At 72.2% G+C, this 57,671-nt stretch carries 48 protein-coding genes, 1 tRNA gene and 1 pseudogene (1 of these 50 running past the window's edge); 36 read left to right on the forward strand and 14 right to left on the reverse strand.

The window, feature by feature from the left end; translation table 11 throughout:
* Positions 1-199 precede the first annotated feature (199 nt).
* Together IE239_RS32610 and IE239_RS32615 are read left to right on the forward strand one after the other, a co-directional pair.
* Positions 200-505, forward strand: coding sequence for a 4a-hydroxytetrahydrobiopterin dehydratase (locus tag IE239_RS32610; protein WP_190153063.1), 306 nt, complete (start codon positions 200-202; stop codon positions 503-505).
* Positions 506-652: 147 nt separating this feature from the next.
* Positions 653-1,444 carry a class I SAM-dependent methyltransferase gene (locus IE239_RS32615; protein WP_190153064.1) on the forward strand — a complete coding sequence of 264 codons (792 nt, stop codon included), beginning with the start codon at positions 653-655 and terminating at the stop codon, positions 1,442-1,444.
* 353 nt (positions 1,445-1,797) lie between these two features.
* Here IE239_RS32615 and IE239_RS32620 read toward each other — a convergent pair whose 3' ends face one another.
* The gene (locus IE239_RS32620; protein WP_190153065.1) at positions 1,798-4,458 is read right to left on the reverse strand and encodes a cellulose binding domain-containing protein; all 2,661 of its coding nucleotides are present in this window, start codon (positions 4,456-4,458) and stop codon (positions 1,798-1,800) included.
* Positions 4,459-4,820: 362 nt separating this feature from the next.
* Positions 4,821-7,736 carry a glycoside hydrolase family 48 protein gene (locus tag IE239_RS32625; protein ID WP_190153066.1) on the reverse strand — a complete coding sequence of 972 codons (2,916 nt, stop codon included), beginning with the start codon at positions 7,734-7,736 and terminating at the stop codon, positions 4,821-4,823.
* 264 nt (positions 7,737-8,000) lie between these two features.
* Between IE239_RS32625 and IE239_RS32630 the strand changes: the two genes are divergently transcribed.
* The 4 genes from IE239_RS32630 to IE239_RS32645 all read left to right on the forward strand — a co-directional run bounded on the left by IE239_RS32630 (position 8,001) and on the right by IE239_RS32645 (position 12,988).
* On the forward strand, positions 8,001-8,414 hold the full coding sequence (locus IE239_RS32630) for a cellulose binding domain-containing protein (protein WP_190153067.1): 414 nt from the start codon (positions 8,001-8,003) through the stop codon (positions 8,412-8,414).
* 374 nt (positions 8,415-8,788) lie between these two features.
* A complete protein-coding gene (locus IE239_RS32635) occupies positions 8,789-10,516 on the forward strand; it encodes a glycoside hydrolase family 6 protein (protein ID WP_190153068.1) in 1,728 nt (575 codons plus the stop codon).
* A 604-nt stretch (positions 10,517-11,120) separates the two neighbouring features.
* Complete coding sequence (locus tag IE239_RS32640; protein WP_190153069.1) at positions 11,121-12,086, forward strand: class I SAM-dependent methyltransferase; 966 nt, start codon at positions 11,121-11,123, stop codon at positions 12,084-12,086.
* A gap of 182 nt (positions 12,087-12,268) precedes the next feature.
* A complete protein-coding gene (locus IE239_RS32645) occupies positions 12,269-12,988 on the forward strand; it encodes an SDR family oxidoreductase (RefSeq protein ID WP_190153070.1) in 720 nt (239 codons plus the stop codon).
* A gap of 116 nt (positions 12,989-13,104) precedes the next feature.
* Here IE239_RS32645 and IE239_RS32650 read toward each other — a convergent pair whose 3' ends face one another.
* The 3 genes from IE239_RS32650 to IE239_RS32660 form a co-directional block, all read right to left on the reverse strand.
* Complete coding sequence (locus tag IE239_RS32650; RefSeq protein ID WP_308435441.1) at positions 13,105-13,941, reverse strand: aldo/keto reductase; 837 nt, start codon at positions 13,939-13,941, stop codon at positions 13,105-13,107.
* 157 nt (positions 13,942-14,098) lie between these two features.
* Complete coding sequence (locus tag IE239_RS32655) at positions 14,099-15,925, reverse strand: AMP-dependent synthetase/ligase (RefSeq protein WP_190153071.1); 1,827 nt, start codon at positions 15,923-15,925, stop codon at positions 14,099-14,101.
* 518 nt (positions 15,926-16,443) lie between these two features.
* On the reverse strand, positions 16,444-17,355 hold the full coding sequence (locus IE239_RS32660) for a LysR substrate-binding domain-containing protein (RefSeq protein WP_190153072.1): 912 nt from the start codon (positions 17,353-17,355) through the stop codon (positions 16,444-16,446).
* A gap of 141 nt (positions 17,356-17,496) precedes the next feature.
* Here IE239_RS32660 and IE239_RS32665 point away from each other — a divergent pair, with 141 nt between their 5' ends.
* Complete coding sequence (locus tag IE239_RS32665; protein WP_190153073.1) at positions 17,497-18,510, forward strand: bile acid:sodium symporter family protein; 1,014 nt, start codon at positions 17,497-17,499, stop codon at positions 18,508-18,510.
* A gap of 363 nt (positions 18,511-18,873) precedes the next feature.
* Here the strand turns inward: IE239_RS32665 and fdhD are convergent, their stop codons facing one another.
* Entirely contained in the window at positions 18,874-19,722 is an 849-nt protein-coding gene (gene fdhD, locus IE239_RS32670) for a formate dehydrogenase accessory sulfurtransferase FdhD (protein ID WP_190153074.1), read from the reverse strand.
* Between the two features lie 316 nt (positions 19,723-20,038).
* Here fdhD and IE239_RS32675 point away from each other — a divergent pair, with 316 nt between their 5' ends.
* The 11 genes and pseudogenes from IE239_RS32675 (at position 20,039) to IE239_RS32725 (ending at position 29,146) form a co-directional block, all read left to right on the forward strand.
* The gene (locus tag IE239_RS32675; protein WP_190153075.1) at positions 20,039-21,379 is read left to right on the forward strand and encodes an OFA family MFS transporter; all 1,341 of its coding nucleotides are present in this window, start codon (positions 20,039-20,041) and stop codon (positions 21,377-21,379) included.
* Complete coding sequence (locus IE239_RS32680) at positions 21,345-21,482, forward strand: MFS transporter small subunit (protein WP_190153076.1); 138 nt, start codon at positions 21,345-21,347, stop codon at positions 21,480-21,482. The genes IE239_RS32675 and IE239_RS32680 overlap by 35 nt, the downstream gene beginning before the upstream one ends.
* A gap of 183 nt (positions 21,483-21,665) precedes the next feature.
* The gene (locus tag IE239_RS32685; RefSeq protein ID WP_190153077.1) at positions 21,666-22,613 is read left to right on the forward strand and encodes a beta-ketoacyl-ACP synthase III; all 948 of its coding nucleotides are present in this window, start codon (positions 21,666-21,668) and stop codon (positions 22,611-22,613) included.
* Positions 22,614-22,717: 104 nt separating this feature from the next.
* Positions 22,718-23,041 (forward strand): annotated as a pseudogene (locus IE239_RS42550) (GntR family transcriptional regulator); the annotation flags it as partial.
* Between the two features lie 169 nt (positions 23,042-23,210).
* A tRNA-Leu gene (locus IE239_RS32695) sits at positions 23,211-23,295 on the forward strand.
* 520 nt (positions 23,296-23,815) lie between these two features.
* Positions 23,816-24,991 (forward strand): ATP-binding protein, encoded by a 1,176-nt coding sequence (locus tag IE239_RS32700; protein WP_190153079.1) that lies wholly within the window; start codon positions 23,816-23,818, stop codon positions 24,989-24,991.
* Positions 24,988-25,389 carry a roadblock/LC7 domain-containing protein gene (locus IE239_RS32705; RefSeq protein WP_069772890.1) on the forward strand — a complete coding sequence of 134 codons (402 nt, stop codon included), beginning with the start codon at positions 24,988-24,990 and terminating at the stop codon, positions 25,387-25,389. Before IE239_RS32700 ends, IE239_RS32705 begins: the two co-directional genes overlap by 4 nt.
* On the forward strand, positions 25,386-25,763 hold the full coding sequence (locus IE239_RS32710; RefSeq protein ID WP_190153080.1) for a DUF742 domain-containing protein: 378 nt from the start codon (positions 25,386-25,388) through the stop codon (positions 25,761-25,763). Before IE239_RS32705 ends, IE239_RS32710 begins: the two co-directional genes overlap by 4 nt.
* Positions 25,738-26,331 (forward strand): GTP-binding protein, encoded by a 594-nt coding sequence (locus IE239_RS32715; protein WP_190153081.1) that lies wholly within the window; start codon positions 25,738-25,740, stop codon positions 26,329-26,331. Before IE239_RS32710 ends, IE239_RS32715 begins: the two co-directional genes overlap by 26 nt.
* A gap of 10 nt (positions 26,332-26,341) precedes the next feature.
* Positions 26,342-27,685 (forward strand): cytochrome P450, encoded by a 1,344-nt coding sequence (locus IE239_RS32720; protein WP_190153082.1) that lies wholly within the window; start codon positions 26,342-26,344, stop codon positions 27,683-27,685.
* 222 nt (positions 27,686-27,907) lie between these two features.
* Positions 27,908-29,146 (forward strand): tryptophan dimethylallyltransferase family protein, encoded by a 1,239-nt coding sequence (locus IE239_RS32725; RefSeq protein WP_190153083.1) that lies wholly within the window; start codon positions 27,908-27,910, stop codon positions 29,144-29,146.
* A 384-nt stretch (positions 29,147-29,530) separates the two neighbouring features.
* On the opposite strand, the gene IE239_RS32730 is transcribed toward IE239_RS32725, so the two are convergent.
* The 7 genes from IE239_RS32730 to IE239_RS32760 form a co-directional block, all read right to left on the reverse strand.
* The gene (locus IE239_RS32730; protein ID WP_190153084.1) at positions 29,531-30,817 is read right to left on the reverse strand and encodes a flavin-containing monooxygenase; all 1,287 of its coding nucleotides are present in this window, start codon (positions 30,815-30,817) and stop codon (positions 29,531-29,533) included.
* A 442-nt stretch (positions 30,818-31,259) separates the two neighbouring features.
* Entirely contained in the window at positions 31,260-32,036 is a 777-nt protein-coding gene (locus IE239_RS32735) for a GntR family transcriptional regulator (protein WP_229878485.1), read from the reverse strand.
* 125 nt (positions 32,037-32,161) lie between these two features.
* Positions 32,162-33,163, reverse strand: coding sequence for a proline racemase family protein (locus tag IE239_RS32740; RefSeq protein ID WP_190153085.1), 1,002 nt, complete (start codon positions 33,161-33,163; stop codon positions 32,162-32,164).
* Positions 33,164-33,226: 63 nt separating this feature from the next.
* Entirely contained in the window at positions 33,227-34,171 is a 945-nt protein-coding gene (locus IE239_RS32745) for a dihydrodipicolinate synthase family protein (RefSeq protein WP_190153086.1), read from the reverse strand.
* Between the two features lie 34 nt (positions 34,172-34,205).
* Positions 34,206-35,612 (reverse strand): FAD/NAD(P)-dependent oxidoreductase, encoded by a 1,407-nt coding sequence (locus IE239_RS32750; protein ID WP_190153087.1) that lies wholly within the window; start codon positions 35,610-35,612, stop codon positions 34,206-34,208.
* Positions 35,605-35,904: a (2Fe-2S)-binding protein gene (locus tag IE239_RS32755; protein WP_190153088.1), complete on the reverse strand. Its 300-nt coding sequence runs from the start codon at positions 35,902-35,904 to the stop codon at positions 35,605-35,607. The genes IE239_RS32750 and IE239_RS32755 overlap by 8 nt, the downstream gene beginning before the upstream one ends.
* The gene (locus IE239_RS32760; RefSeq protein WP_190153089.1) at positions 35,892-37,085 is read right to left on the reverse strand and encodes an NAD(P)/FAD-dependent oxidoreductase; all 1,194 of its coding nucleotides are present in this window, start codon (positions 37,083-37,085) and stop codon (positions 35,892-35,894) included. The genes IE239_RS32755 and IE239_RS32760 overlap by 13 nt, the downstream gene beginning before the upstream one ends.
* 177 nt (positions 37,086-37,262) lie before the next feature.
* Here IE239_RS32760 and IE239_RS32765 point away from each other — a divergent pair, with 177 nt between their 5' ends.
* The 14 genes from IE239_RS32765 (at position 37,263) to IE239_RS32830 (ending at position 53,327) form a co-directional block, all read left to right on the forward strand.
* A complete protein-coding gene (locus IE239_RS32765; RefSeq protein ID WP_190153090.1) occupies positions 37,263-37,967 on the forward strand; it encodes a nucleotidyltransferase domain-containing protein in 705 nt (234 codons plus the stop codon).
* Between the two features lie 357 nt (positions 37,968-38,324).
* Positions 38,325-39,173, forward strand: a complete 849-nt coding sequence (locus IE239_RS32770) for an alpha/beta fold hydrolase (RefSeq protein WP_190153091.1) — start codon at positions 38,325-38,327, stop codon at positions 39,171-39,173.
* A 116-nt stretch (positions 39,174-39,289) separates the two neighbouring features.
* Positions 39,290-39,829 carry a hypothetical protein gene (locus tag IE239_RS32775; RefSeq protein WP_190153092.1) on the forward strand — a complete coding sequence of 180 codons (540 nt, stop codon included), beginning with the start codon at positions 39,290-39,292 and terminating at the stop codon, positions 39,827-39,829.
* A 294-nt stretch (positions 39,830-40,123) separates the two neighbouring features.
* On the forward strand, positions 40,124-41,023 hold the full coding sequence (locus IE239_RS32780) for an SCO3242 family prenyltransferase (RefSeq protein WP_190153093.1): 900 nt from the start codon (positions 40,124-40,126) through the stop codon (positions 41,021-41,023).
* Between the two features lie 437 nt (positions 41,024-41,460).
* Positions 41,461-42,345, forward strand: a complete 885-nt coding sequence (locus IE239_RS32785) for a sugar phosphate isomerase/epimerase family protein (protein ID WP_190153137.1) — start codon at positions 41,461-41,463, stop codon at positions 42,343-42,345.
* A 99-nt stretch (positions 42,346-42,444) separates the two neighbouring features.
* Positions 42,445-43,188: an EboA domain-containing protein gene (locus IE239_RS32790; protein WP_373308179.1), complete on the forward strand. Its 744-nt coding sequence runs from the start codon at positions 42,445-42,447 to the stop codon at positions 43,186-43,188.
* Complete coding sequence (locus IE239_RS32795; protein WP_190153139.1) at positions 43,188-44,042, forward strand: TatD family hydrolase; 855 nt, start codon at positions 43,188-43,190, stop codon at positions 44,040-44,042. Before IE239_RS32790 ends, IE239_RS32795 begins: the two co-directional genes overlap by 1 nt.
* A 7-nt stretch (positions 44,043-44,049) precedes the next feature.
* A complete protein-coding gene (eboE, locus tag IE239_RS32800) occupies positions 44,050-45,246 on the forward strand; it encodes a metabolite traffic protein EboE (RefSeq protein WP_190153094.1) in 1,197 nt (398 codons plus the stop codon).
* Positions 45,243-46,619 carry an alkaline phosphatase family protein gene (locus tag IE239_RS32805; protein ID WP_190153095.1) on the forward strand — a complete coding sequence of 459 codons (1,377 nt, stop codon included), beginning with the start codon at positions 45,243-45,245 and terminating at the stop codon, positions 46,617-46,619. Before eboE ends, IE239_RS32805 begins: the two co-directional genes overlap by 4 nt.
* Before the next feature lie 18 nt (positions 46,620-46,637).
* Positions 46,638-47,837 (forward strand): cytochrome P450, encoded by a 1,200-nt coding sequence (locus IE239_RS32810; protein ID WP_190153096.1) that lies wholly within the window; start codon positions 46,638-46,640, stop codon positions 47,835-47,837.
* A 325-nt stretch (positions 47,838-48,162) separates the two neighbouring features.
* On the forward strand, positions 48,163-48,759 hold the full coding sequence (locus tag IE239_RS32815; protein WP_190153097.1) for a GNAT family N-acetyltransferase: 597 nt from the start codon (positions 48,163-48,165) through the stop codon (positions 48,757-48,759).
* A gap of 5 nt (positions 48,760-48,764) precedes the next feature.
* Positions 48,765-50,288 (forward strand): ABC transporter substrate-binding protein, encoded by a 1,524-nt coding sequence (locus tag IE239_RS32820; RefSeq protein ID WP_190153140.1) that lies wholly within the window; start codon positions 48,765-48,767, stop codon positions 50,286-50,288.
* 4 nt (positions 50,289-50,292) lie between these two features.
* Entirely contained in the window at positions 50,293-52,083 is a 1,791-nt protein-coding gene (locus tag IE239_RS32825) for an ABC transporter permease subunit (RefSeq protein ID WP_190153098.1), read from the forward strand.
* Entirely contained in the window at positions 52,080-53,327 is a 1,248-nt protein-coding gene (locus tag IE239_RS32830; RefSeq protein WP_190153099.1) for an MDR family MFS transporter, read from the forward strand. Before IE239_RS32825 ends, IE239_RS32830 begins: the two co-directional genes overlap by 4 nt.
* A 256-nt stretch (positions 53,328-53,583) precedes the next feature.
* Here the strand turns inward: IE239_RS32830 and IE239_RS32835 are convergent, their stop codons facing one another.
* Positions 53,584-54,339, reverse strand: a complete 756-nt coding sequence (locus IE239_RS32835; RefSeq protein WP_190153100.1) for a CDP-alcohol phosphatidyltransferase family protein — start codon at positions 54,337-54,339, stop codon at positions 53,584-53,586.
* Between the two features lie 108 nt (positions 54,340-54,447).
* Between IE239_RS32835 and IE239_RS32840 the strand changes: the two genes are divergently transcribed.
* The 4 genes from IE239_RS32840 to IE239_RS32855 all read left to right on the forward strand — a co-directional run.
* The gene (locus IE239_RS32840) at positions 54,448-55,437 is read left to right on the forward strand and encodes a zinc-dependent alcohol dehydrogenase (RefSeq protein ID WP_190153101.1); all 990 of its coding nucleotides are present in this window, start codon (positions 54,448-54,450) and stop codon (positions 55,435-55,437) included.
* Positions 55,438-55,548: 111 nt separating this feature from the next.
* Positions 55,549-55,947 carry a 6-pyruvoyl trahydropterin synthase family protein gene (locus IE239_RS32845; RefSeq protein WP_190153102.1) on the forward strand — a complete coding sequence of 133 codons (399 nt, stop codon included), beginning with the start codon at positions 55,549-55,551 and terminating at the stop codon, positions 55,945-55,947.
* Positions 55,944-57,155 (forward strand): glycosyltransferase family 4 protein, encoded by a 1,212-nt coding sequence (locus IE239_RS32850; RefSeq protein WP_190153103.1) that lies wholly within the window; start codon positions 55,944-55,946, stop codon positions 57,153-57,155. The genes IE239_RS32845 and IE239_RS32850 overlap by 4 nt, the downstream gene beginning before the upstream one ends.
* Positions 57,152-57,671, forward strand: partial view of a class I SAM-dependent methyltransferase gene (locus tag IE239_RS32855; RefSeq protein ID WP_190153104.1) — the 5' portion only. 506 nt of this gene lie beyond the right edge of the window; only the first 520 of its 1,026 coding nucleotides appear in the window; it begins with the start codon at positions 57,152-57,154; the stop codon falls past the right edge of the window. Before IE239_RS32850 ends, IE239_RS32855 begins: the two co-directional genes overlap by 4 nt.

Genomic DNA, 57,671 nt, shown 5'->3' on the forward strand with positions numbered 1-57,671 from the left:
CTCAACGGAGAACTCCGGGCGGGCGGTCGGCGATGAAACAGGAAGTCTCACGGCGCGAGCCGTAAGAATCTCCTTCCTTCAGGGAGGAGAGCGTCAAGCTCAAGACCGTAGGACCACGGGCGGACCTCTGACCAGGGCCGGGGCGGCGATCCTGTGGCACGCTGGACAGGTACGCGACATCCAGGAAGGGAGCCGGGCCATGGCCGTCGAACCGCTGTCGCGGAAAGAGATCGAGGAGGGACTGTCCGAGCTGCCCGGCTGGTCCCTGGACGGCGACCGCCTCACCCGCTCGTACCGGCTGGGCTCGCACTTCGCCGCGACGGCTCTGGTCGTCCACGTCGCACGGATCCAGGAAGAGCTCGATCACCACTCCGAGCTCACCCTGGGATATGACACGGTGTCCCTGGCCGTGCACACCCACAGCGCGGGAGGCGTCGTCACCCGCCTCGACATCGAACTGGCCCGCCGGGTCGAGCAAGCGGCCCCCGTACACGGGGCACGCTGACGGCGGACAGGCGGACAGGCGGACAGGCGGACAGGCGGACAGGCGGACAGGCCGACAGCCGCACGAAGCACGGGGCACGAAGCACGGGGCACGGGGCAGGGCGGGTGGGGAGCAGGGCGGGCGGCGGCGACGGATCGGGGAACGCGCGTGCTGGACTACGACAAGGAAGCCGAACGATACGACGCCTCGCGCGGCGGAGAACCCCGCGCGGCGGCTGCCGCGGAGGGCGTTCTGAGCCTCGTGCCTGCCGGGACGCGCACTCTGCTGGACGTCGCCTGCGGCACGGGCATCGTGACCCGGCGGCTCGCAGCCGACGGGGACGGTCTCCGCGTGACGGGCGTGGACCGGGCCCCCGTCATGGCCGTACACGCGGCCGCCCGGCTGCCCGGTGCCGTCGTCCTCGCCGACGGTCGCGGACTCCCCTTCCGCGACGGGGAGTTCGACGCGGTGAGCAGTGTGTGGCTGCTCCACCTCGTCGAGGATCCCGCTGACGCTCAGCGGATCGTCGCCGAGTGCGCGCGGGTGCTGCGGCCCGGCGGCGCCTATGTCACCACGGTGGACAAGGGCGCTTCGCACAATGTGGGCAGCGACATCGATGTCGTCCTGGCCGCACGTCCGCCCCGGCCGGCCTCCGACGCCGCCGAGGTCGTGGAGTCGTACGCCCTCGGATGCGGTCTGGTGCCGGCCGGAGAAGCCCGCTTTCCCGGCCGGGGGCAGGGCCGCAGCCCGCGCCGGGCCATCGCGGACCTGCGACGCGGCTGGTTCGTCACCCTGCCGCCCGGGCACCCGCTCGCCGACGACTTCGCCGTCCGCCTCGCGGCCCTGCCCGACCAGGACCGGGCCCGCCCGGACCCCGTCTTCACTCTGAGGGCGTTTCGGAAACCGCTTCCTGCGACGATTCCGGACGGGCGGCCTCTGGAGGAGCAGTCTGGTGCGTAACCGCTTACGTAAGTCGGTGGTGTGCCTTGGAGGAGCAGCTTGGTGTGTAACCGGTTACGCAACTCGGTGGCGCCCTCGGGACGAGCAACCTGCGTAACCGGTTACGTAACCCTGGCGATGCTCTCCGAAGGGGCAACCGGTTACGCAACCGGACACGTGACGCACGGCTGGGTGCAATCCATGACCCGGTCGGTCAGCCAGGTCCTTGCCCTCGAACGGGACGAGGCCCCGCCCCTGAGCGTGGGGCGAGGCCTCGTCATGGTGGGGGGCGGTGGATCAGTTCGGAGCCGGGGGGCCTCCCGGGCACCGGGCCGTGATGCCGCACGCGAGCGTCCGGCCCGCCCCGCCCTGTTTCAGCCCACCGTGCAGCTCTGATCACCGAGCTTGAACGCGCCCGGTTTCGTGTTCGAACCCGACCAGCTCCCGGTGAAGCCGAAACTGACCGACGAACCGGCCGCCACGTTGCCGTTCCAGCCGATGTTCTTCGCCGTCACCGACGAACCCGACTGGGTGTGCTCGGCGTTCCAGGCCTGGGAGACCTTCTGCCCGTCGGCGAAGGCCCAGTTGAGGCTCCAGCCCGACCACGCGCTCGTGCCGGTGTTGGCGAGCTTGACGTCCGCCTGGAAGCCGCCCGACCACTGGTTGGTGATCGTGTACGTCACCGCGCAGGCCCCCGTCGGAGTGGGGTCCGTGCCCCCGCCCCCTCCGTCGCCACCGCCGCCGGGGGCGGAGGTGTCGCCGTAGACGACGCCCCGGCCGTTCGTCGACACGTACACCCGCCCGTAGACCCTCGGGTCGCCCGTGATGGCTCCGCCCGTCCAGCCCCACTGGTGGGCGTCGTCGTTGATGCGGGTCCAGCTCGCTCCCTTGTCCGTCGAGCGGAAGATGCCACGTACGCCGGCGATCTTCGCGCTGGTGTACAGGGTCTGGTACGACGCGCCTGTCGCCGCCTTGCCGAAGCCGATCGTGTCCGCCTGCTCGACGTTGGACAGCTTGGCGAAGGTCGCGCCGGCGTCGGTCGAGTGCCACAGCCCGTACGCGCCGTCGCTCGCCCCGCCCGCCAGCCAGACGTCGCCCCGGCCGCCGGGCAGGGCCTTGAAGCGCACGCTGTCACCGCTGGGCAGTCCGGTCGCCGGGGACGCCGTGAACGTCGCGCCGCCGTCCGAACTCACATAGAACTTGCCGGACTTGAAGCCGTAGAAGACCTTGGGGTCGACGCGGTCCGACTCGACGATCGCGTCGGCGGGGATCCCGCTCGCGGCCTGCCACGAGGTGCCGAAACCGGTGGTGTGCTGCATCGCCGCGCCCGCCGGGCTCCACACGAACCCGCTGCCGTCCGCCGCCGCGGCGACCGTTCCGCCGCCGCTCACGCCCGAAGGGTCCGTGCCCGCGAACCAGTTGGCGCCGTTGTCCGTGGAGAACGCCACATGCGGGCCCGAGTCGAGGTTGCCGACCCGCACCACCGTGCCGGGGTTCTTCTCGGCGAAGTCCAGGCTCGTCGTCGTCGTGAAGTTCGGGGAGGTGAACATCATCGAGGGCGTCTTCGTCAGGTCCGTGTGACGGAAGCCGCCGACGTCGCCGAGCGCGCTGAGCAGCGGGGCGCCGCTCGGGGGAGAGGCCAGGTCGTTGACCGCCGTCTCCTCCAGGCCCTGCACCATCGGCTTCAGGGTGAACTGGCGGCCGCTGTCCCACTCGGCGAGGTTCTCCGTGCCGTAGATCGTCGCGCCCGTCCCGTACATCATGCGGCTGGAGTTGAACGGGTCGATCTCCAACGACTCGGTCATCCAGCCGAGTTTGGGCGTCTGCTCCGGCGGCGAGGGGTTCGCTCCCCAGGTCAGCCACGGCGACGACGAGACGTCCATCGTGTACCGGTTCGCTCGGGTGGGATACGACGTGTAGTCCCACGCCTTCGTCCAGGTGCCGCCGCTGTCCGTCGAGCGGAAGATCTGCGTGTCCGGCCACCAGGAGCTGTAGGCGGTGGCCATGACGGTGCCGGGCTTCTGGCGGTCGATCGTCAGCCCGCTGAAGCCGTAGTACGTGTCGGCCTCCGCCACCGGGCTGATGTCCGTCCAGGTGCCGGTCGCCGTCGCGTAGCGCCACAGCCGGCCCTTGCCGCCGTCGTAGGGGCCGCCCTTGTCGCTGTAGGCGAGGTACAGATAGCCGTTGACGGCGTCCAGCACACCCTTGTGCGCGAGGTATCCGGTCGGCTGACCGGCCAGGCGGGTCCAGGTCGCACCCGCGTCCGTCGAGCGGTACACGGCGTTGTCCTTGTCCGCCACGCCGACGTAGACCGTCTTCGTCGCGGTGCCGGACGTCCCCGTGGACTCGTCGAAGGTGACCCAGACGATGCCCTGGTTGTCGGAGGCGTACCCGGTCGTGTCGTTCGGATCCTGCTGGTAGTTGCCGACGTTGGGGAAGGCGGTCACCTGCGACCAGGTGACCCCCGAATCCGTCGACCGCCACAGACCCTTGCCGCTCGGGGCGCCCAGGTACAGCACGCTGTTCTTGTTGGGGTCGACCGCGAGACGCTCTCCCATGCCCCGGCCGGGCATGTTGCCGCCCAGCTTGAAGGGCAGATCCGTCTTCCGCCAGCTCGCGCCCCGGTCGGCGGAGCGCAGCACGGCCCCGTTCCCCGGGTCCCAGCTGTTGGTGTACGTGCCGACCGCCGCGTACACCTTGTTCGGGTCGACGGAGTCGGAGGCCAGGCTCACCACGCCCGTGTGCCCCCAGTCCGTCCAGCCCACGGAGTCCAGCAGCGGGGTCCAGCTCTTGCTGGACTCCTGCCAGCGGTACGCGCCGCCGATGTCGGTGCGGGCGTAGGCGAGGTTCTTCTCCTTGCGGTTGAAGACGATGCCCGGCACGAAGCCGCCGCCGTCGATCCGGGCGTTCTTCCAGGTGTACGACTCTGCGGCGAGCGTCGCCTTGGGGCTGTCCGACGCGAGCGCGGACGGGCTGCCCGCGATCAGGCCGGCGGCGAGCGCCAGTACGGCCGTGAGGATGCGGGTTCTTCGCACGGTGGGGGTCCTTCCTCGCGAAACGCCATGGGGAGGAGTGCGGGGGGAGGTGCGGGACGTGCGGTGCGGGACGGAGGGTGAGAGGGACGGAGGGAATCGGGGCGGAGGGAAGCGCGACGGGTCCGGTGCGCTATGTGCGATTGCCGGGCGGCCCCCTGTGCGGGTGGGGGGCCGCCCGGCCTGGGCCCCGTCGTCAGGTGACGGGGCCACGTACGCGGAGCTCGAGCGACTCCGCGGAGGGGCGGGTGCCACCCCGCGCTCCCGGGCCCCGAAGGGGCTTTGGGGGCGCGGGGAACCGCGCGACCGGCCGCGTCCGGCCCACGGACGAACACCGCCCGGACCGCGGAGTGCTCAGCGGGGGTTTATTCGAGGAGTTCCGCGTACGCGCCCATGGCCATGGCGATGTCCGCCTGGGCCCAGAAGCGGTGGTAGGTGAACACGGGGGCGGCGCCGCCCGCGAGGTAGGCCTCGATCTTCGACCAGGCCGGGTCGTTCTTGTAGAAGGAGCGGATGGAGGAGAAGGTCGAGGACGAGTTGATGGCTTCGCCGCCCGGCATCTTGCCGCTGAAGCTGCTCGGGACGTAGACGCTGTCGTTGAAGCGGCTGTAGTCGGTGCGGGTCTCGGGGACGGCGATGCCCAGGGCGTCCTGGTTGTTGTTCCACATGCCGTCCAGGAGCGCCTTGGCGGTGGACTTCGCCTGGGCGTCACCGGACTTGGCGGCGTAGTACGTCAGGGTCTTGGCGTACGCGGCGGCCACACCGACGTCATTGGTGTAGTCGGCGACGGTGACGTGAAGTCCCGTGTTGGCACCGGGACTTGTCGCGTTCCAGGTGTCGGGCTGCCCCGACCACTGGAGGGTGGAGGGGATCTGGAAGGTGCCGTCGGGGTTGATCGTGGTCTTGGACAGCGCCCACTTGACCCACTTGTCGAGGACTGCCTTGGCCTGGGTGTTGCCCGTCTGCTGGTAGTACTCGGCTACGCGCTCCATCGACCAGGCCTGGAAGCCGAACCACTGGTTGGAGGGCGGGTCGTGGTAGACGGGCTGCTGGTCGTAGTACATGCCGTAGAAGGTCGACGTGCCGGCCGGGGGAGTCGCGTAGCGGCCCGCCCAGCTGTTGGTCGCCCCACCCGCGATGGCGCCCTCGTCGGACTGGAGCCAGCGGTAGAACTCCAGTTGCCGCCCGAGCGACTTGGCCCAGTCGGCCTGTCCGGTGGCAGACTTGGGCTTGAGGTCGGCGTAGCTGCTGAGGGCGTAGGCGGCCAGGGGGTTCTGGTAGCCGCCGTGGGTGTGGCTGGAGCCGATGCGCCAGGCCCAGCCCGCGCTGGTGTCGGTGGCGCCGCCCCAGGCGTAGTACCAGGACAGCAGGTAGTGCGAGGCGTCCTTGCCGGTTCCGGCCGGGCAGGCCGTCGGTCCGACGCAGTTGCCGACCTTCTTGAAGTACTTGTCGTACATGGCGTAGCGCAGATAGTCGCCCATCTTCGCCGCCTTGCCGACCGTCGTGGAGACGTCGGCGCCCTTGCCCTGCGCCTTGGCCCAGACGTCCGCCCAGTACGCGGCCTGCACGGCCCGTGCGTCGGCGTCGGGGGCGTCGGTGAACTTCCACTGCTTGGCGTAGGACGAGTCGCCGGTGAACAGGTCGAGGTAACCGTTCTTTCCGCCGTACTTGAACGCGTCGCAGGTCGGTTGCGGAACCGTTTCCCACACCGACTCCTGCGCACCGCGCTGGAAGGTGTTGATGTAGGAGGGACCGGTGTCCGTCGGGCCGGCCTCGCACTTGCCGGGCGAGTTGCCGTAGCCGTACGTGTTGTCGACGTCCTGCAGCCAGTGCATGCCGTAGACGTCGTCGGTGCCGTAGGCGCTCTTCAGCTCACCGGCGATCGGGTCCGAGCCCACGGAGACCCCGGTGTCCAGTTTCGCCGGGTACTCGTTCGGCGTGTCCAGCTCGGGCGCGTAGGTGGCCGGCTTGGAAGCGTTGTAGAACGAGTTGGTCGGCTGGTCGGTGTGGGTCGGGATCATGTACTTCTCCATGATCCCCCAGGCGCCGTTGAACTTCGACCAGTCACCGGTGATCTTGCCGTACACGGCCTGCAGCCACAGCAGGTAGCTGTAGGCCTCCGACGTGGTCTCGTGGCCCTGGTCCGGGGCCTCGACGATCAGCGTCTCGACCGAGTGGTAGGGGATGCCCTCGGGGGAGAAGTAGCCGTTCGCCGGGTTGGTGATCTTGCCGTAGAGGTCCAGGAACCGGGCGTCGTACGCCTTGGCGCCCGCGAGCTCCGTGGCCGTGACCGTTGCCTTCGCGTGCCCGGTGGCCGTCGACTCGAAGGTCGCCGCACCCGTGCCCGAGGCGTTGGCGGTGATGGTCACGTTCTGGGCGGTGTTCCAGTTCGACGGCGTGAAGGTGAGACTCGCGCCGCCCGTCACCGTCAGGCCCGTGTTGCCGGTGGTGCGGGCGGTCGTGACGGTCACGTTGGCCGACGGCTGGGTCGACAGCTTCAGTGAGTAGGTGCCCGTCTTCCCCTGCTGCACGGCCAGTTGGCTCGCTGAGGCGACCACGGCCGGTCCCGAGGCGACCGTCACGCCGACCGGGGTCGACGACGCCGACGCGCCCAGGCTGTCGTACGCCTTGGCGACGAGGGAGTGACTGCCCACGGACAAACCGGAGGCGGACAGGGAGTACGGCGCGCTCGTGTCCGTGCCGAGCAGGGTGGTGTCGTCGTAGAACTCCACCTTGCTGATCGTCGCGTTGTCGGCCGCCGCGGCGGTCGCCGCGAGCGGCACGGGGTCGCCCTGCGTGTAGACGGCGCCAGCGGTCGGGCTGGTCAGCACGGTGATCGGCGGCTGGTGTGCGCCGACGCAGACGGTGCCGTTGACGGAGAAGCTCGCGGGGGCGGCGTTCGTGCCGCTGTAGGTGAACTGCGCACCCGTGCTGACCGCCGCGCCCGCGGCGATCGTCGCGTTGTGCGCGGCGTTGTTCACCGTGATCTGCTGACCGGACTGCGACCAGCTGCCGTTCCAGCCGTTCGACAGCTTCTGGTTGCCGGCGTAGGAGTACGTCAGCCTCCAGCCGTTGATGGCGTCGCTGCCGCGGTTGGTGAGCGTCAGGTCCGCGGTGAAGCCGGAGCCCCAGTCGTTCGTCTTGTAGTCGACGCTGCACTGAACACCCGCCGCCTGTGCGGGGGTTGTGCTCGTACTGAGCATGGCGAAGGGGAGCGCGAGGGCCGCCACGACGGCGGTCCACAGGCGCCGCGCCCGACGACGTCTGCGTGAGGGATCCATGTGCTGGTCCTCCTTGCGGCTCGGAAGAAGTGGGGGGAGGAGCAACAAGCCTTGAACCAGTGGGAGCGCTCCCATAGTGGGGAAGGGGGTGAACGGGGTCAAGACGCTTGAAGAGTCGAAAAGATTCGACACGTCAAGTTGGGGGAAAGTCAGCAGAGCCTCTGTTCTTTGCCAGCACTTGGCGCTAGCTTCGAGGCACCAGTGGGAGCGGTTCCATCAGTCGACGCGTCTGTCACGACGCGCCTGAGCTGCAAGGAGTCGCTCATGCGACACCCCCCGCGTTTCGCACTCTCAGCCGTCGACGGCACGGTCGCCCTCGCCGCGGGCGCCCTGCTGCCGGTCGTCACGGCGCAGGGAGCCGTGCCCGCCCGCCCGGTGGAGTACTTCGCCACCGGGCGGAGGGGCGCCGGTTTCCGTGGTGCCGTGAGGATCACCGACCACGCGGCGGCCGTGAGCGGTCGGAGCCTTGTCTTCGACGTCGCCGGCGGTCGCATGGCCGCCCAGGGCCGGAGCGCCGGGCGGGCCCGGTCCGGCACGACGGTCACCGCCGTGAACGAGAGCCGGAGCGGTTCCCCGGGCTCCGGCGCGAGCGTCGGCGCGGGGTTCGTCGCCTCCGGGCCGGGGGCGAACGCCGCACCGACGACACCTGCTCGCACGGTTTCGTCGACCAGCTCGTGAAGTGGTTCGACCACCATGGCCTGTCCTGTCCGGGCTGGACGTGGAACACCCGGGACCGCTCGACGGGGCCGTCCCCGGTCTCGGGTCACGCCGGTACACCCACGGCGCCGGCGTACGGCACCGGCCTGCGCGATCTCCGCGCGCACTCCAGGACAGGCGCCATCGGCCGGACCCGCGGCCACGGATCCACCGCAACGGTGTCCGCCTGACACCGCGACCGGCGGGTCCGTCCGCAGGACACGGGTCCGAGGGCGGACGACGCCGACGGGCCCGCGGGCCGGGTGCGTCTCATCCGCACACCGATCACCCGCACACCGAACAGAAACGCCGAAGAAACGGACAACTCCCCGCAACCAAGAAGGAAACCCGCACTCATGAGTCGTAGCAGAACAGCGGTACTCGCCGCACTGGCGCTGGTCGCCGGCGCCTCCGGGACGGCGCTCGCGGTCGTCCCCGGCGATTCGGGCATCGCCGCCATCCCGTGCAGTGTCGACTACAAGGTCCAGAACGACTGGGGCAGCGGCTTCACCACCGCCGTCACCATCACCAACAACGCGGCCGCCAAGTCGAGTTGGGCGTTGAAGTGGACGTACGGCGGCAGCCAGAAGGTCACCAGCGCGTGGAACGCGAAGGTCACCCAGTCCGGCGCCGCCGTCACCGTCGCCAACGAGACCTACAACGGGACGCTCGCGACCGGCGGTTCGGTCAGCTTCGGGTTCCAGGGGACCTACAGCGGCACCAACGCGATTCCCACCGCGTTCACCCTGGACGGCGTGACCTGCAACGTCGACGGCGGGCCCACCGATCCCGGTCCGACCGATCCCGGCCCGACCGACCCCGGCACCCCGTCCACCAAGGTCGACAACCCGTACGCCGGCGCCAAGGTGTACGTGAACCCCGAATGGTCGGCGCACGCCGCCGCCGAGCCGGGCGGCAGCCGGGTCTCCAACCAGCCCACCGGTGTCTGGCTCGACCGCATCGCCGCCATCAACGGAGCCAACGGCGGCATGGGCCTGCGCGCCCACCTCGACGCGGCCCTCGCCCAGAAGGGCAGCGGGGAGGAGGTCGTCCAGCTGGTCGTCTACGACCTTCCCGGACGGGACTGCTCGGCCCTCGCCTCCAACGGCGAACTCGGCCCGACGGAGATCGACAAGTACAAGACCCAGTTCATCGACCCGATCGCGGCGATCCTGTCCGACAGCAAGTACGCGGGCCTGCGGATCGTCGCCACCGTCGAGATCGACTCGCTGCCCAACCTCGTCACCAACGCGGGCGGCCGGCCCACCGCCACCCCGGCCTGCGACACCATGAAGGCCAACGGCAACTACGTGAAGGGCGTCGGCTACGCGCTGAAGAAGCTCGGCGCGATCCCCAACGTCTACAACTACATCGATGCCGGCCACCACGGCTGGCTGGGCTGGGACGACAACTTCGCCTCCTCCGCCCAGATCATGTACCAGGCCGCCACCGCCGAGGGCGCCACCGTCGACGACGTGCACGGCTTCATCACCAACACGGCGAACTACGGCGCCCTGAAGGAGAACAACTTCACCATCAACGACACGGTGGCCGGCAAGTCGGTCCGCGAGTCCAAGTGGGTGGACTGGAACCGGTACGTCGACGAGCTGTCGTACGCCCAGGCCTTCCGCAACCAGGCGGTGACCGCGGGCTTCCGGTCGAACGTCGGCATGCTGATCGACACCTCCCGCAACGGCTGGGGCGGCTCCGCCCGGCCCACCGGACCGGGCGCCACGACCAGCGTGGACACCTACGTCAACGGCGGCCGCTACGACCGCCGGATCCACCTGGGCAACTGGTGCAACCAGTCCGGCGCCGGCCTCGGCGAGCGTCCCAAGGCGGCTCCGGCCGCCGGGATCGACGCGTACGTGTGGATGAAGCCGCCGGGTGAGTCCGACGGCGCCAGCTCCGCCATCCCCAACGACGAGGGCAAGGGCTTCGACCGGATGTGCGACCCGACCTACACGGGCAACGTCCGCAACGGGAACAACATGTCGGGTGCCCTGGGCAACGCCCCGCTGTCCGGGCGCTGGTTCTCCGCCCAGTTCCAGCAGCTGATGCAGAACGCCTACCCGCCGCTGTAGGCCGATGTAGGCCGATGCGCCGGTCCGCGGCCGCGGCACGACGGCGACGGTCCACGCCCGGGACCGCGTCCGTGGTGCGGCGACGCCGACCCGCACCGTGATCCGCCGGGGTGCTCAGCCCTCCTGGGCCGGTCCCCTGCGGATCGCGAGCCCGACCGCGCGGCAGTCCCCGTCCGGCCGCTCCCGTTCGTAGGGAGCGGCCGGACACCGTGCCGGCCGGGTCCTCGGGCAGGGCCGCCAGGCGGCCGCGGCTGCGAACGGGCCCTGCGCCGTGTCGCCGATCCGGACCCCCGGCTCCTTCCAGGGACGCAGCGTCCCTTCCAGGTGCCGGGGGCCTTCGCGTCGTACCCCGTCTCCCGTCACAGCAGCCGTGCGCAGTCGTCGGCGGCGCGCGGCGGGACGACGCCTTCTTCGAGCCTCACGTGGCCGTCCGCGACGAACCGATCGACCTGTGCACCTCGACCGGGCCGTCCTCGACCGGGCCGTCCTCGACCGGGCCGGCTTGCCGTCCGCACCCGGTTTTTTGCCGCCTCGGCAACAGGACTGGCCCCGGTCCGGTGCGTCGGCGCACGCTGACGGCACACCCCAAGAGAGGCTGACCACCATGGCGCACCCCCCGCACACCTCCCACGGCGACCGGCACACCCCCGACTCCCACGGCGACCGGCACACCCCCGACGACGGCCACACCCACGGCCACACCGCAGGTCACACCCACGGACACGACACGGACATCGACTGGGCCGAGATGGCCCCGTTCCTGGAGGCGCAGGCCGAGCTGTTCACGCCCCTGTACGAGCGGGCCCTGTCCTGGCTCGGGAAGGAGGTGACCGAGCCTGGGCTGATCGTGGACGCGGGCAGCGGCCCGGGGGTCGTCTCCACTCTGTTCGCCGAGACGTTCCCCGGCGCGCGGGTCATGGCCGTCGACGGTTCCGCGTCGCTGCTGGAGCGGGCCAGGAACCGGGCCGAACGGCTCGGCCACGGCGACCGCTTCGACACCCTGGCCGGTGAACTCCCGCAGGTGCTGAAGGAGTTGGACTATCCGGCCGACCTGCTGTGGGCCGGCCGCAGTCTGCATCACCTCGGTGACCAGCGCGCCGCCCTGGCCGCCTTCGCGGAGCGGCTCGCTCCCGGCGGAACGCTGGCCGTCATGGAGGGCGGTCTGCCGTCCCGGTTCCTGCCTCGCGACCTCGGCTTCGGACGTCCCGGGCTGGAGGCACGGCTCGACGCGCTGCAGGAGGAGTGGTTCGCGCGGATGCGGGCCGACCTGCCCGGTTCCGTGGACGAGGCCGAGGACTGGGCGGCGCTGCTCGGCGCGGCCGGTCTGAAGCACGCCCGCAGCCGCAGCTTCCTGCTCGACCTGCCCGCGCCCGCCTCCGAGCGGGCCCGCTCCTACATCGCCGCGACCCTCTCCCGGTTGCGGGACGGCTTCAGCGAATCCCTCGACCGCGACGACCGCGCCACACTGGACCGGCTGCTCGACCCGGGCGACGAGGCGAGCGTGCATCGCAGGACGGACGTCTTCGTGCTCGCGGCGCACACGGTGCACACGGCGGTGAAGCCGGTGTAGGACCACGGCTTCGGCACCGTCCCGCGCGATCAAGTTCGCCTGGCCGAGCTTGACTTGGAGAGCGCTCCAAGTGATGGACTGCGCAGCGGACTTGGCACGCCGCGCGCCGCACGTCGTCCTGCACGGCGAGCGGTGCGACGGCGACACCGCAGACAGTACAGGCAACGCCATGGGGGCATGTCATGAGCAACTCTTCCGGCGCTCCGGACGCACCGGTCGCACTGATCACCGGCGGCGGCAGCGGAATCGGCGCCGCTGTCGCCCGGCAACTGCTCGAGGCCGGGCACCGGGTCGTCGTCACCGGTCGGGGCGAGGATCGGCTGAGCGCCTTCGCCGCGGAACTCGGCAAGCCGCAGGGGCTGTTGACGGTCGCGGGGAACGCCGCCGACTACGACTGCGTACGGTCGGCCGTCGACCGGACGCTCAGCCAATTCGGCCGGCTGGACACGGTGGTCGCCAACGCGGGGAGCGCCACCCACGACTCGGTCGCCGAGGGCGACCCGGCCGGCTGGACCGACATGGTGCTGACCAACGTGCTCGGCCCGGCCCTGCTCATCCGCGCGTCGATCGACGCGCTCAAGGAGACGAGGGGGCGGATCGTCCTGGTCGGCAGCGTCGCCGGCTTCGTGCCCACGCCGGGCAATGTCTACGGGGCGACGAAGTGGGCGGTGACGGGTCTGGCGGAGAACACCCGCCGCCAGGTCACCGAGTGGGGCGTCGGCGTGACGCTGATCGCGCCCGGCCGGGTCGAGACCCCGTTCTGGGACGGCTACGGCAGCCTGCCGCCCGGGCATCTGCTGACCGCCGACCAGATCGCCGACTCCGTCGTGTGGGCGATCCGGCAGCCGGCCGGAGTCGACGTCAACACCGTCGTCGTACGGCCGATCGGGCAGCCCAACTGACGAGCCGGTGCGACGCGTCGAGGGCGCCCCCGGTGACCGGGGGCGCCCTCGACGCGTGTGGGGGAGTTCACCCCCGTCGGTGCTCAGGGCCGGTGGTGCTCAGGGCCGGTGGTCGCTCAGGCGACGTCGAAGGCCCCCGGGTCGGGGCCGATGCGCCGGTCCTCGTTCAGGGCGCTGATCGCCGCCAGGTCCTCGTCGTCCAGGCTGAAGCCGAACACGTCGATGTTCTCCTCGATCCGCGACGGCGTCACGGACTTGGGGATCACGATGTTGCCGAGCTGGAGGTGCCAGCGCAGCACGACCTGGGCCGCGGTGCGCTCGTGCTTGCGGGCGATGGCCACGATCGCCGGGACCTCCAGGAGGCCCTTGCCCTGACCGAGCGGGGACCAGGCCTCGGTGGCGATGCCGCGCGCCGCGTGGAATGCACGTGAGGCCTGCTGCTGCAGGTGCGGGTGCAGCTCGATCTGGTTGACCGCCGGGACGACCGAGGTCTCGCCGGTCAGCCGTTCCAGGTGCTCCGGCAGGAAGTTGGACACGCCGATGGCCCGCACGCGGCCGTCCGCGAGAAGCTTCTCGAACGCCTTGTACGTGTCCACGTACGCGTCACGGGCCGGGAGCGGCCAGTGGATGAGGTACAGGTCCACGTAGTCCAGGCCGAGCTTGGCCAGGGAGGTGTCGAACGCGCGGAGCGTCGAGTCGTACCCCTGGTCGCCGTTCCAGAGCTTGGTGGTGACGAAGATGTCCTTGCGGGGCACGCCGGAGGAGGCGATGGCCTTGCCGGTGCCCTCCTCGTTGCCGTAGATCGCCGCTGTGTCGATGCTGCGGTACCCGGCCTCCAGCGCGGTGGAGACAGCCTGCTCCGCCTCGTCGTCCGGCACCTGCCAGACACCGAAGCCCAGCTGGGGCATCTGCACGCCGTTGTTGAGGGTGATCTGGGGGACCTTGCTGCTCACGAGCTCTTGATCCTTCGGTTGTCCGTCAAAGTGGTACTCCCATCGTCAACGATCACGGCGGGCGCCGCATTCCTGCCCCCACCGACCGGTTTCCCGGGAGCATGTCGCAGACCCGTCTCGTGCCCGTCGGTAACCCGTTTCACCCCCCTCGGCGAGATCATGTGCGATACAGGGCGTCGACTTCTTTTGCGTAAGCGTTTTCGATCGCCTTGCGCTTCAGCTTCAGCGACGGGGTGAGCAGACCGTGCTCCTCCGTGAAGGGCTGGGCGAGGATGCGGAAGGTGCGGATCGACTCGGCCTGCGACACCAGCGTGTTCGCCGCCACCACGGCACGGCGCACCTCCGCCTCCAGATCCGGGTCGCGGACCAGTTCGACGGGGGTCAGCCGAGGTTTCGCGCGCATCTGCAGCCAGTGCTCGACGGCCTCCTGGTCGAGGGTGACCAGCGCGGCCACGAACGGCCGGTCGTTGCCGACGACGATGCACTGGCTGACCAGCGGATGGTCGCGCACCCGCTCCTCCAGCGGCCCGGGAGAGACGCTCTTGCCACCGGACGTGACGAGGATCTCCTTCTTGCGGCCGGTGATGGTGAGGTAACCGTCTTCATCGAGGGAGCCCAGATCGCCGGTGGCCAGCCAGCCGTCGTGCAGGGTCTCGTCGGTGGCCTTGGGGTTGTTGAGATATCCCTGGAAAACGTTCTCACCGCGCAGCCAGATCTCGCCGTCGTCCGCGATGTGCACGGTCATGCCGGGGATGGGCCGGCCGACCGTGCCGTAGCGGGTGCGGCCGGGCGGGTTGGCGGTCGCCGCCGCCGTCGTCTCGGTGAGGCCGTAGCCCTCGTAGACCAGCACGCCCGCGCCGGCGAAGAACAGGCCGAGTCTGCGGTCCATGGCCGAGCCGCCCGACATGGCGTGCCGTACGCGCCCGCCCATCGCCGCGCGCACCTTGGAGTAGACGAGCTTGTCGAACAGCTGGTGCTGCATGCGCAGACCCGCCGAGGGGCCGGGACCGATGCCCCACGCCTTCGCCTCCAGGGCCTCCGCGTAGTTCACCGCCACCTCCACGGCCTTCTCGAACGGCCCGGCCCTGCCCTCCCGCTCCGCCTTGCGGCGGGCCGCGTTGAAGACCTTCTCGAAGATGTACGGCACGGCCAGGAAGAACGTCGGCCGGAAGGCGGCCAGGTCCGGGAGGAGGGCGGCCGCGTGCAGCTGGGGCTGGTGGCCGAAGCGGACCCTGCCGCGGATCGCGGCGATCTGCACCATCCGGCCGAAGACGTGGGCGAGCGGCAGGAACAGCAGGGTCGCCGCCTCGTCGCCCTTCTTGGAGTGGAACACGGGCTCCCACCGCTCGATGACGGTGTCCGCCTCGAACATGAAGTTGCCGTGCGAGATGACGCAGCCCTTGGGCCGCCCCGTGGTGCCGGAGGTGTAGATGATCGTCGCGGTGGAATCGGGGGTAACCGCTTCCCGGTGCCGGTGCACCACCTCGTCCTCGATGGCGGCGCCGGCGTCGTACAGCTCCTGCACACAGCCCGAGTCCAGCTGCCACAGCTGCCGCAGCCGGGGAAGGCGGTCGATGACGGTGGCGATCGTCATCGCGTGGTCCTCGTGCTCGACGACCGCCGCCGTGCACTCGGCGTCGTAGAGCATCCAGAAGCACTGCTCGGCGGACGAGGTCGGGTAGACCGGCACCACCTGCGCGCCGACGGTCCACAGGGCGAAGTCGAACAGGGTCCACTCGTAGCGGGTGCGGGACATGAGGGCGACGCGGTCGCCGAACCGGATGCCTCGGGCCAGCAGCCCCTTGGCCAGCGCGAGGACCTCGTCGCGGAACTCGCCGGCGGTGACGTCACGCCATTCGCCCCGCTCGTCCTTGCGGCCGAGGGCGATGTGGTGCGGGTCCTCTTGGGCGTGCCGGAAGACGACGTCGGCCAGGCCGCCCACCGGCGGCGCCAACGCCAACCGAGGGTTGGTGAACTCGCGCAAACGCACCCCGCTTCTCATGCCCCCACAGCGCCGTGAAAGCTACCCCACCCGAGGACGGGGCGGGAGTGGGGCAAAACGGGAGCGATGCTGTCGTCTGCACGGGCCGGCCGAGGAAAATGGGCGCACATGGGGAAGGGACGGACAGAAAGCTGACGGCTGAGTAAGTTTCGGTACCGTAATCTCCACCGAATCTGCCCGCAGCGCTTACGCTGCCCGACCGCTTCCACGGAGACTGCTCCCCGCCGCTCGACCGCTCGGGCCGGCTGCTCCCCGCCGCTCGACCGCTTCCGGGCGACTGTTCCTCGCTGCCCGACCGCTTCCGGGCCGGCTGCTCCTCGCCGCCCGACCCCGACCCCCATCCCGCGCCCGGCGTCCGCGAGGCTCCCCCGCTGCCGGACACCGCTGCCGGACGTCCGGCAGCGGTGTCCGGCACGTGGTGGCGACGCCGCCCCTGGGCAGGAGGACCAGCACTGCCGCCGTCCCCTCGCCCGGCGTGCGGCCCGGGCGCACGGGGCGATTCAGCCGCCGCGGGTCGCGGACGGGCCGCGGCGGACGGGCTCCGCCGCCGCGCGCCGGTGCAGGCGGTCGCCGCCGGTGAGGATCGCTGCCGCGAGCGCGTCGGCCGCGCCCTGGGAGGAGGGCCGCCGACGGCCGTGCACCAGCACGAAGTCGACGCGCCCCAGCTCCGGCAGCACCGTGCGTTCCGGGATCCGCACCAGGCCCGGCGGGACCAGGCCCCGTGAGTGCGCCATCACGCCCAACCCCGCCCGCGCCGCGGCGATGAGCCCGTTGAGGCTGCCGCTCGTGCAGACGATCCGCCAGGCCCGCCCCTGCCGCTCCAGCGCCTCCAGTGCCAGGGCGCGGGTGATGCCGGGCGGCGGGAAGACGATCAGAGGCACCGGACGGTCGGCGTCCAGACGCAGTCGCTCGGCGCCGATCCACACCAGCTCGTCGTGCCACACCAACTCGCCGCGCGGGTCCTCGGGACGCCGCTTGGCCAGCACCAGATCCAGCTTTCCGGCGGACAGCTGCTCGTGCAGGGTGCCCGACAGCTCCACCGTCAGCTCCAGGTCGACCTCGGGATGGTCGTTGCGGAAACCTTCCAGGATCTCCGGCAGCCGGGTCAGCACGAAGTCCTCCGAGGCGCCGAAGCGCAGCCGCCCGCGCAGCCGGGTGCCCGTGAAGAACGCGCTCGCCTGCTCGTGGACGTCCAGGATCCGGCGCGCGAACCCGAGCATTGCCTCGCCGTCCTCCGTCAGCTCCACGGAGTGGGTGTCCCGGGTGAAGAGGGCCCGGCCGGTCGCGTCCTCCAGTCGTCGCACGTGCTGGCTGACGGTGGACTGACGCAGCCCCAGCCGCCGCGCGGCCTGCGTGAAGCTCAGCGTCTGGGCCACGGCGAGGAAGGTCCGCAGATGAGAGGGGTCGTACACACCCGCAACCCTACCTCTGTCATCGCGAGACGTGATGACAGTGAGAGCGGTATGCCGGATTCCCGATCACGATGTCCAGGGGGACCATGGAGGGGGCCTTCCAGGCCCGGCGCACGCCCGTCGAATCGTAAGTGGAGCACCGTGAAACGCCTGAGCTGGCCGGGTCGGATGCCGGTCGACCCCTACATCCTGCTGCTGCTCGGAACCGTCGGACTGGCGGCGCTGTTCCCGGCGCGCGGCACCGCCGCCGACGTGGCGTCCGGCGCCTCCACGGCCGCGATCGCCTTCCTCTTCTTCCTGTACGGGGCCCGCCTGTCCACCCGTGAGGCGATCAACGGGCTGAAGCACTGGCGACTGCACGTGACCGTCCTGGTCTGCACGTTCGTGGTCTTCCCGCTGCTGGGCCTGGCCGCGCGCGGCCTCGTCCCGGTCCTGCTCACCGATCCCCTCTACCAGGGGCTCCTCTTCCTCACCCTCGTCCCGTCGACGATCCAGTCGTCGATCGCCTTCACCTCCATCGCGCGCGGCAACGTGCCCGCCGCGATCTGCGCGGGATCGTTCTCCTCGCTCGTCGGCATCGTCGTCACCCCGCTGCTGGCCGCTGCCCTGCTCGGCGGCAGCGGCGGCTTCTCCGCGGACTCGGTCGTCGAGATCGTGCTGCAACTGCTCGTGCCGTTCGTCGCGGGGCAGCTGCTGCGCCGGTGGATCGGCGCATTCGTCACCCGGCACAAGAAGGTGCTCGGACTCGTCGACCGCGGTTCGATCCTGCTGGTCGTCTACACCGCCTTCAGTGAGGGCATGAACCGCGGCATCTGGCACCAGATCGGCGCCGTGCCACTGGCCGGCCTGCTCGGCGTCGAGGCCGTGCTGCTCGCCGTGATGCTCACCCTGACCTGGTACGGCGGGAAGGCGCTGCGGTTCGACCGCGGGGACCGCATCGCCATCCAGTTCGCGGGCTCCAAGAAGTCCCTGGCCTCCGGACTGCCCATGGCGAGCGTCCTGTTCGGCGCCCACGCCTCCCTCGCGGTGCTGCCGCTGATGCTCTTCCACCAGATGCAGCTGATGGTCTGCGCGGTCATCGCCAAGCGCCGCGCACGCGACCCCCTCGACCCGACGGGCGAACAGGCCGAGAGCAGGAGCCCGGCAGCGGCGTGAAGGACCCGGGTCCGCCCGGCCGGGCCATCGGCTCGGCGGCCCGGTACTCCGGTGGGCCGCTCGCCTCTCGACTTCACGGCCGGCGGTCGAGGGTTCCCGACCCGCCGCCCCGGTGGTCCGGTGGCTCGGCGGTCCGGGGTTCCCGGCCCGGCGGTCGGGGGTGCCCGGCACTGCGGGCCGGTGGCTGTCTCGTCGGCTCAGGGCCGTGCATGTCGCGGCCCCGGGAGCGTCCTTCCGCGGTTCCTGCGTGACCCGGTCGCTTCGTGAGCCTCGGTGGCGTCCAGCGCGAACTCGCCCTTTCGGGGCCGCCGTGCTCCGCCGCCCCGACCCGCCGCCCCGGCAAGGTGCTGCGGGGTGGCCGGGTCAGCTCCCGGGGACCGCGGCCCCCGGGGTGATGCGGTCCTCACCCGCGTACACGTTCATGGAGGCGCCCCGCAGAAAGCCCACCAGCGTCAGCCCGGTCTCCGCGGCGAGATCGACGGCCAGGGAGGAGGGGGCCGAGACCGCCGCGAGCAGCGGGATGCCCGCCATCACTGCCTTCTGCGCCAGTTCGAACGACGCCCGGCCCGAGACCAGCAGGATCGTCCGCGACAGGGGCAGGTCCCCGTTCTGCAGGGCACGCCCGACCAGCTTGTCGACCGCGTTGTGCCGGCCCACGTCCTCCCGCACGTCCAGCAGCTCGCCGTCCTCGGAGAACAGGGCCGCCGCGTGGAGTCCCCCGGTCCGGTCGAACACCCGCTGGGCCGCGCGCAGCCGGTCGGGGAGGGCGGCGAGCAGCTCCGCCTCGATCCGCAGCGGGGGAGTGTCGGCGATGGGCCAGCGGGCCGTCGTCCGGACCGCGTCCAGGCTGGCCTTGCCGCACAGGCCGCAGGACGAGGTCGTGTAGACGTTGCGCTCCAGGGTGATGTCGGGCATCTTGACGCCGGGGGCGGTCCGCACGTCCACCACGTTGTAGGTATTGGCTCCGTCCGCCGTCGCGCCCGCGCAGTACACGATGTTCAGCAGGTCGGACGCTTCGGCCAGCACGCCCTCGCTGACGAGGAAGCCGGCCGCCAGCGCGAAGTCGTCACCAGGAGTGCGCATGGTGATGGCGAGCGGCTTGCCGTCGAGCCGGATCTCCAGCGGTTCCTCGGCCACGAGGGTGTCCGACCTGGCGGTGACCGCCCCGTCCCTGATGCGTATCACTCTGCGCCGCTCGGTGACTCGTCCCATGTCGTGATCAGCCCCGGTTCTGTCCCTGACGTGCTGCCGGCCGAAAGGCCCTTGATGTGAAGACTGCCGTGGGCCACCGGGTCGTCGGACGAACGAGGTGACCTTCACCGTCCCATTGTCCAGTACCGGGTGTGTGAGGTCGCAGCCCGCTCCGCAGTGGGCACAAAACGGTCCTGCACGTGCCTGGGTGTCGTTTCGCAAGCGGTTGCGCAAGCAGGCCGGTCCGACCGTTCGGCGCAGCTCGCATACCGTTCACCGCATACGGTCGACGCGCCGCCTTCTCAACGCTCGCGCGGGTTCCTACCGTCCAGGACTCATGAGTCCCCCCGTCGCGCCGCCCGGCTGGAGCCGCTGGCTCGTCCCTCCGGCCGCCCTCTCCGTCCATCTCTCCATCGGCCAGGCCTACGCGTGGTCCGTGTTCAAACCGCCGCTGGAGTCCGCTCTCGGCCTCAGCGGCACCCAGAGCGCGCTGCCGTTCCAGCTCGCCATCGTCATGCTCGGCCTCTCCGCGGCCTTCGGCGGCACCCTGGTGGAGCGCAACGGGCCGCGGTGGGCGATGACCGTCGCCCTGGTCTGCTTCTCGTCCGGCTTCCTGATCTCCGCGCTCGGCGCCGCCGCCGAACAGTACTGGCTGATCGTCCTCGGCTACGGCTTCGTCGGGGGAATCGGTCTCGGAATCGGTTACATCTCGCCTGTCTCGACATTGATCAAGTGGTTCCCGGACCGCCCCGGCATGGCGACCGGCATCGCCATCATGGGCTTCGGCGGGGGCGCGCTCATCGCCTCGCCCTGGTCGGCGCAGATGCTGGAGTCGTTCGGCTCCGACAGTTCCGGGATCGCGCTGGCGTTCCTCGTCCACGGGATCTCGTACGCGGCGTTCATGACGCTCGGCGTGCTGCTGGTGCGGGTCCCGCGCGGTGAGCGGCCCGTCGCTGGCGGGCCCGGCGGCGTGGAAGCGCAAGGAGTGCAGGTGTCGGCGCGCAGTGCGGTGCGCACCCCGCAGTTCTGGTGCCTGTGGGTCGTGCTCTGCATGAACGTGACGGCCGGCATCGGCATCCTGGAGAAGGCCGCCCCGATGATCAAGGACTTCTTCGCGGACACCTCCACGCCGGTCTCGGCGTCCGCGGCCGCCGGCTTCGTCGCCCTGCTGTCGGCGGCCAACATGGCCGGCCGGATCGGCTGGTCGTCGACCTCCGACCTGATCGGACGCAAGAACGTCTACCGTGTCTACCTGGGCGTCGGCGCCCTGATGTACGCCCTGATCGCGCTGACCGGTGACTCCTCGAAACCGCTGTTCGTCCTGTGCGCGCTGGTGATCCTCTCCTTCTACGGCGGCGGCTTCGCGACGATCCCCGCCTACCTCAGGGACCTCTTCGGCACCCATCAGGTCGGCGCCATCCACGGCCGGCTGCTCACCGCGTGGTCGACGGCCGGCGTGCTCGGCCCGCTGATCGTGAACTGGATCGCCGACCGGCAGGAGGCGGCGGGCCGCCACGGCTCGTCCCTGTACACCCTGTCCCTGTTCATCATGATCGGGCTGCTGGCGGTCGGCTTCGTCGCCAACGAACTCGTCCGCCCCGTCCACCCCCGACACCACGTCCCCGCCCAGAGGAAGGCAGCCGATGCCGAACGACAGCAGCCCGAGTCCGCAGCCTGACCGGCGGCCGCTGACCGCCTTCGCCTGGCTGTGGGTGGGGGCGCCGCTCGCCTACGGGCTGTACGAACTCGTACGGAAGGCGACGCAGCTGTTCACCGGGTAGCGGAAAACCCGTGGGGCGCGTGTCCGCTGCGTACACGTGCGACGGCTGGCCGGGCGTCCGAGGCCTATGGGGAAGCCGACAACCCGGGAACCGGTTTCCTGTCGCTTCACGCGCCCCCGTACCCGTGAGTCACTGATCAGACTGGTGGATCCCGCTACCCAAGGCAACGAGGGGGACCCCCCAATGAACGGCTCGCGCATCGCCGCCGTCGGCCACTACCAGCCCGCCAAGGTGCTCACCAACGAGGAACTGGCGGGTCTGGTCGACACCAGTGACGAGTGGATCAGGAGCCGGGTGGGCATCCGCACGCGCCACATCGCCGGTCCCGACGAGCCGGTGGACGAGCTGGCCGCGCACGCCGCCGCCAAGGCCCTCGCGTCGGCCGGACTCACGCCGGACGACATCGACCTGGTGCTGGTCGCCACCTCCACGGCCGTCGACCGCTCGCCCAACATGGCCGCCCGGGTCGCCGCCCGCCTCGGCGTCCCGGGGCCGGCCGCGATCGACGTCAACGTCGTCTGCGCCGGTTTCACGCACGCGCTGGCCACCGCCGACCACACCGTCCGCGCGGGGGCCGCGACCCGTGCCCTGGTGATCGGCGCCGACAAGATGTCCGAGGTGACCGACTGGAGCGACCGCACCACCTGTGTGCTCGTCGGCGACGGAGCGGGCGCCGCCGTGGTCGAGGCCTGTCCCGACGGCGCCGTGCCCGGCATCGGGCCCGTGCTGTGGGGTTCGGTGCCCGAGATGGGGAACGCGGTGCGCATCGAGGGCCAGCCGGCACGGTTCGCACAGGAAGGGCAGAGCGTGTACCGCTGGGCCACGACCCAGCTGCCGCCGCTCGCACGCCAGGCCTGCGAGCGGGCGGGGCTCACTCCCGAGGACCTCGCGGCCGTCGTCCTGCACCAGGCGAACCTGCGGATCATCGAACCCCTCGCGCAGAAGATCGGCGCGGTGAACGCCGTGGTCGCGCGCGATGTCGTCGAGTCCGGCAACACCTCCGCCGCCAGCATCCCGCTCGCCTTCTCGAAGCTCGTCGAGCAGGGCGCCGTCTCCACCGGCGACCCGGTGCTGCTGTTCGGCTTCGGCGGCAATCTGTCGTACGCGGGTCAGGTCGTGTACTGCCCGTGATCCGGGGCGGCCCGGACGGGAACCCCCTCGGGGCCCGGCCGGGGCGCGTCGGCATGAGAGGGGGTCGACCGCGCCTTCCGGCCCGGCCGGCGCCTCGGCGAGGGCTCGCCGGCCGCGTCGGCGTCTCCCGGCAGCCGGTGCGCGAGGCCCTGCAACGCCTGCACCCCTCGTGGGCGGAGCTCGCAACGGCCCAAGACGCCTTCGTGCGTGAGCCGACCGAGCAGCATGCGGGCCGACTCCTCACCGGGTGAACGCTGTTGGAGGCCGAAGCCGCTCGGCCCGCCGCCGCGCACGCGGACGAGGCGGGCATCGAGGCCCTGGCGGAGATCCTGGCGCAGGGACCGCGGGACCGCGGGGCCGCGGGGCCGCGGGCCATGGCCGGCGGCGACGTGCACGCGGCGGTCGCCCCGAGCGCCCGCTTCCACGCGCACAGGGAACCGGCGGCGGAGCGAGCGGGCGGTCACCCGCCGTGAGGCGGTCGCGACGGTGGCTCCCGTACCGGCCCGGCCAGCGGATATGCAGGTGAAACGCACTCCGAAAGCTTGGTATTGTTGTCCATGTCGCCGCCGGGAGCACCCGCGCAGCGGCAGACACCTGGTCCGGGTGGCGGAATGGCAGACGCGCTAGCTTGAGGTGCTAGTGCCCTTTATCGGGCGTGGGGGTTCAAGTCCCCCCTCGGACACTCTTCACTCTCCGTATCGAGCGGCTTCCGTTCGGTGAACAACGGACACCCGTATTCGGCCTGCGCCGGGTGCGGGTTTTGTTGTTTCCGTCCGCTCGGCCGCCCGAATGTCGCGGAAGCCCGTTCACTTGTCGTCCGTCAGCCCGTTCACCTGTCGCCGGTCAGGCTGTTCACCTGTCGTCCGTCAGGCCGTTCACCTGTCGTCCGTCACACGGTTCGCGGGTCGCCCGGCGCGTCGTTCGCGGCTCTCCTCCGGCGTCGTCGGCAGGCCGCTCCGCGGGTGCCCTCCGCAATGGCTGACGATCCGTCAATGTTCATCTTGGTGGCCATATTGGCGGTCTGTGGCTCCTTCTTGTGGTGATACGATCACGCTCGCTTGTAGAGCGGGCGGATGGGTGCAAGACGACATCTCCGACTACGGGGACAGTCCGGGCGGTCACCCCGATGCGGGCGGTCCGCCGGTCCACCCGCAATTGACGGGAATTCAGCAACTGGCCGTCAGTCGCCTGAAGAGAGTCTTATGACTGATTACATACGGAACCCGGTACTCTGGGCTCTCCTCGTCGCCGTACTCGTCGCCGTCGCCCTGATTGTTCGTCAGCGCAGGGCAGCGCGCACGTCAAGGCAGGAGTTCGCAGAACTCCGGGCTCGTCATGCCGAGCTCGAGAACGGGTACGCGAAATCCGTCGAGGCAGCTCAGGAAAGAGCCGAAGAGGCTACGAAGACGGTCCTCAAGTCCGCGATGCGGACGCTTCAGGGCCTCGCCGCGGAACAGCAGTTGATCGTTTCCCGGCTGCAGAACAAATACGGTGAGTCGGTGATTCTCCAGGACCTCCTGGAAATCGACCACACGAACTCTCAGTTCGGTCGCCGTGCCCAGTCCATCGCCGTGCTCTGCGACGGCTGGCTGGGGCGTCAGCGTGACGTCGCGTCGATCTACGACGTGGTCCGCAGCGCGCAGGGCAGGGTCCGTCACTACCGACGGGTGGAGATTCTCTCGCAGGTCGATTTCGGCATCACCAGCCGTGCCGTCGAACCTGTCGCACTGGCCCTCGCGGAACTCCTCGACAACGCCACGAGCTATTCGAGCCCGGACACCGTCGTCGAGATCAACATTCGTACCGTCCCCAAGGGCATCTGCATCGTCGTGGACGACGCCGGTGTCGGTATGAACGACGAAGAGCGCGCCCGTGCCGAGAAACTCCTGTCGAGCGAACGGGTGTCGGGCGTCTCCGGTCTCGGCAACCCGCCGCAGTTCGGCTTCGCGGTGATCGGCGTGCTCAGCGAGCGCTTCGGTTTCGAGGTGTCCGTGGACTCCACCTCCCCGTACGGAGGCGTCCGGGCGGTCCTCCTCCTGCCGCACGACCTGCTCACCAACGCGCCCGAGCAGAAGGAGCCGGCTCCGGTCGTCCCCGCTGCCCAGCCCACCGCCCCCGTCGGCGGGGGCCCGGAGACCGGGCTGACCGCGACCACCACCTCCGACGGCCTGCCGAGGCGACGCCGCAAGCGGCCCATGGCCATCGTGCCCGGCAGCGCGTCGAACGCGCCCGGTCCCTCGCGTTCGGGCGCGGAGACGGCGGCGATCATGGGCGCGTTCCAGCGCGGCACCCGGTCCGGCCGGGCCGTTCAGACGGACCCCGCGGAACAGTCGAGCAGCACCCGTGGTGCAAGCAGCGAAGGGCATGAGTTCTCGTGAACGACGACCTGTCATGGATGCTTGACAGCGCCCTGGAGATCCCCGGGGCCCTGCACGCCGTCCTGATCTCCGCGGACGGCCTGTTGATGGCACGGACGCAGGACTTCGGCAAGGACGACGCGGACCGCGTGGCCGCGGCGATGAGCGGCGTGCAGTCGCTCAGCCGCTCGCTCGCCTTCTTCTGCGAGGACGCCACCCAGAAGTGGCGGCAGACACTGGTCGAGTTCGACGGCGGCTGGGTCTTCCTGATCTCCGCGGGCGAGGGCGCCTACCTCGGCGTGTCCGCCTCGCCCGAGGTCGACATGGCCGACATCACCTTCCGGATGCAGCAGCTCGTCGGCCAGCTGGGCAAGGCGCTGACCACACCGCCGCGTGAGAACCTCGGCGTGCGGTCATGACCGGTTTTGACGAACTGGAGCCTCAGACGCCGGAGTTAGTGCGTCCCTATGTCATCACCAAGGGGCGGAGACTGCCCGACGAGGAGCAGCTGTCCCTCATCACCCTGGTCACGGCGGCCGCCGACCAGCAACAGCGGCCCACCCGCCTGTCGCCCGAGGAACAGAAACTGCTGGAGCTGTGCGAGGCCGGGTACCTCTCGGTCGCGGAGATCGCGGGGCACACCCAACTGCCCCTGGGCGTGGTGAAGATCCTCCTGGCCGCTCTCACCGAAGGCGGCTACCTCATCACCCGCCCACCGGTGCAGCGGGCGCCCCTCGCCGACCGGGACATCCTGGAGGAGGTGCTGAATGGTCTCAGGGCCAAGTTTGGATGAGCAGGCGTACGTCCGCGGCGGCGCGACGCAGACGGCAGTGAAGATCCTCGTGGTGGGTCACTTCGCGGTCGGCAAGACCACGTTCATCGGGGCGATATCGGAGATCGAGCCGCTGTCCACCGAGGAGACGATGACCCGGGCGGCCGAGTCGGTCGACGACCTCAAAGGGGTCCAGGGCAAGACCACCACCACGGTCGCCATGGACTTCGGACGGCTGACGATCAGCGACCGCGTGGTGCTCTACCTGTTCGGGACGCCCGGCCAGCAGCGTTTCGTGCAGATGTGGGAGGACATGGCACGCGGCGCGCTCGGCGCGCTGGTGCTCGTCGACCCCGAGCGGCTCGCGGACTCCTTCGCCGTGATCGACCTGATCGAGCAGTACGGGCTCGACTACGCGATCGCCGTCAACCACTTCGACGGCTCGCCGCTGCGAGACGAGCTGGCCCTGCGCGAGGCGCTGGACCTGCTCGACGACACCCCCGTCGTCACCTGCGACGCGCGGGACGAGAAGTCGTCGGCCGAGGCCCTGATCACGCTCGTACGCCACTTGCAGGACCGTGCCCACTAGGGAGCAACAAATGGACCGACCCACCGCACCCGTGCCCCCGCCCGGGTGCCCGGCGCACCAGCCCGGCGGCAGAGTGCCGCTGCACGGACCGGAGTTCGCGGCCGACCCCCAGGCCTACTACTCCTACCTGCGCCACTACGGGCCCACCGCGCCCGTGGAGATCGCCCCCGGGGTCGAGGCGACCCTCGTCACCGACTATGCGACCGCTCTCCAGCTCCTCCAGGACTCGGGCGCCTTCCGCAAGGACGCCCGCCGCTGGCGGGACCTCAACGAGGGCCGGGTTCCCATGGACAGCCCGGTCGCGCCCCTGCTGGCGTACCGGCCCAACGCCATGTTCACCGACGGCGCCGAACATCTGAGGCTGCGTCAGGCCATTACGGACAGCATGGCCCGCGTCGACCCGCGCAGGCTGAGCCGGAGCACCGAGCAGGTCTCCAACTACCTGATCTCCCAGTTCGGTTCGCGCGGCTCCGCGGATCTGCTCGGCGACTACGCCAAGCAGCTGCCGCTGTTCGTGTTCAACGAACTGTTCGGCTGCACCGCCGACATCGGCGACCGCGTCGTGTTCGGCATCACCGGCATGTTCGACGGCGTGAACGCGGAGCAGGCGGTCGGGGTGATGTTCGGGGCCATCGGCGAGCTGGTGGCACTCAAGCGCGCCCACCCCGGCGACGACGTCCCCTCGTGGCTGATGGAGCATCAGTCAAAACTCACGGACGAGGAGTTGGTCCACCAGATCGCCCTGCTGCTGGTGGCCGGCAACGAGCCCCTGCGCAACCTGATAGGCAACACCCTGCAACGGCTGCTCACCCACGACGCGTACGCCAATCAGGGCGGTCTGATCGACGAGGCGATCGACGACACGCTGTGGGAGAACCCGCCCATGCAGAATCTCGCGCCGCACTACCCGACGTCCGACATGGAGTTCGCCGGACAGAAGCTGCAGGCCGGCGACCTGATGCTGGTCAGCTTCGCCGCGGCCAACACCGGCCCCGCGCTGACGGCGGCCCGCCAGGCGGGCAGCAACCGTGCCCACCTGGCCTGGAGCGCGGGCCCGCACGCCTGCCCGTCCAAGGAGCCGGCCCGGCAGATCACCGTGACGGCCATCGAGAACCTGCTCAACAAGCTTCCCGACGTCGAACTCGCCGTGCCGACCGAGAGCCTGACCTGGCGGCCGGGCCCCTTCAACCGCGGCCTGACCGTCCTGCCCGCCAGGTTCACCCCGGTCCGGACGGCGCCCCGACCCGCTTCCGAGACCCGTGCCGAGGCGCCCCCGCGCCGGGACCAGCCGCCGACACGCGGCAGGGGGGAACGCGGCGTGTGGAGCCAGTTCCTCAACTGGCTGACGAGGTGATTCACACAACACTCGCCAACTCTCCACCATTGCATGACGTTTCAACCTCATGGGTAGTGAGCAACGCGGTATCCCGTGTTGCTCACGAGACAGAGGAGGTGTCGTGGATCACATATCCACCGGCGCCGCGTTCATACGACGCCCCATCGTCGTACACCCCCTGATACCCGCCTCCCCAGGCGGGTATCTTCTTGCCGGCCCTCTTGCGCGGGGTGAGGGCAGATGACCGGCCCCCGCCCCGGCGTCGCGGACACGCTGTCCCCGGACACGCTCGGCGGACACGTCGCAGGCCAGTTACTGCGACTGGGCGAGCACGGGGGGCTGTCCGCCGCCGACACCGAGGGCTACGCACGCACTCTCGTCGAGGCGCTGGGCCCCGTGGCGCGGCGATCACTGGAACTGCCCCCGCCCAGCCGGAGTTTCCTCTCCGACGACCACACGCCGGTGGAGTTCTCCGTCTCCTGCGAACCGGGTGCGGCGCCGAGCCTGCGGGTGCTGCTCGAACCCGGCGCCGGCGAGCACGACCTGACGGGCAACGGCCGTACCGGTCTGCGGGTGCTGCGGGAGATGGGGCGGCGCTGGGGCTTCACCACCGACCGGCTCGACGAACTCGAGGATCTCTTCTTCCCGCCGTCGCCCCGCGGTCCCCTGGCGCTGTGGTGCGCGCTGGAGCTGCGTCCCGGCGGCGTCCCCAAGGTCAAGGCCTATCTCAATCCCGCGGCCTCGGGGGCCGGGCGGGCCGCCGCGACCGTCCGCAAGGCGCTGAAACGACTCGGTCACGGAAAGGCGTTCGCGTCGCTGCCCGAGAGCGACCGTCCCCTGTTCTTCGCACTGGACCTGGGCGACTGGGCGGAACCCCGGGTCAAGGTCTACCTCGCGCACGACGAGCTGTCGGCGACGGAGGCCGGGGCCCTGAGCCGTATGGACGACGGTCCGGATCCGGCGGAGATCGAGGAGTTCTTCCGCATCGCGGCCGGACAGGACACCGGCGTCGCGGCCGGCGGTCTCGAGGCCGGTGCCGAAGACGTCCGCGCCGCGGAGGAGGGGAGGGGGCCACGCGTCGTCCGCCGGCCCGTCCAGACCTGCCACGCCTTCACCGACACCGGCAGCGGCCTGCCGAGCGGCTTCACCCTCTACGTCCCGGTGCGGGACTACGCCCGGCACGACGGCGAGGCACTGGCCCGGGCGACGACGCTGCTCGGCCGCTACGGCCTCGATCCGTCCCCGGTGCTTCGCGCCTCGACCGCGGTCGGCGCGCGGCAGCCGGAGGACGGCGTGGGACTCGTCGCCTATCTGGGCCTGGCCCACCAGCGGGGCCGCCCGCCGCGGATCACGACGTACATCTCCTCGGAGGCGTACGAGGTCCGGCCGCCCGTTCCCGGCCGGGTCGCGAACGCCCGGCCGTCGCAGTCCCTGGCGGCCGTCGCCCTGTCGCCCGCACCGCTGCCGGCCCGCCCGTGACCGGACCACGGGCGCCGCGGACGACCGGACGGCAGGCCCGCGACGCGGCACTGCCCCCCGCGGAGTGACATCGCTGAGCCGGCCAGGAGTGTGACGGCGCCTCGCCCGACGCGGCCCGAGGGGGTCGGTACGCCGACGTGGTCGAACCGCTCCCCTCGTCAGCATTCGAGGTCACCAGAGGTCACCCGAGGTCACCCGAGGTCCCACGATGTCACTCGGGGTCACCCGAGGTCCCGTGAGGTCCCATGAGTCCCCGCACGAGGCCCCGCCAGGCACACGAGGACAGGCGCGTGTGGCCGCACCGGCCGCCCCGGCCGCACGGCGGCCTCGTCGGCGCACGGCCGGGAGCCGTCGCCGCGGCGGGCGCGGACCGCCGCCATGACCTCACTCCTGGCGCAGTTCCTCCAGGTAGGGCGCCACGTCGACCTGAATGGACGTGCCCTGCGACAAGCCGTACTGACCGGCGATGCCCGCCAGGTAGGCGGCGATCTCCTTGCGCATCACCTCCGGCTCCGGCAGCGCCGCCCTGCCCGCCACGATCCGGGCCACCCAGCGGGCCTGGGCCTCCACGAGCCGGGTGACGGATCCGTGCGGGCGGACCAGGCCGATGAAGTGCAGCCCGGGATGGTCGGGCGCGACCACCCGCTTGTAGAGCTCCACCGAGCCCTGCGGGCCGATCGGGCACTCCGGCGGAAGGAACGGGTACGCCATCCGGTACCCGGTGCAGTGGACGATGGCGTCGGCGCGGACCGACGTGCCGTCGGTGAAGACCACCCGGTCGCCGTCGAGGGAGTCGATCGCCGGTTTGGGCGTGACCCCGCCGTGGCGTATGCGGGTGAGGATCTCGTCCGAGATGGTGACGGCCGAGGAGAAGATCCGGTGGTCCGGCTCGGGCAGACCGTAGTCCGAGAGCCTGCCTCGGGCGACGAGCAGGGCCTGCTCCATGAAGCGGCGCTGCTCCTCCAGGGACATGTTCGTCCACCACGGGGCCTCGGCGACGTCGTCGAGGGGCATGCCGAAGACCTGCTTGGGCAGGATGTGCAGGCCCCGGCGCACCGAGAGGACCGTCCGGGCGGCGTGGCGGGACAGGTCGGCCGCGATGTCGACCGCTGAGGCGCCGAGCCCCACCACGACGACGTGTTGTCCGGCGTAGTCGCTGCCGTCGCGGTAGTCCAGTGCGTGGAGAATCGTTCCCTTGAAGCGGTCGGCGCCGGGTGGCGGAGCGGGCATGACCGGCTCGGTGTTGTGCCCGGAGGCGACGATCACGTGGGTGAAGTCGCGTGCGGTGCGCGTGCCGTGGGCGTCCCGGCTGACGACCGTCCACGAACCGCCGGCCGTCCGCCGTACGGACTCGACGGTCGTCCCCAGCTCGATGTCGTCCAGTACGCCGGCCCACTCGGCGAAGGAGCGCAGGTAGGCGGCGACGTCGCTGTGCCGGGGATAGACGGGGTACGACGCCGGCATCGGGTGGTCCGCGAACCCCGTGAGCCGCTTGTTGGTGTTCAGGTGGAGCGACAGATACCCCGGACCGCGCTCGCCGGCCTGCGGCTGCCGCCAGAGCCCGCCGACGTCGGACGCCTGCTCCAGGCAGACGAAGTCGAGCCCTTCGGACTTCAGGGCATGCGCCATCGCCAGCCCTGACAGACCCGCGCCGATCACGCACCGGTTCACGCGTTTCCCCACAGAAACGACACCACCCTTTCGCATTCGGGCAGTTGCATGCCCGATCGGCACTCCCTCCACTCTTCCTGCACCAGCGACAAGGATCACAGCCGTGGTCACCGCCCGGACGTGGCGGGAGGAAAGGGCAGGGGTAGGGAAGGGCTGGGGCAGGAAGGGCTGGGGCAGGAAGAGCGGGGGAGTGGGCAGGGCGACGTGGGACGACCCGGCCGCCGCGGAACGCACGGCTGCGCGGTGTGCCGCCGTGCGTTCCGCGGCGGGGGCCGTGCTAGTGCCGCGGCAGGCAATGTTTGCCCGAGAAGGAGCGGCGTCTGGTGCGTGCTGTCGGCGTGCCGGGCGGAAGCACTCGTACTGGACGTACTCGGGCTTTCGCCCGGTGCGGCGAGAGTGCGTGCCAGGCGTCGTGACGGGGCGAACATTGCCTGCTGCGGCACTAGCGAGCGGCGGCCCACAGCCCCCGCACATGCCCCAGGTGCCGGGTCATGACCTCGCGCACGGCCCGCTCGTCACGGGCCAGCAGGACGTCCAGCAACTCCAGATGCTCCTCGGCCGAGGCCAGCAGACGCCCCGACGCGGACAGGGCGGTGAGGCCGTACAGGCGGGCCCGGCCGCGCAGTTCGCGGACCACCTCGACGAGGTGCGCGTTGCCGGCCAGGGCGAGCAGCCCCAGGTGGAAGCGGGTGTCGGCCTCCACATAGGCGATGAGGTCGCCCGCCACCGCGGCGGCGACGATCTCGCGGGCGGCCGGGCGCAGAGCCTCCAGCGACACCGGGTCGGCGCTCGTCGCCAGCGCCGCCACGGTGGGGATCTCGATGAGCGCGCGGACATGGGTGTACTCGTCCAGTTGCCTGTCGGAGACGTCGGTGACCCGGAACCCCTTGTTGGGAACGGCGGCGACCACGCCCTCCTTCGCGAGGTCCAGCATCGCCTCGCGCACCGGTGTGGCCGAGACGCCGAAGCGGGCGGCCAGCGTCGGCGCCGAGTACACCTCGCCGGGCAGCAGTTCACCCGCGATCAGAGCCGCGCGCAGGGCGTCGGCGACGCGTTCGCGGTAACTGCTCCGCCGGCCCCCGAGCACGGGCAGCGCCGGCGCAGCGGCGGAGGGTGCGGCGGGCGTGGACGTCCCGGCGGCGACGGGCGACGCCGCCGGCCCGGCCGGCGGCGCGGGAGCCGTGGGTGTCTCGCTGCTGGTACGCCGGGCGGCGGCCATGGTGGGTCCCTGGGAATGGTCGGCGGTCCGGGAGGACCGGGTTCGGAACGGACGGTGCCATGTCACTCTGGACCAGTGCACTGTGCCATGTCACGTGACACCGGCCCGCCGCCGCTGCGGCCGTCTCAGAGCACGAACCCGGCCGGGAACGGATCCGTCGGGTCCAGCAGGTACTGGGCCGTTCCCGTGATCCAGGCGCGGCCGGTGAAGCTGGGCAGCACCGCCGGGCGGCCGGCGACCTCCGTCGTGCCGAGGAGCCGGCCGGTGAACCTGGTGCCGATGAAGGACTCGTTCACGAACTCGGTGTGCAGTGGCAGTTCGCCCCGGGCGTGCAACTGGGCCATGCGCGCGCTCGTTCCCGTGCCGCAGGGCGAGCGGTCGAACCAGCCCGGGTGGATGGCCATGGCGTGGCGGGAAAGGCGGGCCGTGGCGCCGGGCGCGTACAGGTGGACGTGATGACATCCGCGGATGGAGGGATCCTCCGGGTGGACCGGCTCCTCCTCGTCGTTGATCGCCTCCATCAGGGTCAGTCCGGCCCGCAGGATGTCGTCCTTGCGGGCGCGGTCGAAGGGCAGCCCGAACTCCTCCAGCGGCAGAATGGCGTAGAAGTTGCCGCCGTACGCCAGGTCGTACGTCACCGTACGGCCGTCCGGCAGGGTCGCCCTGCGGTCCAGCCCCACCGCGAAGGAGGGGACGTTGCGCAGGGTCACCGCCCGGGCCGCGCCGTCCTCGACCGCCACCTCCGCCACGACGAGCCCGGCGGGCGTGTCCAGGCGGATGGTGGTGACCGGTTCGACGACCTCGACCATGCCCGTCTCGACGAGCACGGTGGCCACGCCGATCGTGCCGTGCCCGCACATCGGCAGATAGCCGGAGACCTCGATGTAGAGGACGCCCCAGTCGCAGTCGGGCCGGGTGGGCGGCTGGAGGATCGCGCCGCTCATGGCCGAGTGGCCGCGAGGCTCGTTCATCAGCAACTGCTTGACGTCGTCGCGGTGTTCACGGAAGTACAGTCGCCGCTCGTTCATCGTCGCGCCGGGAACGGCGCCGATGCCGCCGGTGATGACGCGGGTGGGCATTCCCTCGGTGTGCGAGTCGACGGCGTGCAGGACGAGCTTGCTGCGCATGAAGTCCCCTCGTGTAGTGCCCTCGTGCGGTGCCCTTGTGCGGTCCCCTGGCGGGTCGCGGCCTCACGCCAGGCCGGCGGCGACGGCCTTCTCGGTGGCCGCGCGGACCGCGGCCTCCTGTTCGGGCGACAGGGGGACCCTGGGCGGGCGGCAGCCGCCGCCGTGGCGGCCCACGACGTCCATCGACAGCTTGATCGCCTGCACGAACTCGACCCGTGAGTCCCAGCGCAGCAGCGGGTGGAGCTGCCGGTACAGGGGGAGCGCGGTCGTCAGGTCACCGGCGACGGCCGCCCGGTACAGCTCGACCGACGCCCTCGGCAGCGCGTTGGGGTAGCCGGCCACCCATCCCTTGGCGCCCGCGACGGCCAGTTCCAGCGCGACGTCGTCCGCGCCGATCAGCAAGTCGAGTTCGGGAGCGAGTTCAGCGATCCGGTAGGCGCGGCGGACGTCGCCGGAGAACTCCTTGACGGCGTGGACGAGCCCCTCGCCGTGCAGCCGGGCCAGCAGTTCGGGCACCAGGTCGACCTTGGTGTCGATCGGGTTGTTGTACGCCACGACCGGCAGACCCGCACCGGCGACCTCCGCGTAGTGGGCCGTCACGGCCCGCTCGTCGGCGCGGTAGGCGTTGGGCGGGAGCAGCATCACCGCCGAGCAGCCCGCCTCGGCCGCCTGCTCGGCCCAGCGACGGGCCTCCGCCGAGCCGTAGGCGGCCACTCCGGGCATCACGCGGTCCCCGCCGATCGCGGCGACCGCCGTCTCCACCACCCGGGCGCGCTCCTCGGGCGTGAGTACCTGGTACTCGCCCAGCGAGCCGTTGGGGACCACGCCGTCGCAGCCGTTGTCCACCAGCCAGGCGCAGTGCTCGGCGTACCGGTCGAGGTCGACGCGGAGACCGTCGTCGAGCGGGAGTGCGGTGGCGACGAGAACCCCCCGCCAGGGACGGTCGACGGGGGTGGGGGACGGGTGGTCGACGGGGGTGGGCGAGGGGCGGTCGGCGGGGGCGGTCATGCGGGAGTCCCTTCGCTGTGCGGAATGTGACATGTCACTGAGGCGGCGTGGGGTCGGCAGGGGCGGCGAGCACGCCGAGCGGCACGGGCCGTGCCAGCAGGCGTCGGGCCGGGGCGAGCGCGCAGCCCGCGACGCCGGCCACCCCGGGCTCGCACACCCGGCCCTGACACCAGCCCATGCCGGCCCGGGTCAGCAGTTTCACGGTGCGCAGATCACCCGCGCCCAGCTCGGCGACGGCCTCGCGGACGGCGCCCGCGGTGACCTCCTCGCAGCGGCACACGACGGTGTCGTCGGTGACCTGCTCCGGCCACCGCGCGGGCGGCTCGCCGTAGGCGCTCTCCAGCGCCGCGAAGAACGTCCGCAGCCGGGTGCGCGTCCGGGCGGCCCGCGCCCATCCCCGCGGGTCGGGGGCCGTGCCGGTCAGTCTCGCGGCCGCCGACCGGCCGGCGATGTGCCCCTCGGCCAGGGACAGGTCCGCGCCGCCGATCCCCGTGGCCTCACCCGCGGCCCAGACGCCCGGGACGTCGGTGCGCTGTTCGTCGTCGACCCGGACGCTCGCCCCGTCGAGGCGACAGCCGAGACCCTCCGCGAGGTCGGTGTGCGGCAGCAGTCCGTGGCCGACGGCGAGCAGGTCGCACACGATCCGCCGCTCGGAGCCCGGCGCAGGCCGGCCGTCGGCGCCCACCGCGGTGACGGTGACGGACTCCACCCGGTCCTCGCCATGCGCCTCCACCACCATGTGACGGGACATCACCGAGGTCCGCCGGCGCAGGAGCCGGGCCGCGTGGACGGCCCCCTCGGCGAGCTTCACGGGAGTCGTCGCCCAGGTCCGGGCCTGCCGGGCGAAGGCCGCCGGAGCGGCCGTCTCGATCAGGGCGACGACGCGGGTGCCCGCGGCCGCGAGGCCGGTCGCGACAGGCAGCAGCAGCGGGCCCGAGCCGGCGACCACGGCGACGCGGCCGGGCAGCGAGAGCCCGCCCTTCGACAGCGCCTGCGCACCTCCAGCGGTGACCACGCCGGGCAGGGTCCAGCCCGGGAACGGCAGGACCTTCTCGTAGCCGCCGGTGGCCAGCAGCACCGCGTCGGCGCGGACCGCTGCGGACTCCTCCTGCGCCGGGCCGAGCAGCGCATGCACGACGAACCGGCCCGACTCCCGCTCCACGCACCACACATGACGATCACTCAGATGCGTGACGCGCCCGGCGGTGAGATGGACGTCGAGCCCGGCGCGCAGCCGGTCCCAGGTGCGCCGCTGGTGAGCGAGCATCTGGGACCGGCGTGCGCCCGGCCCGGGGACAGGCTGCCGGTAGAACTGCCCGCCCACCGACGGGGCGGAGTCGACCAGCACCACGCGCACGCCGCGGGACGCGGCGGCCAGGGCGGCGGCGAGGCCCGCCGGCCCGGCGCCGATCACCGCCAGCACTGGACGCCGCTCAGTCATCGTGCCCCGTCCCGCTCTGCGTCCGGACGTCCGCTCCCGGCACGGCCGGCACCAGACAGGCGCGCTGGTTGGGGCGGCCGTCCACGGTCACCAGGCAGTCGAAGCACACGCCGATCCCGCAGAAGGCCCCGCGTAGGCGGCCCGCGCCCCGGGTGGTGCGCCAGGCCGTCACACCGGACGACCACAGGGCGGCGGCGATGCTCTGCCCCGGCAGCGCCTGGATCTCCCTGCCGTCGAAGGTGACGGTGAACGGGGTTCCGGGGTGCGTCCGGGCCGGCTTCACCGGATCCATGGTGCGGCCTCCTCGGTGTGACGGTCGGGGTGACCGGGGTCGTCGAAGCGGTCGGGGCGCAGCGGCGAAAGGTCCAGCTCCGGGCTCCCGCCGGCGAGGCACTGCGCGATGAGCAGGCCCGTGCCGGTCGCGAGCCCGATGCCCGCGCCCTCGTGCCCGCAGGCGTGGAACAACCCGGGCACGCGCGGGTCGGGGCCGACGGCCGGCAGATGGTCCGGCATGTAGGGGCGGAAGCCGGCATAGGCGCGCATCGCCCGGACGTGTTCCAGGAACGGGAACAACCGTGTCGCGCCCGCCGCGAGGGCGCGCACCGCGGGCAGTGAGAAGGACCGGTCGAAGCCGACCCGTTCACGGCTCGCGCCGACCAGCACCGGCCCGGCGGCGGTTCCCTCCACGACCGGCGAGGTCTGCAGCGCGGCCGAGTCGCTCGCCACGTCCGCCACGTAGTCGGCGGCGTACACCTTGTGCCGCACCCGTGGCGGCAGCGGCTCGGTGACCAGCACGAAGCCGCGGCGGGGCAGTACGGGCAGTGCGACTCCGGCCAGAGCGGCGACGTCGCCTCCCCAGGTGCCCGCCGCGTTCACCACGGCCGGTGCGCGGAGGTCCCCCCGGTCGGTCCGCACGCCCCGTACGGCGCCGTCCGGGCCGCGCAGGATCCGCGTCACCGTGCGGCCCGTCTCCAGGCGCGCGCCCGACGCCCGCACCAGGTGGGCTGCCGCCAGGGCGGGCATGACCTGGGCGTCCTGTGGATACAGCATCCCGCCGGCGAGCCCGGCCGCCAGGTGCGGTTCCAGGTCCCGCAGTTCGTGCGCGTCGACGGGCACGGCGTCCACTCCGGCCGCGCGCTGTCCGGCGGCCAGGTCCGTCAGGGAGGCGAGAGCATCGGGGGTCGACGCCACCACCAACCCGCCCTTGGCCTCGTACTCGAAGGCACGGGCGAGCCCGTCCCGCGCCAGCTCCTGCCACAACCGGAGCGAAAGCAAGGCCAGTCGGAGTTCCGGTCCCGGCTCCTTGTCGGAAACGAGGAGGTTGCCCTCGCCCGCGCCGGTCGTGCCGCCGGCCACCGGTCCGCGGTCGACCAGGATCACCTCCAGGCCGGCACGGGCCGCGTACAGCGCGCAGGCGGCGCCGACCGTGCCGGCGCCGACGACCACGACGTCACCGCTGGGTACAGGGGTCACGCCAGTAATATGTCACATGGTTCCGAGGGGAGGAAGAAGGCCGGACGGGCCGTCCGCCCGGCACCTTGCGCAGCCGGAAAATACGAGGTCGCCCGGACCGCGGACGGGCATCATGGCCGTCCCGGCGCACGGCCACGAGGCCGGGACACCATCGTCGGGGTACGACCGGGGGCACCTGTGACCGTCACCAACATCCTGCTGTCCGGCATCGTCGGCTCGACCGCCTACGGGCTCGCCCACGAGGGTTCCGACGTCGACCGTCTCGGCATGTTCGCCACCCCCACCGAGGAGCTGCACGGTCTGCACCGTCCCCCGGAGTCGCACGTCAGCACGGCGCCCGACCGCACCCTGCACGAGGCGGGCAAGTGGTGCCGGCTCGCCCTGTCCGGCAACCCGACCGTCATGGAACTCGTATGGCTCCCGGACGAGTTGTACGAGGTCCGCACCCCTCTCGGTGACGAACTCGTCGACCTGCGCGGGACGTTGCTGGGCGCCCGCCGGATCCGCGACGCCTATCTGGGCTACGCCACCCAGCAGTTCCGCAAACTGCAGAACCGCCGGGCCGACGCCGCCGCCGACGGCTCTCACCGGCGTGTCGCCAAGCACGCCCGGCACCTCAGACGACTGTGCACCCAGGGCTACGAGCTGTACGCCACAGGGCGGTTGACGATCCGCGTCGAGGATCCGGAGAGCTACCACCGTTTCGGTGAGCAGGTCGCCGCCGATCCCGAGGCGGCGCGACCGCTGCTGCGTCGCTTCGAGGAGGCGTTCGCCGACACCCGCAGCGCGCTGCCCGAACAGCCCGACGACAGGGCCGCCGACGCCTGGCTGCGCCGGGTGCGCAGGGAGTTCTACGCCACGGCGCGGGCCACGTCCGTGTGAACGGGGTCGGGCCCGCGCCGAAGCGCGAACCGTCGGAGCCGGTCCGCACGGCCGGCACCGCGCGAACCGGCCTGCGCGAACCGGCCGACGCGGGCGGACCACCGACTCGACCGTGCGCGGGGGCTCGGCGGTGGTCACTGCCACCGAGGCGCCGGCCGAGTCGTCCGGTCACGCGAGGCGGCTGCGCGAACGCACCCGCGGCCGAGGCGCCTTCACGGCCGACCGGTGGGCGCGGATGCGGGAGCACGCGGGCGCCCGCATCCACCACCTCTGTGCGCAAGGGCAGTTCAGGAACTCCTCTGCTTCCCCCTCCACAACTCGGTTGTCTCTCACGGACCCCCCTGTGAGGATCGCCCCATGCCTGTCCTCACCGCCTCCGACGGAACCCGCCTCGCGTACCACGGTGCGGGGGAGGGGCCGCCCCTGATCTGCCTGCCCGGCGGCCCCATGCAGTCCGCCGCCTACCTGGGCGACCTCGGCGGGCTCACGTCCCGCCGTCGGCTCGTCGGGCTGGACCCCCGCGGCACCGGCGAGTCGGCGGTCCCCGCGGACGCCGCCTCCTACCGCTGCGACCGCCAGGTCGACGACGTCGAGGCGCTGCGCGCGCACCTCGGGCTCGACCGGATCGACCTGCTCGCGCACTCCGCCGGGGCCAACCTGGCACTCCTGTACGCCGCCCGCCGTCCGGACCGCGTGGCCCGTCTGCTGCTCATCACCCCGAGCGTGTACGCGGCCGGCCTGGCGATCACCGCCGAGGACCGGTTGGCGACCGCACGTCCGCGCCGCGAAGAGCCGTGGTTCGCCTCTGCTTACGCGGCCCTGGAGGCGATCACCGCCGGCCGGGCCGACGCCGGCTCCTGGCAGCTCGTCGCCCCCTTCTTCCACGCACGGTGGGACGAGGAGGCCCGGGCCTTCGACGCGGCCGGCGAGAAGGAGAAGAACCAGGAAGCGGCGGCCGCGTACGCCGCGGACGGCGCGTTCGACCCGGCCGCCACCCGCAGGTCCCTTGCCGCCTTCCCGTCCCCGGTCCTCCTCCTCGCGGGCGAACACGACCTGGGCGCGCCGCCTCGCGTGATGCGGGAGTTCGCGGGGCTCTTCCCGGAGGCCGAGTTCGTCGTGCAGCCCGGTGCCGGGCACTTTCCGTGGCGGGACGATCCGGGGCGCTTCGTGACGTCGGTGACGGCGTTCCTGGACGGCGGGCGGTGAGTACGGGATTCGTTCACGCGATCGGGTGATGTGGCGGCGAGCGGGGACGAGCAGGCGCCGCGGACCGTTGTGCGGGTGACGGGATCTTCCCGTTCACGACGACCACGGGGGCGGACATGAGCCTGCACATCCGGCGCAACGCCGACGGCACGATCACCGGGCACAACACCGCGACCGGCTTCCTGGTCACCTCGGCCGACGAGGAGGAGGTGCGGCGACTGGTGCACGAGGACGCCGGCTGGGAGTACACGCCCCCGCCGCCGCCGACGCCTGCGGGCCACCACCGGTTCGTGCTGGTACACGACGAGTTCGGCGACGGCGGCTTCGGTGACGAACGGTACGAACGCCTGCGCACCCGTCCGCCCAGCGGTTGCGAACCCGTCGACCGGGGCTGCTTCGCCCTCTCGTGCGAGCGCCCCGGAGCCACCCTTCTGGGAGCCGTGTCCGACACGGTCGCGGAGATCCGCCGCGAACACGGCCTGGTGATGAGCAGCCTCGGCATCGAGAAACCGGACGAGTGGTTCGCCGACGACCAGGACGGCTACGGAGCGCAGACCGTCGCGCATCTGATGCTGACGGCCGCCCATCGCGCCGCACGCCTCGGCTACGGGCGCAAGGACCTGGTGCGTCTCCTGGACGCGAGCGGGCTGCGGTGAGCGGCGCGTGCGGCGGCAGGGGAACTCCTGTGCCGGATCCGCGGCCGGAGCGCCGCGGGCCGTGCAGAGCCATGGATCCGGCGACACGCAATCGTCACCGCCCGGTGGACGCCTGCGCGTAGCCCTTCCGGCGGACAAGAGTGCACCGGCCGGTCAGGAACCCGCTGTGAGAGAGCGGCGATCCGGCTCCCCTCGGGGTGTGTTCGCGGGCGGTACTGCGTGCACACGGATTCTTCACATAATTGAGGGGAGGGAGGTGTATGAACATTCAAGTGATGGACGTAGGGTCCGATCATGTGCGGCCCGAACGAAAGTTCCTCCTCCCCACGCCTTGCCGATCTGGCGCAACTCGTCCGTCTGCCCGCGGCGTTGAGCGTGCCCGGTGACGTTCTCGCCGGTTCCGTCGCGAGTTCCGGGACAGTCCCGCCCCGTGCCGTCGCCACGATGGCTTCGTCCGTCGCCCTCTACTGGGCCGGGATGGCGCTCAATGACTACGCGGACGCCACCGTCGACGCGGTGGAACGCCCCGAACGACCCTTACCCTCCGGCCGAGTTGCCCGTCGCACCGCGCTGGCCACCGCCTGCGGGCTCACCGCGGCGGGCCTCGGCCTCGCCGCGCTGGCCGGTGGGCGGCGGGCGCTCGCGGTGGCGCTTCCGCTGACCGGATGCGTGTGGGCGTACGACCTGCGCCTGAAGTCCACCGCCGCCGGACCCGCCGCCATGGCGGGCGCACGGGCGCTGAACGTGCTGTCCGGCGCGGAGCCCGGGCGCCGGTCGGCCGCGGTCCCGGCGGCGCTCCTGGTCGGCGCGCACACCTACACCGTGACGGCGCTGAGCCGCCACGAGGTGTCCGGCGCGCCGGGCAGGTTACCCGCCGCCACCCTGGCCGGCAGCACGGCGACCGCCCTGCTGGCCACTGCGCTTCCCTCGCTGCGACGCCGGAGCCCGGCGGCCCGGATCGGCGCCGCCGTCGGTGCGCTCGGCTACCTCGCCTCGTACGGCACGGCCCAGGCGCGGGCGGCGCGGGAGCCGTCCGCGGCGAACGTCCGCGAGGCGGTGGGCGCCGGGATCATGTCCCTGATGCCCCTTCAGGCGTCGCTCACCGCGGGCGGCGGGGGCGCGGTACTGGCCGCGACCCTGGCGGCGGCACACCCGCTGGCGCGCAGGCTCGCCCGAAAGGTGTCGCCCACGTGAGGCCGGTGGTGGACATATCGGGGCCGGGGATCTCGGGGCCCGGGGGTGCTAGAGGTGCTGGGGGACCCGGGGCCCGTGTTCCTGGGTCCGGAGTTCCTGAGTCCGGTGTTCCCGGGGTCGACGGCCCGGCGGCCGGCGGACCGTCAGCCGCTTCCTGGAGTCCCGCTGCCTCGAATCCAGCTGCGCCAAGTCGCCCTGGTTCGAAGGTCGGTGGCCCGGCGTACGGGTCTTCGCGTCCCGGCGGCTCCTGGCCGGACGTCCCGCCGGACGCCTCGGGTCCCCGTGTTCCCGGGGAAGGCGGGGCGAGCCCCGCGCGGCCGGGCCCGGGCGGTCCGTCGGGCGGTGCGTCGCTTCCTGGCGGCTCGGGGGTCACAGGCGAGAGCCCCGGGAGCCCGCGTTCCGTCGGCCCCTGGTCCGGCGGTCCACGACCCGGGAGCCTGCCTCTCGGCAGTGCGTCCTTCGGTGGCCCGGAAAGCTCGCCCTCGGAGAGGCTCAGGTACGGGTTCGGGAGCAACGGGTTCGCCCATCACCGGCTCGACGACGTGCTGACCGTGCTGGCCGATCTGGGGTACGACTCGGTCGGGCTCACCCTCGACCAGGGTCACCTGGACCCGTTCGCGCCGGGCCTGGCCCGCCAGGTCGACGCCCTCGCGCGGCGGCTGGACCAACTCGGTCTGGCGGTCGTCGTGGAGACCGGGGCGCCGTACCTGCTGGACCCGTGGCACAAGCACGTTCCCACGCTGATGTCGGCGCCGGGCGCCGAGCGTCGGATCGATCTGCTGGCCCGCGCCGTGCGCATCGCGGCCGACCTGGGCGCCCCGGCCGTCCACCTGTGCAGCGGCCCGGCGCCGGACGGGATGCCGCAGGACGAGGCATGGAGGCGGCTGACCAAGGGCTGCGAAGAGGTCCTGGACGTCGCCCGCGAGCACGGCGTGGCCCTCGGGTTCGAGCCCGAGCCGTACATGTTCGTCGACACCGTGGAACGGGTTCTGGAACTGCGCGACAGGCTCGGCGGCCCCGACCTGTTCGGCATCACGCTCGACATCGGCCACGCCCACTGCGTGGACGACCTCCCCCTGCTCGACTGCGTCGCACGCACCGCACCGCACCTGGTGAACGTGCAGATCGAGGACATGCGGCGAGGAGTGCACCAGCACCTCGAGTTCGGCGCGGGCGAGATCGACTTCCCGCCGGTCCTGGCCGCCCTCAAGGCCTCCGGCTACCGGGGGGCGGTGTCCGTGGAGATCCAGGGCGCGTCACTGGACGCCCCCGACGTCGCCCGCCGGTCCCTGGAGTTCCTCAAGGCCGCCGAGCCGTTCTGACCGGGCGGCGGTCGCCTCGCCGTCCAGCATCTTCTGCCTCACCCCCCACCCGGCCCGTACGGCCGTCGTCGTACGGGCAGTCACAAGGAGGTACGCGCGGTGGACCCGTATGTCCGGATGTGCTCCGCCCTCGACCGGCAGCTCACCGCCGACGCCCGGGGCTGGCTGACCGACGCCGTCGCTCGCGTCGGCCGGGACCCGGCAGCCGTCCGCTCCGCCTTCCCGGCGGCCGGCAGGCGCTGCGGGCGCGGACCGCTCGTCGACGGCTGGACGGTGGCCGACGCCGCCCGCGCCCGGCTGCTCACCGCCCTGCCGCTGCGCGGAGCGGCGCTCGCCGCGGAGATCACCGCTCTGCACCGGTACGGGGACGCCGCCGAGCAGCGGGCCGTACTGCGTTCGCTCGCCCTGCTGGAGGACGCGGACGCGTCGTTCGCCGACCGGGGAGTTCCGCTCGTGCGCGAGGCGCTGCGCGGCAACGACACGGACCTCATCGAGGCGGCCCTCGGCTCGTACGGGGCACGTCACCTGGACCACGACGCCTACCGGCACGCCGTGCTGAAGTGCGTCTTCTGCGACATCCCCCTCGACCGGGTCGCGGTCCTCGCCGAGCGCGCCGACCACGAACTCGCGCGCATGCTGGCCGACTTCGCCCACGAACGGGTCGCCGCCGGCCGTGACGTCCCCGCCGACGTCTGGCCGCTCCTGCGAGCCCACCCCGGCACGCTGGAGGCCTCCGGGCTGCCCGCGGAGACCCGCTCGGCCGTGCCCGACCGCCGGGCCGCGGCCCTACGAGCCCTCGACGCCTACGCCGCCACCCCCACCTCGCCCGCAGGAGCCGCATGATGCGTATCTTCGACCCCCACATCCACATGACCTCGCGCACCACGGACGACTACGAGGCGATGTACGCGGCCGGCGTCCGCGCGCTGGTGGAGCCGTCCTTCTGGCTCGGCCAGCCGCGCACCTCGGTGGACAGCTTCACGGACTACTTCGACGCGCTGCTCGGCTGGGAGCCCTTCCGCGCGGCGCAGTTCGGCATCCAGCACTTCTGCACCGTCGCCCTCAACCCGAAGGAGGCCAACGACCCGCGCTGCGCGGGCGTGCTGGACGTCCTGCCGCGCTATCTGGCCAAGGACCGGGTGGTCGCCGTGGGTGAGATCGGCTACGACTCCATGACCCCCGAGGAGGACGACGCCCTGGCCCGCCAGCTCGAACTCGCCGTCGAGCACGACCTGCCCGTCCTGGTGCACACCCCGCACCGCGACAAGGCCGTCGGCACCCGGCGCACCCTCGACGTGGTCCGGGAGTCGGGCATCGCGCCCGAGCGGGTCCTCGTCGACCACCTGAACGAACTCACCGTGGCCATGGTCGCCGACAGCGGATGCTGGACGGGATTCTCCATCTACCCGCACACCAAGATGAGCGAGGACCGCATGGTGCGCATCCTCCAGGAACACGGCACCGCGCGCATGCTCGTCAACTCCGCCGCCGACTGGGGCCGCAGCGACCCGCTCAAGACCCGCAGGACGGCGGACGCGATGCTCGCCGCCGGCTTCGACGACGACAGCGTCGACCAGGTCATGTGGCGCAACCCCGTCGCCTTCTACGGCCAGAGCGGCCGGCTCGACCTCGAGGACGCCGCACCGGACGACGCGGGCCTGTACGAGGGGAACTCCATCGAACGCGGCGGAGAGTGAGTCCGCGGTGCGCTTCCGACACACCGACGGCACGACCGTCCACCTCGCCTACTGCAGCAACGTCCACCAGGCCGAGGACCTCGACGGAGTGGTGGGTCAGCTCGCCGCCTACGCGCAGCCCGTACGGGAGAGCCTCGGCGTCGGCCTGCTCGGCATCGGCCTGTGGCTGGCCCACGACGTCGTCGCCGAACTGACCGCCCGGCCCGACGCCGTAGGGCGCCTGCGCGCCGAACTGGCGGCGCGCGGCCTGGAGACCGTCACCCTCAACGCCTTCCCCTACGGCGGCTTCCACCGCGAGGTGGTCAAGAGGGACGTCTACCTGCCCGACTGGACCGACCCGGCGCGTCTGCGCTACACCGTCGACTGCGCCCGGGTGCTGGCCGGGCTGCTCCCCGACGACGCGCGGCGCGGCAGCGTCTCCACCCTGCCACTGGCCTGGCGCACCCCCTGGCCGGCGGCCGCCCGCGACACGGCCCGCCGGGCGGCGGACGAACTCGCCCGGCGCCTGGCCGAGGTGGAGCGTGAGACCGGACGGACGATCCGGGTCGGTTTCGAGCCCGAGCCGGGATGCGTGGTGGAGAACACCGTCGAGGCGGCCCGGGAACTCGGCGGGCTGGACCCGGAGCGGCTCGGCGTCTGTCTGGACACCTGCCATCTCGCCGTGCAGTTCGAGGAACCGGCCGAGGCGCTGCGCCGCCTCGCCGACGCCGCACTGCCGGTCGTCAAGATCCAGGCGTCCAGCGCCCTCCAGGCCGACGACCCCGGCGACCCGCGGGCGCGGGCGACCCTCGCCCGGTTCGCCGAGCCCCGCTTCCTGCACCAGACCCGGACCGCGCCGCACGGCGTCGTCAGCGGTGTGGACGACCTGCCGGACGCCCTCGCCGGAGACCTGGACCCGGGCTCCGCGTGGCGCGTGCACTTCCACGCCCCGCTGCACGCCGAGCCCGAACCGCCGTTGCGCACGACGGCGGACGAACTGAAGAACACGCTCGCCGAGTTGATCGGCGGCCCGCAGGCGCTCTGTGACCACGTCGAGGTCGAGACCTACACCTGGTCGGTCCTGCCCGGTCACCTGCGCCCGCACGACCGCGAGAGCCTCGTTGCGGGCCTCGCCGCCGAACTGGCCTGGACCCGCGCCCGGTTCGAGGAACTCGGTCTGGTCCAGGAACCCATGGTCCACCCGCGAAAGGAACGTGTCGCATGACGCGAACGGTCGTCCTCGACATCGTCGGCCTCACCCCCCGCATGCTGCGCCACATGCCCGCCGTCTCGGCCGTCGCCGCACAGGGCTTCCAGGCCCGGCTCAACCCCGTGCTGCCCGCCGTGACCTGCTCGGTGCAGTCCACCCTCCTCACCGGCGTGCCACCCACCGGACACGGCATCGTGGGCAACGGCTGGTACTTCCGCGACCTGGGCGAGGTCCTGCTGTGGCGGCAGCACAACGCCCTCGTCGGCGGCGAGAAACTGTGGGACACCGCGCGCCGGAGCAAGCCCGGCTACACGGTCGCCAACGTCTGCTGGTGGTACGCCATGGGGGCCGACGTCGACTACACGGTCACCCCGCGCCCCGTCTACTACTCCGACGGCCGCAAGGAACCCGACTGCTACACCTGGCCGCCCTCCCTGCACGACGAACTGACCGACAGACTGGGCCCGTTCCCGCTGTTCACCTACTGGGGGCCCAACGCGGGACTGCCCTCGAGCCAGTGGATCCTGGCCGCCGCCCGTCAGATATTCGACGAGCACCGCCCCGACCTGACCCTGGTCTACGTACCCCACCTGGACTACGAACCCCAGCGCTCCGGACCCGGCTCGCCGCAGACCGCCCGTGAGGCCCGGCGGCTCGACGACGCCCTGCGCCCGCTGCTCGACCACTTCCGGCGCGAGGAGGCCACGGTCGTGATCCTCAGCGAGTACGGCATCGCGCCCGCCTCCCGGCCGGTCGACATCAACCGTGCTTTGCGCAAGGCCGGCTTGCTCGAAGTGCACACGCAGGACGGCATGGAGTACCTCGACCCCTGGACGTCCCGCGCCTTCGCCGTCGCCGACCACCAGGTCGCCCACGTCTACGTCCGTGACCCTGCCGACCTTGCGAAGACCGCCGAGATCGTCGCGGGGCTCGACGGCGTGGACGAGGTGCTCGACGAGCGGGGCAAGGCCCGGCACGGACTCGCGCACGAACGGTCGGGAGAGCTGGTCGCCGTCGCCGAGCCGGACGCCTGGTTCACGTACTACTACTGGCTGGACGACGCGCGTGCCCCGGACTTCGCCCGTCAGGTCGAGATCCACCGCAAACCCGGCTACGACCCCGCCGAACTCCTCTACGACCCCACCGTGCCCGGCGTGAAGGCGCGTGCCATCGGTCAGGTGGTCCGCAAGAAGGCCGGTCTGCGCTACCGGATCAGGACGGTTCCGCTGGACCCCTCCGGCGTGCGCGGCAGTCACGGCCGACTGCCCGGCGACCCACAGGACAGTCCCGTGCTGCTGTGCTCGAGGCCGGGCCTCGCGCGGGACGAGATCGACGCGACGGAAGTCAAGGACCTCCTTCTCACGCTGGCCGGCATCACCTCGCCCTGAACCACTGGAGCCCCCACCATGCACTCGCCGGAAACCCCCACCCCGCCGTCCCTGCCCCGGCACCGCCCGCTTCTCGACCCCGCCGCCGAGTACGGGCGCTGGGTCAGGGAGCGGCCTCTCGCCCGGATCAGCCTGTGGGGCGACGTCCACCCCTGGCTGGTCACCCGCCAGGAGGACGCCCGCGCCGTCCTCAGCGACCCGCGGTTCAGCTCGGAGAACGTGCGGCCCGGCTTTCCCGGGCTTCAGCCGACTCCGCCGCCGCGCACGCCCGGCCAGTTGTTCGCCATGGACGCGCCCGACCACACCCGGCTGCGCCGCATGCTCATCCCCGAGTTCACCTTCCGCAGGGTCGAGCAACTGCGGCCCGCCATCGGGAAGATCACCGAGGAGCTCCTCGACGGCCTCACCGAGCGGGAGCAACCCGCCGATCTCGTCGAGCACTTCACCTTGCCCCTGCCCCTGCTCGTCATCTGCGAACTGCTCGGAGTGCCCTACACGGACCGGGACTTCATCCACCGGCAGGCCGCCGCCTTCGCCACCGTCTCGGCCGGACCGGAGGCGATGCGGGCCGGCTGGGGGGCGCTCTTCGGCTACCTGCAGAAGCTTCTGGAAGCCAAGTCGGGTGCGCCGGGCGAGGACCTCATGAGCAAGCTCGCCGCCGAGAGGGTCGCCACCGGGGAGGCCACCTCGGCGGAGGCCGCCGGCATGCTGGTCCAACTGCTCATCGCCGGACACGAGACGACCGCGAGCATGCTCTCCCTCGGGGTGATCGCCCTGCTGCGCCACCCGGACCAACTGGCCGCGCTGCGCGCCGACGAGGGCCTCGTACCCAACGCGGTGGAGGAGCTCCTGCGCTATCTGACCGTCGTCCACATCGGGCTGCGCCGTATCGCCACCGAGGACGTCGAGCTCGGGGGAGTCGCCGTCCGGGCCGGTGAGGGCGTGGTGGTCGCGTTGCAGGCGGCCAACCGGGACCCCGCGGTGTTCGCCGACCCGGACACGCTCGACCTCACCCGGGACGCCGGCCAGCACCTCGCCTTCGGGCACGGACTGCACCACTGCCTCGGCCAGTCGCTGGCCCGGGCCGAGCTCCAGATCGCGTTGCCGATGCTGTTCCGGCGGCTGCCCGGCCTGCGGCTGACCGGCCCGGCGGCCGAGGAACTCGCGTTCGAGGGACGCGCGGTCCACGGAGTACGGGAGCTGCCGGTGGCCTGGTGAACACCCGGCGCCAGGTCGTGCGCCGGCTCATGACCGACGGTGGGGTCCAGGGCTTCCGGCGGGTGCCGGTCGGTGTCTCCGTCCGCTGCGAGCACCGGCCCGTGTGACCGAGCCGGCCGCGCCGGGCTCGTCCGGACCGCCGGACAAGGGCGACAGCGTCCTCTCGTCGCTGTCGCCCTCGTTCGTGAATGGGACGTGCGTCACACTCTCTTGTTGAAAATGAATATCATGTGGCTCAATTCTGGGGTGCCCAGCGATCTCTGTCCAGTCCGGGAGCGGTGATTCGGTGATCAGTCTTGCGCCCCTTGTTGCCTATGATGTGCAAGTGCGTGAATATTGCATAAGGCCCGCGGGCCTCCAGGACGTCGACGGCGCCCGAGCCGTCATGCTCGACACCGTCTACCGGGATCTCGGCAGCGGTTACGTGCCCGGCTGGCACCGCGACATCATCGATCCCGTCACCGCCTATCTGACCCCGGACCGCCACACGCTGCTGGTCGCGGTCGCCGGTGAGAGGGGTGCGAGCGGCGAGGTCGTCGCCACCGCCGCCCTGGACTCCCGCGGTCCCGCGCATCCGCCGAACCCCCGCCACGTCGCCGAGCGCTACCCCGTCGGCACGACCGCGCAGCTGCGTCGCGTCTACGTCAGGCCGGAGCACCGTCGGCGCGGTCTCGCCCGGCGGCTGGTCGCCGAACTGCTCGCCTTCGCGGTCGCGGACGGCGGATACCGCTCCGTCTACCTGCACACCGACCCCGCCGTCGAAGGCGCCGAGGCCTTCTGGCGCTCGCTCGGCGCCGTCGTGCACGACGAGCGGGAGGAGGCGGACGGCGGACAGGGCATCGTGCACTTCGACGTCCCGTTCGACGCCCTCCTCCCCGCCTACCTCGCCCCCCGCTCCCGTACCACAGGCACAGGCCGGTGACCCCCATGCGCTTCGCCGCTCCCGCCCCGCTTCCCCGTCGCCGCCCCCGGCTCCTGGCCGCGCTCTGCCTGGCCCCGCTGCTCACCGGCTGTTTCGCCGCCTCCGGCGACGGCGACGGCGAGGCGTCCGTCGCCGGTGAGGGCGCGCGGCTGCGGGTCGCCCTCGCCTTCCCGCCCACCGAGAACCTCTCCCCGTACGGCGCGGACGCGACGATCCTCAGCCGCCTCGGCGTCACCGAAGGTCTCACCGCGCTCGACGCCAACGGCGCCGCCGTGCCCGCGCTGGCCGCGTCCTGGCGGCAAGAGGGCGGCCGCACCTGGCTGTTCACCCTGCGCGAGGCGGCGTTCCAGGACGGCACCGGCGTCACGCCCGCTGCCGTGGCCGCCTCCCTCACCCGCGCCACCGAGGCCGAGCCGGCCCCGGCCGCCCTCACCGACGTCACCCTCACGGCGACGGCCGCCGGCGCCACCGGCGTGCGCGTCACCACCGCCGCTCCCGACCCGATCCTGCCCCTGCGCCTGTCCAGCCCCAGCCTGGCGGTGCTCTCGCCGAAAGCCTTCGTGAAGAAGGGCGCCGTCGACCCGGTCGGCACCGCCACCGGTCCCTTCGAGGTCACCCGGGTGTCCGGCGTGGCCGGCGCCCGCCTCGACCGCTTCGACGACTACTGGGGCGGCCGCGCCCAGGCCTCGGGCATCGACGTGCGCTTCGTCGCCGACGGCACCGCCCGCGCCAACGCCCTGCGCACCGGACAGGTCGACCTCGCCGAGGCGATACCCGTCTCCCAGGCAGCCGGCCTGGCCGCCGGCGCCCTCCGGGAGACGGCCACGACCCGCACCACCAGTCTCCATCTCAACGTGAAGTCACCCGTGTTCAAGAAGCCGGCCCTGCGAGCGGCCGCCCGAGCGGCCGTCGACCCGTCCGTCCTCGCCGAGGACGTGTACGAGGGCCACGCCGACGCCGGCGTGGGGATCTACGGCCCGGCTGTCACCTGGGCCGGGAACGAGCGCGTACGGCCCGTGGGCCGAGCGAAGGCCGAGGCCCCCGGCGGCGCCTCGCTCACCCTGGCCACCTATGACAACCGGCCCGAACTCCCCGAAGTGGCACAGGTGTTGAAGCAGCAGTTGGAGAAGGCCGGTTTCCGGGTGAGGCTGGAAGTGCGTGAGTACTCGCGGCTGGAGAGCGACGCGCTCGCCGGGAGGTTCGACGCCGTCGTCGCCGCCCGCAACAGCCTGCTGGACACCGGCGACCCCGTCTCCGTCCTGGCCGGCGACTTCACCTGCGACGGCGGCTACAACCTGTCCCTCCTGTGCGACGCGGACGTCGACAAGGCCGTCGGCAAGGCGCAGACGGTGGCCGACACCGACGAGCGGCGGGAGGCCGTCATGGCCGCCGAGGCCGCGATCCTCCGCACCGACGCCGTCGTCCCCCTGGTTCACCAGCGCGTGCTCACCGGGGTCGCCGCCGAGGCCGGCGGAGTGCTGCTCGACCCCTACGAGCGCACCCTCGTCGGCGCCGGGACCCGGCGCTGACGGCATGAGGAGCAGGTTGGGCGCGCTGGCGTGGCGTGCCGCACTGGCCGCGCTGCTGGTGTGCGGGATCGGGCTGCTGCCCTGGCTCTCGCGCACCGACCCGGCGCTCACCGTCCTCAAGGCGCGCTCCGCCGAGCGGGATCCCTCTCCCGAGGCGCTCGCCGTCGTCCGCGCGCAACTCGGCCTGGACGACGGGCCGTCGCACCTTCTGGGGCGGTGGCTCGCCGGACTGTCGCGCGCGGACGCCGGACAGTCCTGGATCTCCGGCGCCGACGTCCTGCCCGACGTCCTGCAGGCCCTGGGCGTGTCGCTGCTGCTGACGGCGGCCGCGCTGACGGTCGCCCTGGTCGTCGCCGCAGGGGTGTGCGCCCGCACCCTGTGGCTGGGGGCGGGGCGCCGCCTGGAAGGCCGGCGGCCCGCGGGCGGTTCGGGCTCCGCGGTGCTCGCGGCGCTTCCGGAGTTCCTCATCGCCTCCGTCCTGGCGACGGTGATCGGGGTGCAGTGGGGCTGGCTTCCCGCGCTCGGCTGGTACGGCCCGCAATGGACGGTGCTGCCCGCTCTCGCCCTCGGCCTGCCCGCCGGGGCGGTCCTCGGGCGACTCCTCGACGACCAGCTGCCCGCCGCGTTCACCGAGCCCTGGGCATCGGCAGCCGCGGCGCGCGGACTGACCGGACGGAGCATCGCCCGTAAGGCGCTGCGCCGTTGCGTGCCCGGCCTGCTGCCCAACCTCGGGCTGTTCGTGGTGGGGCTGACCGGTGGATCCGTCGCCGTGGAGCAGATCTTCGACATCCCGGGGCTCGGCCGGACCACCCTTCGGGCGGCGATCGCCCAGGATCTGCCCGTCCTGCAGACAGGCGCTCTCGTGCTGGTCGCCCTCGCGGCCGTCGTCACCGGCCTCGCCCGGCTCGCCGCAGGGCGGCTCATCGGCCCGGCCCTGCGCGACGGCGCCCTGCACACGGTCCACGGGCCGACGCCGGCCGGCCGGACGGGCCCGGCTGTCGTATGCGGGGTGCTGTTGTCGGCCGTCGTCGGACTCGGCCTGCCCCGCGACCCGCTCGCCCTCGACACCGGCGCCCGTCTGCTACCGCCGTCCGCCGCCCACCCGTTCGGCACGGACGCACTCGGCCGGGACGTCCTCGCGCGCGTCGCGCACGGCGCCCTCGACACCCTGCTCCTGGCCCTCTCCATCAGCGCGATCGCGCTCACGGCCGGCGTCCTGCTCGGGCTGCTTCCGCGGCTGTCCGGGCCGCTCGTCGACACCGTGAACGCGGTGCCGCCGGTGCTCGCCGCGCTCCTGGTCGCCGCCGTCTGGGGCGGCGGCCCGACGACGCCCGTGGCGGCGGTGGCGGTGGTGGCCTGGGCCCCGCTCGCCGCGCACACCGGCGCGCTGCTGCGTCAGGAACGGGCCACCGCCCACCTCGCCGCCACCCGCGCGCTGGGGGCGGGCCCCTGGCACCTGCTGCGGAGCGAACTCCTGCCCGCCGTCCTGCCGTCCGTCGCCCGTCACGCCCTGTTGCGCCTGCCCGGGATCGCCCTCGCCCTGGCCTCCCTCGGCTTTCTCGGGCTCGGCGCCCAGCCGCCGTCCCCCGAGTGGGGCCTCCTCCTCGCCGAGAACCAGCCCTACGCCGAACGTGCCCCCTGGGCCGTCCTCGCCCCCGCCGCGGTCCTCGCCCTGCTCGGCGCCCTGGCAGTGACGGCGCCCGGTGCGCTGCGGCGGCCGCGACGGCTCCGCACCCCGGGCTGCGATCCGCGCGAACAGCCGAGCCGTAAAGTCGAGTTGTCGAGGGCGGAATGACGACGGCGCTTCTCCACCCGGGCCGGCAGCCGGAGCGCGGGGCACGACTGCCGCCCCTGCTGCGGCTGCTGATGGTCACTCAACTTGCTTTCAACCTCGGCTTCTTCGCGGTGCTTCCCTTCCTCGGCGAGCATCTGGGCGGCGGGGTCGGCCTGGCCGGCTGGTGGGTCGGCTTCGTGCTGGGACTGCGGACCTTCAGTCAGCAGGGGCTGTTCGTGGTCGGCGGGGCCCTCGCCGACCGGTACGGCGTGCGGCCCGTCGTCCTCGCCGGATGCGCGCTGCGGATCGCCGGGTTCGGCTGGCTCGGATACGCCGAGCGGATCTGGACGGTCGTCGGGGCGGTGCTCCTGACCGGCTTCGCCGCCGCGCTGTTCTCGCCAGCCGTCGAATCCGAGGTGGCCCGCCAGGCGGTCCTGCACGAGAAGTCGGGCGGCGGCCCGCGGACCCGGGTGCTGGCCCTGTTCACGGTGGCCGGGCAGGCCGGCGCGTTCGTCGGACCGCTGCTCGGCGCGCTGCTCCTGCAAGTCGACTTCCGTGCCGTGTGCCTGGCGGGCGCCGGGGTCTTCGTCCTGGTGCTCGCCGCTCACGCGTGGCTGCTGCCGCAGCGCATCCCCGGCCGCGCCCGGGTCCGCGTGCGGGGCGGCGCCGGTCCGCTGCTCCGCGACCGCCGCTTCCTCGCCCTGTGCTGCGCGTACGGCGCCTACCTCCTCGCCTACAACCAGCTGTACCTCGCCCTGCCCGCCGAGGTGGAGCGCGCGGCCGGTTCGCAGACGCCGCTGGCCTGGCTGTTCGCCCTGTCGTCGCTGCTGGTGGTGACCGCCCAGCTGCCGGTCACCCGGTGGGCGGCGGAGCGGTTGAGCCTGCGGCGTGCGATGGCCGCCGGGCTCGTGCTGATCGCCGCCGGTTTTGCCGTCGTCGCCGCGGCCCTGCCCGCCGGACGGACCGGGACGGCCGGGCTGCTGCCCGCGGCCGGTTTCGTCGTGCTGCTCACGCTCGGCCAGATGCTCGTCGCGCCCGCGGCCCGCGCCTGGGTCCCCGACCTCGCCGCGGACGGCCGGTCAGGTCTGTACACCGGGGCGCTGTCCTCCGGTTCCGGGCTGATCGTGCTCCTCGGCAGCGCGGCCACCGGAGCCCTGCTCGACGTCGGGCTGCCGGCCGCCGTGCCCTGGCTGCTGCTGGCGGCCGTGCCGGCCGCGGCCGTCGCCCTGCTGCCGCGCCAGGACCCCCGCGAGGCCCCGGGGTGAGAGCGGTCGCGGGTCCGGCCTGACCGCCGGGGCCGCCCGCCCGATCCCGTACACCGGGGTCCGGGACTTCCCGCCCGCCGGGCACCGCCGTCCGCGCCGTCGCGGCCCTCGACGTGATCTGCCCGGCGCGCCCGGACCGTCCGCCGCCCGCCGTCCGGCGAGACTGCGAAAGCGACCGCCGTACGGACCCGAGGCCCCCATGGGGAGGCGCCCCGACCGCCACCGGGTCGGGGCGCCTCCCCACGGGGGCCTCGGGCTACACGAGCTCCAGCAGCTTCTCGGCCGCAGGCTGCGCCGCGGTCCGCGACGTCCGCCACAGCCACAGCACGTCCCGGCCGAACGACCACACCAGGGAGCCGAGCGCCAGCAGCACCACGGCGAAGGTGGCGGCGTAGGGCAGCAGTGCGGAGCCCGCCAGCAGCAGCAGGACGCCCTGCAGCGCGGCGACCGTCTTGCGGGCGGTGCTCGGCGGGAGCGGGGCGTTCAGCCAGGGGGCGACGCGGGCCGCGGCGACGAAGGCGTAGCGCATGCCGCCTATCAGCAGCACCCATGGGCCCAGCGCCGTCGAGACGTACACGCTGAGCACCAGGATCAGGAACGCGTCGACCTCCATGTCGAAGCGCGCGCCCAGCGCGGTGGAGGTGTTGGTGCGGCGGGCGACCTTGCCGTCGACGCCGTCCAGGATCAGGGCCACGGCCGTCAGACCGACCAGCAGCGTCACCGGCGGCGCGCTCTCGAAGGAGTCCGCGACCAGTGCGGTCACCCCGCCGACCAGCGTCGCGCGGCCGAGGGTGACCCGGTTGGCCGGACCGAACGTGCGCAGGCTGGAACGGTGCAGCGCCCGGGAGAGCACCGCCCAGGTGGCGACGGCGAAGACGAGACCGGTCACCCAGCCCGCCGGCCCCATGCCGATCGCCGTGCCGAGCAGGGCCAGCAACAGGATCTGGACGCCCGCTCCCACAGCGGTCTCCTGCTGGACCAGCCTCGCGTCGTAAGTGTTGTTCAGGGCCACCGCACGTTCCTCCGGCCAGATGACAGAGATGATCAGTGCCGCGTACTGTGCGCGGACTGTGCACACCTCGGTACGTGAACAGGTTCCCGATCGTTCAGGAGGATGTGGATGTCGATCGCCGCTCGTGCGTTCTGGGTTGCCTCTCCCGGTGAGGGGGAGATCCGTGAGGTCGCCGTTCCGGACCCGGGCGAGGGCGAGGTCCTGGTGCGTTCGCTGTGGTCCGGCGTCAGCCGCGGCACGGAGACCCTCGTCTTCCGCGGCGGGGTGCCCGAGAGCCAGCACGCGGCCATGCGGGCGCCGTACCAGGAGGGCGACTTCCCGGCGCCGGTGAAGTACGGCTACCTCAACGTCGGCGTGGTGGAGCGCGGTCCGGCGGAGCTGGCCGGGCGGACGGTCTTCTGTCTCTATCCGCACCAGACGCGGTACGTGGTCCCGGCGACGGCGGTGACGGTCGTGCCGGACTCCGTGCCCGCGCGCCGGGCGGTTCTGGCCGGCACCGTGGAGACGGCCGTCAACGCGCTCTGGGACGCCGCGCCGCTGGTCGGCGACCGGATCGCGGTGGTCGGCGGTGGCATGGTCGGCTGCTCGGTGGCGGCGCTGCTGGCCCGTTTCCCCGGAGTCCGCGTGCAGTTGGTGGACGCCGACCCGGCGCGGGCGAAGGTCGCCGAGGCGCTCGGCGTCGGCTTCGCCGCGCCCGCGGACGCCCTCGGCGGCTGCGACCTGGTCGTGCACGCCAGCGCCACCGAGCAGGGCCTCACCCGCTCGCTGGAACTGCTCGCCGACGAGGGGACCGTTCTCGAACTGAGCTGGTACGGCGACCGGAAGGTCTCCCTCCCCCTCGGCGAGGACTTCCACTCGCGACGGCTGACCGTCCGCAGCAGCCAGGTCGGCACGGTCTCCCCGGCCCGCCGCTCCAGCCGCACCTACGCCGACCGGCTCGCCCTCGCCCTGGAGCTGCTCGCCGACCCGGCGCTCGACGCCCTCGTCACGGGGGACAGCCCGTTCGACGAACTGCCGCAGGTGCTGCCGAAACTCGCGTCGGGCGAGATCCCGGCGCTGTGCCACGGCATCAGGTACGACCAGGACTGCCTGACCTGAGAAAAGAGTGAGATCAGGCTGAACAGGGGGAATCGAAGAGCCGTACTACACGGCATCCCCCGGCGGTCAACGGCCGGGGGAGCAGAGGCGCCGCACCTGGAGGGTCGTCCGTTGTTCAGTGTCACCGTCCGCGATCACATCATGATCGCCCACAGCTTCAGCGGCGAGGTCTTCGGACCCGCGCAGCGTCTGCACGGAGCGACGTTCCTCGTGGACGCCACCTTCCGCCGCGAGCAGTTGGACGACGACAACATCGTCGTCGACATCGGACTGGCCACGCAGGAGCTGGGAGCGGTGGTCAGCGAGCTGAACTACCGCAACCTCGACAACGAGCCGGACTTCGCGGGGGTCAACACCTCGACGGAGTTCCTGGCCAAGGTCATCGCGGACCGGCTCGCCGAGCGCATCCACAAGGGGGCCCTCGGCGAGGGCGCCCGGGGCATCGCCGCGATCGCCGTCACCCTGCACGAGTCGCACGTCGCCTGGGCGAGTTACGAGCGTGCGCTGTGACCGACGTGACCCTGGAGAAGTCCGCCGTGCAGAGCGTGCCGGCCGGCCAGAAGGCCCCCCTCGCGTACGTGCCCGCACAGGCGCCGCTTCCCAAGATCGGCGGGATCATCCCCATGTCCCTGCGCTCCGTGCACTTCGTCATGCCGGGCGGCGTCGACGACACGGCGAACCCGAGCGGCGGCAACGCCTACGACCGGCGCCTGTGCCTGGACCTGCCCGGTTTCGGATGGCAGGTCCACAAGCACCTGGTGTCCGGCTCCTGGCCCCGTCCGGAGGCGCACGCCCGCGCTGAACTGGCGCACACGCTGCGGGAGTTCCCCGACGGCACGGTCGTCCTGATCGACGGGCTGGTCGCCTGCGGGGTCCCGGAGATCATCGCCCCCGAGGCGGAGCGGCTACGGCTCGTCGTCCTCGTCCATCTGCCGCTGGGCGACGAGCGCGGTCTCGCGCCCGAGGTGGCGGCCGAACTCGACGCCAAGGAGCGGGAGGTGCTGCGGGCCGTCCCGGCCGTCGTCGCCACCAGCGACTGGGCGGTGCGCCGTCTGGTCTCCCACCACGGCCTCGCCCCCGAGCGGGTGCACGTCGCCGCCCCCGGCGCCGACATCGCCCCCCTGGCCTCCGGCACCGACGGCGTCTCCCGGCTGCTGTGCGTGGCCTCCGTGACCCCGCGCAAGGGCCAGCACCGGCTGGTGGAGGCGCTGGCCGCGGCCAGGGACCTGCCGTGGAGCTGCGTGTGCGTGGGCGGTCTCGGGGACCAGGAGTACGTCGCCCACTTGCGCGAACTCATCGGCAGGCACGGTCTGCAGGACCGGCTGGAGCTCGCGGGCCCGAAGGCCGGCGCCGAGCTCGACGCCGCGTACGCCTCCGCCGACCTGATGGTGCTCACCTCCTACGCGGAGACCTACGGCATGGCCGTCACCGAGGCGCTGGCCCGTGGCATCCCGGTCCTGGCGACGGACGTCGGCGGACTGCCCGAGGCGGTCGGCCGCGCCCCCGACGGCGGTGTCCCCGGCATCCTCGTCCCGCCGGAGGACCCGGCCGCCCTCGCCGCCGAACTGCGCGGCTGGTTCGGTGAAGCCGATGTGCGACGGCGGCTCAAGGCGGCCGCGCGCGGCCGCCGGGCCGCCCTGAACGGCTGGGCGTCCACCGCCCAGAGCCTGGCCGGCGTTCTGGGCAGGCTTCCCAGCGAGCCCCGGAGGGCGGCATGAGGAAGACGACGGCGACCCCGGCCGACGTGGCACGACGCGTGGGCGGCATCCCGGCCCAGCCCGGCCACAAGAGTTCCGTCTCCCTGGTGGAGAGCGCCGAGGCCGGCCCGGAGTCCGTCATAGCCGGCGCCGGACCGGTCGGCCGGTCCGGCGAACGGCCCACCGTGCGGCTGCGCGACGCGGGGCCGGACGAGCAGCCCCGCTACGCGCCCGAGTGGCTGGAGCTGCGCGAGCCCGCCGACGCCGCCGCGCGGTCGATGGAACTGCTGGACCCGTTGCGGATCCGGCTCGCCAACCTCCCCGGACGCCGCGGCCTGGCCATCCACGACCTGGGCTGCGGCACCGGCTCCATGGGCCGCTGGCTGGCCCCCCGGCTGGACGGCGCCCAGCACTGGGTCCTGCACGACCGCGACCCCTACCTGCTGCACTTCGCGGCCGTCGCCTCCCCGCGGGCGGCCGCCGACGGCAGCCGGGTCACCGTCGAGACGCGACGCGGCGACGTCGCCCGCCTCACCC

This window comes from Streptomyces humidus, assembly GCF_014649655.1.
GTDB lineage: Bacteria > Actinomycetota > Actinomycetes > Streptomycetales > Streptomycetaceae > Streptomyces > Streptomyces humidus.

What these genes read in the sequence shown, in the direction of transcription:
- IE239_RS32610 (WP_190153063.1), top strand. Translation starts at nt 200, where the DNA reads ATGGCCGTCGAACCGCTGTCGCGGAAAGAGATCGAGGAGGGACTGTCC.
- IE239_RS32625 (WP_190153066.1), bottom strand. Translation starts at nt 7,736, where the DNA reads ATGGATCCCTCACGCAGACGTCGTCGGGCGCGGCGCCTGTGGACCGCC.
- IE239_RS32630 (WP_190153067.1), top strand. Translation starts at nt 8,001, where the DNA reads ATGCGACACCCCCCGCGTTTCGCACTCTCAGCCGTCGACGGCACGGTC.
- IE239_RS32635 (WP_190153068.1), top strand. Translation starts at nt 8,789, where the DNA reads ATGAGTCGTAGCAGAACAGCGGTACTCGCCGCACTGGCGCTGGTCGCC.
- IE239_RS32640 (WP_190153069.1), top strand. Translation starts at nt 11,121, where the DNA reads ATGGCGCACCCCCCGCACACCTCCCACGGCGACCGGCACACCCCCGAC.
- IE239_RS32645 (WP_190153070.1), top strand. Translation starts at nt 12,269, where the DNA reads ATGAGCAACTCTTCCGGCGCTCCGGACGCACCGGTCGCACTGATCACC.
- fdhD (WP_190153074.1), bottom strand. Translation starts at nt 19,722, where the DNA reads ATGGGACGAGTCACCGAGCGGCGCAGAGTGATACGCATCAGGGACGGG.
- IE239_RS32675 (WP_190153075.1), top strand. Translation starts at nt 20,039, where the DNA reads ATGAGTCCCCCCGTCGCGCCGCCCGGCTGGAGCCGCTGGCTCGTCCCT.
- IE239_RS32680 (WP_190153076.1), top strand. Translation starts at nt 21,345, where the DNA reads ATGCCGAACGACAGCAGCCCGAGTCCGCAGCCTGACCGGCGGCCGCTG.
- IE239_RS32685 (WP_190153077.1), top strand. Translation starts at nt 21,666, where the DNA reads ATGAACGGCTCGCGCATCGCCGCCGTCGGCCACTACCAGCCCGCCAAG.
- IE239_RS32700 (WP_190153079.1), top strand. Translation starts at nt 23,816, where the DNA reads ATGACTGATTACATACGGAACCCGGTACTCTGGGCTCTCCTCGTCGCC.
- IE239_RS32710 (WP_190153080.1), top strand. Translation starts at nt 25,386, where the DNA reads ATGACCGGTTTTGACGAACTGGAGCCTCAGACGCCGGAGTTAGTGCGT.
- IE239_RS32715 (WP_190153081.1), top strand. Translation starts at nt 25,738, where the DNA reads ATGGTCTCAGGGCCAAGTTTGGATGAGCAGGCGTACGTCCGCGGCGGC.
- IE239_RS32720 (WP_190153082.1), top strand. Translation starts at nt 26,342, where the DNA reads ATGGACCGACCCACCGCACCCGTGCCCCCGCCCGGGTGCCCGGCGCAC.
- IE239_RS32725 (WP_190153083.1), top strand. Translation starts at nt 27,908, where the DNA reads ATGACCGGCCCCCGCCCCGGCGTCGCGGACACGCTGTCCCCGGACACG.
- IE239_RS32735 (WP_229878485.1), bottom strand. Translation starts at nt 32,036, where the DNA reads ATGGCCGCCGCCCGGCGTACCAGCAGCGAGACACCCACGGCTCCCGCG.
- IE239_RS32740 (WP_190153085.1), bottom strand. Translation starts at nt 33,163, where the DNA reads ATGCGCAGCAAGCTCGTCCTGCACGCCGTCGACTCGCACACCGAGGGA.
- IE239_RS32745 (WP_190153086.1), bottom strand. Translation starts at nt 34,171, where the DNA reads ATGACCGCCCCCGCCGACCGCCCCTCGCCCACCCCCGTCGACCACCCG.
- IE239_RS32750 (WP_190153087.1), bottom strand. Translation starts at nt 35,612, where the DNA reads ATGACTGAGCGGCGTCCAGTGCTGGCGGTGATCGGCGCCGGGCCGGCG.
- IE239_RS32755 (WP_190153088.1), bottom strand. Translation starts at nt 35,904, where the DNA reads ATGGATCCGGTGAAGCCGGCCCGGACGCACCCCGGAACCCCGTTCACC.
- IE239_RS32770 (WP_190153091.1), top strand. Translation starts at nt 38,325, where the DNA reads ATGCCTGTCCTCACCGCCTCCGACGGAACCCGCCTCGCGTACCACGGT.
- IE239_RS32775 (WP_190153092.1), top strand. Translation starts at nt 39,290, where the DNA reads ATGAGCCTGCACATCCGGCGCAACGCCGACGGCACGATCACCGGGCAC.
- IE239_RS32780 (WP_190153093.1), top strand. Translation starts at nt 40,124, where the DNA reads ATGTGCGGCCCGAACGAAAGTTCCTCCTCCCCACGCCTTGCCGATCTG.
- IE239_RS32795 (WP_190153139.1), top strand. Translation starts at nt 43,188, where the DNA reads ATGCGTATCTTCGACCCCCACATCCACATGACCTCGCGCACCACGGAC.
- IE239_RS32805 (WP_190153095.1), top strand. Translation starts at nt 45,243, where the DNA reads ATGACGCGAACGGTCGTCCTCGACATCGTCGGCCTCACCCCCCGCATG.
- IE239_RS32810 (WP_190153096.1), top strand. Translation starts at nt 46,638, where the DNA reads ATGCACTCGCCGGAAACCCCCACCCCGCCGTCCCTGCCCCGGCACCGC.
- IE239_RS32820 (WP_190153140.1), top strand. Translation starts at nt 48,765, where the DNA reads ATGCGCTTCGCCGCTCCCGCCCCGCTTCCCCGTCGCCGCCCCCGGCTC.
- IE239_RS32825 (WP_190153098.1), top strand. Translation starts at nt 50,293, where the DNA reads ATGAGGAGCAGGTTGGGCGCGCTGGCGTGGCGTGCCGCACTGGCCGCG.
- IE239_RS32830 (WP_190153099.1), top strand. Translation starts at nt 52,080, where the DNA reads ATGACGACGGCGCTTCTCCACCCGGGCCGGCAGCCGGAGCGCGGGGCA.
- IE239_RS32840 (WP_190153101.1), top strand. Translation starts at nt 54,448, where the DNA reads ATGTCGATCGCCGCTCGTGCGTTCTGGGTTGCCTCTCCCGGTGAGGGG.